General features: G+C 70.6%; 36 protein-coding genes and 1 pseudogene. 18 read left to right on the forward strand and 19 right to left on the reverse strand.

Annotation, left to right across the window (positions count from 1 at the left end; genetic code table 11):
* The coding region (locus AB0J58_RS33830) for a chitinase (protein WP_364223594.1) at positions 1 to 448 on the forward strand (448 nt) is incomplete at its 5' end.
* 140 nt (positions 449 to 588) lie between these two features.
* Here AB0J58_RS33830 and AB0J58_RS33835 read toward each other — a convergent pair.
* The 6 genes from AB0J58_RS33835 to AB0J58_RS33860 are packed head-to-tail and all read right to left on the reverse strand — an operon-like array spanning position 589 to position 7,136.
* A complete protein-coding gene (locus AB0J58_RS33835; protein WP_364223596.1) occupies positions 589 to 1,761 on the reverse strand; it encodes a lipid-transfer protein in 1,173 nt (390 codons plus the stop codon).
* Positions 1,762 to 1,777: 16 nt separating this feature from the next.
* Positions 1,778 to 2,182: a MaoC/PaaZ C-terminal domain-containing protein gene (locus AB0J58_RS33840; protein WP_343973127.1), complete on the reverse strand. Its 405-nt coding sequence runs from the start codon at positions 2,180 to 2,182 to the stop codon at positions 1,778 to 1,780.
* Positions 2,182 to 3,306 (reverse strand): bifunctional MaoC family dehydratase N-terminal/OB-fold nucleic acid binding domain-containing protein, encoded by a 1,125-nt coding sequence (locus AB0J58_RS33845; protein ID WP_364223598.1) that lies wholly within the window; start codon positions 3,304 to 3,306, stop codon positions 2,182 to 2,184. Before AB0J58_RS33845 ends, AB0J58_RS33840 begins: the two co-directional genes overlap by 1 nt.
* Positions 3,303 to 4,457: an acyl-CoA dehydrogenase family protein gene (locus AB0J58_RS33850; RefSeq protein WP_364223600.1), complete on the reverse strand. Its 1,155-nt coding sequence runs from the start codon at positions 4,455 to 4,457 to the stop codon at positions 3,303 to 3,305. The genes AB0J58_RS33845 and AB0J58_RS33850 overlap by 4 nt, the downstream gene beginning before the upstream one ends.
* Positions 4,457 to 5,542, reverse strand: a complete 1,086-nt coding sequence (locus tag AB0J58_RS33855; RefSeq protein ID WP_364223602.1) for an acyl-CoA dehydrogenase family protein — start codon at positions 5,540 to 5,542, stop codon at positions 4,457 to 4,459. The genes AB0J58_RS33850 and AB0J58_RS33855 overlap by 1 nt, the downstream gene beginning before the upstream one ends.
* Complete coding sequence (locus AB0J58_RS33860) at positions 5,526 to 7,136, reverse strand: long-chain-fatty-acid--CoA ligase (RefSeq protein ID WP_364223604.1); 1,611 nt, start codon at positions 7,134 to 7,136, stop codon at positions 5,526 to 5,528. Before AB0J58_RS33860 ends, AB0J58_RS33855 begins: the two co-directional genes overlap by 17 nt.
* Before the next feature lie 296 nt (positions 7,137 to 7,432).
* Here AB0J58_RS33860 and AB0J58_RS33865 point away from each other — a divergent pair, with 296 nt between their 5' ends.
* From AB0J58_RS33865 to AB0J58_RS33880, 4 genes are all read left to right on the forward strand, one after another.
* The gene (locus AB0J58_RS33865) at positions 7,433 to 8,041 is read left to right on the forward strand and encodes a TetR family transcriptional regulator (protein ID WP_343973295.1); all 609 of its coding nucleotides are present in this window, start codon (positions 7,433 to 7,435) and stop codon (positions 8,039 to 8,041) included.
* A 127-nt stretch (positions 8,042 to 8,168) separates the two neighbouring features.
* Complete coding sequence (locus tag AB0J58_RS33870; protein WP_364223606.1) at positions 8,169 to 9,326, forward strand: steroid 3-ketoacyl-CoA thiolase; 1,158 nt, start codon at positions 8,169 to 8,171, stop codon at positions 9,324 to 9,326.
* Between the two features lie 25 nt (positions 9,327 to 9,351).
* Positions 9,352 to 10,368 (forward strand): MBL fold metallo-hydrolase, encoded by a 1,017-nt coding sequence (locus AB0J58_RS33875; RefSeq protein WP_364223608.1) that lies wholly within the window; start codon positions 9,352 to 9,354, stop codon positions 10,366 to 10,368.
* Between the two features lie 37 nt (positions 10,369 to 10,405).
* A complete protein-coding gene (locus tag AB0J58_RS33880; RefSeq protein WP_364223610.1) occupies positions 10,406 to 11,080 on the forward strand; it encodes a FadR/GntR family transcriptional regulator in 675 nt (224 codons plus the stop codon).
* A 57-nt stretch (positions 11,081 to 11,137) separates the two neighbouring features.
* On the opposite strand, the gene AB0J58_RS33885 is transcribed toward AB0J58_RS33880, so the two are convergent.
* The 9 genes from AB0J58_RS33885 to AB0J58_RS33925 all read right to left on the reverse strand — a co-directional run bounded on the left by AB0J58_RS33885 (position 11,138) and on the right by AB0J58_RS33925 (position 19,902).
* Positions 11,138 to 11,587, reverse strand: coding sequence for a hypothetical protein (locus AB0J58_RS33885; RefSeq protein WP_364223612.1), 450 nt, complete (start codon positions 11,585 to 11,587; stop codon positions 11,138 to 11,140).
* The gene (locus AB0J58_RS33890; protein WP_364223614.1) at positions 11,577 to 12,179 is read right to left on the reverse strand and encodes a hypothetical protein; all 603 of its coding nucleotides are present in this window, start codon (positions 12,177 to 12,179) and stop codon (positions 11,577 to 11,579) included. The genes AB0J58_RS33885 and AB0J58_RS33890 overlap by 11 nt, the downstream gene beginning before the upstream one ends.
* Positions 12,180 to 12,269: 90 nt before the next feature.
* Entirely contained in the window at positions 12,270 to 13,199 is a 930-nt protein-coding gene (locus tag AB0J58_RS33895; RefSeq protein ID WP_364223616.1) for an aldo/keto reductase, read from the reverse strand.
* Positions 13,200 to 13,323: 124 nt separating this feature from the next.
* Positions 13,324 to 14,337 carry an ABC transporter permease gene (locus AB0J58_RS33900; protein ID WP_364223618.1) on the reverse strand — a complete coding sequence of 338 codons (1,014 nt, stop codon included), beginning with the start codon at positions 14,335 to 14,337 and terminating at the stop codon, positions 13,324 to 13,326.
* Positions 14,337 to 15,830 (reverse strand): sugar ABC transporter ATP-binding protein, encoded by a 1,494-nt coding sequence (locus AB0J58_RS33905; RefSeq protein ID WP_364223620.1) that lies wholly within the window; start codon positions 15,828 to 15,830, stop codon positions 14,337 to 14,339. The genes AB0J58_RS33900 and AB0J58_RS33905 overlap by 1 nt, the downstream gene beginning before the upstream one ends.
* Positions 15,830 to 16,888 (reverse strand): sugar ABC transporter substrate-binding protein, encoded by a 1,059-nt coding sequence (locus tag AB0J58_RS33910; protein ID WP_364223622.1) that lies wholly within the window; start codon positions 16,886 to 16,888, stop codon positions 15,830 to 15,832. The genes AB0J58_RS33905 and AB0J58_RS33910 overlap by 1 nt, the downstream gene beginning before the upstream one ends.
* A 125-nt stretch (positions 16,889 to 17,013) precedes the next feature.
* Positions 17,014 to 17,760 (reverse strand): SDR family oxidoreductase, encoded by a 747-nt coding sequence (locus tag AB0J58_RS33915; protein ID WP_364223624.1) that lies wholly within the window; start codon positions 17,758 to 17,760, stop codon positions 17,014 to 17,016.
* Entirely contained in the window at positions 17,753 to 19,060 is a 1,308-nt protein-coding gene (locus AB0J58_RS33920; RefSeq protein WP_364223626.1) for an L-fuconate dehydratase, read from the reverse strand. Before AB0J58_RS33920 ends, AB0J58_RS33915 begins: the two co-directional genes overlap by 8 nt.
* Positions 19,057 to 19,902: a fumarylacetoacetate hydrolase family protein gene (locus AB0J58_RS33925; RefSeq protein WP_364156280.1), complete on the reverse strand. Its 846-nt coding sequence runs from the start codon at positions 19,900 to 19,902 to the stop codon at positions 19,057 to 19,059. The genes AB0J58_RS33920 and AB0J58_RS33925 overlap by 4 nt, the downstream gene beginning before the upstream one ends.
* Positions 19,903 to 20,341: 439 nt before the next feature.
* Here AB0J58_RS33925 and AB0J58_RS33930 point away from each other — a divergent pair, with 439 nt between their 5' ends.
* From AB0J58_RS33930 to AB0J58_RS33945, 4 genes are all read left to right on the forward strand, one after another.
* Positions 20,342 to 22,687, forward strand: a complete 2,346-nt coding sequence (locus tag AB0J58_RS33930) for a glycoside hydrolase family 95 protein (protein ID WP_364223628.1) — start codon at positions 20,342 to 20,344, stop codon at positions 22,685 to 22,687.
* A gap of 222 nt (positions 22,688 to 22,909) precedes the next feature.
* Positions 22,910 to 24,115: a cytochrome P450 gene (locus AB0J58_RS33935; RefSeq protein WP_364223630.1), complete on the forward strand. Its 1,206-nt coding sequence runs from the start codon at positions 22,910 to 22,912 to the stop codon at positions 24,113 to 24,115.
* Between the two features lie 116 nt (positions 24,116 to 24,231).
* Positions 24,232 to 24,708: a DNA-binding protein gene (locus AB0J58_RS33940; protein WP_364223632.1), complete on the forward strand. Its 477-nt coding sequence runs from the start codon at positions 24,232 to 24,234 to the stop codon at positions 24,706 to 24,708.
* 694 nt (positions 24,709 to 25,402) lie between these two features.
* Positions 25,403 to 26,689, forward strand: coding sequence for an MFS transporter (locus AB0J58_RS33945; RefSeq protein ID WP_364223634.1), 1,287 nt, complete (start codon positions 25,403 to 25,405; stop codon positions 26,687 to 26,689).
* A gap of 121 nt (positions 26,690 to 26,810) precedes the next feature.
* Here AB0J58_RS33945 and AB0J58_RS33950 read toward each other — a convergent pair whose 3' ends face one another.
* Complete coding sequence (locus tag AB0J58_RS33950; protein WP_364223636.1) at positions 26,811 to 28,898, reverse strand: serine/threonine-protein kinase; 2,088 nt, start codon at positions 28,896 to 28,898, stop codon at positions 26,811 to 26,813.
* Between the two features lie 110 nt (positions 28,899 to 29,008).
* Positions 29,009 to 30,037, reverse strand: a complete 1,029-nt coding sequence (locus AB0J58_RS33955) for a GDP-mannose 4,6-dehydratase (protein WP_364223638.1) — start codon at positions 30,035 to 30,037, stop codon at positions 29,009 to 29,011.
* Between the two features lie 291 nt (positions 30,038 to 30,328).
* On the opposite strand from AB0J58_RS33955, the gene AB0J58_RS33960 reads away from it, so the two are divergent.
* From AB0J58_RS33960 to AB0J58_RS33985, 6 genes are all read left to right on the forward strand, one after another.
* Complete coding sequence (locus AB0J58_RS33960; protein ID WP_364223640.1) at positions 30,329 to 31,573, forward strand: glycosyltransferase family 4 protein; 1,245 nt, start codon at positions 30,329 to 30,331, stop codon at positions 31,571 to 31,573.
* Positions 31,574 to 31,613: 40 nt separating this feature from the next.
* Positions 31,614 to 32,327 carry a methyltransferase domain-containing protein gene (locus tag AB0J58_RS33965; RefSeq protein ID WP_343973195.1) on the forward strand — a complete coding sequence of 238 codons (714 nt, stop codon included), beginning with the start codon at positions 31,614 to 31,616 and terminating at the stop codon, positions 32,325 to 32,327.
* Positions 32,324 to 33,367: a prenyltransferase gene (locus AB0J58_RS33970; RefSeq protein ID WP_364223642.1), complete on the forward strand. Its 1,044-nt coding sequence runs from the start codon at positions 32,324 to 32,326 to the stop codon at positions 33,365 to 33,367. Before AB0J58_RS33965 ends, AB0J58_RS33970 begins: the two co-directional genes overlap by 4 nt.
* Before the next feature lie 377 nt (positions 33,368 to 33,744).
* Positions 33,745 to 34,665, forward strand: coding sequence for a DUF1702 family protein (locus AB0J58_RS33975; protein WP_364223644.1), 921 nt, complete (start codon positions 33,745 to 33,747; stop codon positions 34,663 to 34,665).
* 85 nt (positions 34,666 to 34,750) lie between these two features.
* Positions 34,751 to 36,724: a CRTAC1 family protein gene (locus tag AB0J58_RS33980; protein ID WP_364223646.1), complete on the forward strand. Its 1,974-nt coding sequence runs from the start codon at positions 34,751 to 34,753 to the stop codon at positions 36,722 to 36,724.
* 113 nt (positions 36,725 to 36,837) lie between these two features.
* Positions 36,838 to 37,806: an enediyne biosynthesis protein UnbU gene (locus tag AB0J58_RS33985; RefSeq protein WP_364223648.1), complete on the forward strand. Its 969-nt coding sequence runs from the start codon at positions 36,838 to 36,840 to the stop codon at positions 37,804 to 37,806.
* On the opposite strand, the gene AB0J58_RS33990 is transcribed toward AB0J58_RS33985, so the two are convergent.
* Positions 37,713 to 38,360, reverse strand: a complete 648-nt coding sequence (locus tag AB0J58_RS33990) for a class I SAM-dependent methyltransferase (RefSeq protein ID WP_364223650.1) — start codon at positions 38,358 to 38,360, stop codon at positions 37,713 to 37,715. The two genes, AB0J58_RS33985 and AB0J58_RS33990, sit on opposite strands and share 94 nt — an antisense overlap.
* A 77-nt stretch (positions 38,361 to 38,437) precedes the next feature.
* Here AB0J58_RS33990 and AB0J58_RS33995 point away from each other — a divergent pair, with 77 nt between their 5' ends.
* Genes AB0J58_RS33995 through AB0J58_RS34005 form a run of 3 tightly spaced genes read left to right on the forward strand, consistent with a single transcriptional unit; the run spans position 38,438 to position 40,202 of the window.
* Positions 38,438 to 38,902, forward strand: a complete 465-nt coding sequence (locus AB0J58_RS33995; protein ID WP_364223652.1) for a pyridoxamine 5'-phosphate oxidase family protein — start codon at positions 38,438 to 38,440, stop codon at positions 38,900 to 38,902.
* A 9-nt stretch (positions 38,903 to 38,911) separates the two neighbouring features.
* Complete coding sequence (locus tag AB0J58_RS34000; protein ID WP_030913934.1) at positions 38,912 to 39,106, forward strand: ferredoxin; 195 nt, start codon at positions 38,912 to 38,914, stop codon at positions 39,104 to 39,106.
* A gap of 10 nt (positions 39,107 to 39,116) precedes the next feature.
* Entirely contained in the window at positions 39,117 to 40,202 is a 1,086-nt protein-coding gene (locus tag AB0J58_RS34005; RefSeq protein ID WP_343973215.1) for a Zn-dependent alcohol dehydrogenase, read from the forward strand.
* A 106-nt stretch (positions 40,203 to 40,308) separates the two neighbouring features.
* On the opposite strand, the pseudogene AB0J58_RS34010 reads toward AB0J58_RS34005, so the two are convergent.
* Positions 40,309 to 41,187: pseudogene (locus AB0J58_RS34010) on the reverse strand (sugar phosphate isomerase/epimerase family protein); the annotation flags it as partial.
* Positions 41,188 to 41,277 lie beyond the last annotated feature (90 nt).

The following is a 41,277-nucleotide window of genomic DNA, read 5'->3' on the forward strand; positions in this document are numbered from 1 at the left end:
GCTCGGCCCCTTTCAATCGCGGGAGGTCAGCGTGAGCCAGCAGGACGACGAGCCCAGGTTGAACATCCGCATGCAGGCGGCGTTGCCCGCCGGTCAGGCGGCCTACTACGGGCGCGGCCCGATCCAGCTGAGCTGGAACTTCAACTACAAGGCGGCGGGCGACGCGCTCGGCATCAACCTGCTCGGCAACCCGAACCTGGTGCAGAACGACGCGGCGGTGGCCTGGAAGACCGCCCTGTGGTACTGGAACACCCAGAACGGCCCCGGCACGATGACGGCGCACAACGCGATGGTCAACGGCCACGGCTTCGGCCAGACGATCCGCAGCATCAACGGCGGCCTGGAGTGCGACGGCAGGAACCCGGCGCAGGTGCAGAGCCGGATCAACGCCTACCAGAGCTTCACGCAGATCCTCGGCACCACCCCGGGCGGCAACCTGAGCTGCTGACCGGCGTCGAGACGTCCCGCCGGACGGTGACCACCCGTGTGCGACCCACACGCGTGACACGAAGGGCGCGGCCCACCGGCCGCGCCCTTCCCGCGTTCGTTTTCCTCCGGGCCCGCCCGGCCGCCGCGAGCGGCGCCGGGTCAATCCGCCGACAGGACCAGCCCGCTGGTCGGCACCCCCGTGCCCGCGGTGACCAGCACGTTGCGTACCGAGGCGAGCTGGTTGGCCGAGGTGCCGCGGATCTGCCTGACGGCCTCGGCGATGCCGTTCATCCCGTGGATGTACGCCTCGCCGAGCTGGCCGCCGTGCGGGTTGACCGGCAGGCGGCCGTCGATCTCGATGCCGCCGTCGGCGACGTAGTCGCGGGCCTCGCCGCGCCCGCAGAAGCCCAGCTCTTCCAGCTGGGTGAGCACGAACGGGGTGAAGTGGTCGTACAGGATGGCCGCCTGCATGTCCGAGGGCCCGAGCCCGGACTGCTGCCACAGCCGACCGCCGACCACCCCCATCTCCGGCAGGCCCGTCATGTCGTCGCGGTAGTAGCTGGTCATGGTCATCTGGCCGGCGCCCGCGCCCTGGGCGGCGGCGGCGATCAGCGCGGGTGACCTGCGCAGGTCCCTGGCCCGCTCGGCGGAGGTGACCACCAGCGCCACCGCGCCGTCGCTCTCCTGACAGCAGTCGAGCAGGTGCAGCGGCTCCGCGATCCACTTCGACGCCTGGTGCTCCTCCAGTGTGATCGGGCGCCCGTGGAACCAGGCGGCCGGGTTGGTGGCGGCGTGCCTGCGCATGGCCACCGCCACCCTGCCGAAGTCCTCGGAGGTGGCGCCGTAGGCGTGCATGTAGCGCCGGGCGAACATGGCGACCCAGGCGGCCGGGGTCATCAGCCCGTACGGCAGGTGCCAGCTCAGGTCCAGTCCGTGGGACGTGGGCTCGCCGCCGATCCCGGGGTTGGGCTGGCCGAACCTGCGTCCGGAGCGCTCGTTGAACGCCCGGTAGCAGACCACGGTCTCGGCGACCCCGGTGGCCACGGCCATCGCCGCGTGCAGCACGGTGCCGCAGGCCGCGCCGCCGCCGTAGTGGACGCGGGAGAAGAACGACAGGTCGCCGATGCCCACCTCGCGGGCCACCGAGATCTCCTGGTTGGCGTCCTGGGTGTAGGTGACGAGGCCGTCCACGTCCGAGGGCGCCAGGCCCGCGTCGTTGAGCGCCGCGAACACGGCCTCGGCGGCGAGCTGGAGCTCGGACCGGCCCGACTGCTTGGAGAACTCGGTCGCGCCGATGCCGGCGACGGCCGTACTCCCGGAAAAGGAGACCACGCTGGTGAGGGCCTTTCTACGGGAGGGCGAACCTGACGGTGCCCGAGGCGTGGTCGCCGAGGCTGACCCCGCCCCGGACCTCGACCGTGAACTCGCCGTCCTCGCAGGCGAGGACGGTACCGCTGAAGACCAGCCGGTCGCCCGCGTACGCGGGGACGCCGAGCTTGACGTTGATGCCGCGGATGATCGCCTCGGGTCCGGCCCAGTCGGTGACGTAGCGCTCGACGAGGCCCATCGTGGTCAGGATGTTGAGGAAGATGTCCTTCGACCCCTGTGCCCTCGCGCCCTCGACGTCGTGGTGGACGGGGGTGAAGTCCATGGTCGCGAGCGCGGTCGAGACGACCACGGTGGGGGTCAGCTCGATCGCGAGCTCGGGGAGGACGGCTCCGACCCGCACCTCGTCGTCGGTAAGTGTCCGCATCACGCCTCCCGGGGGACCCACATGGGCAGGATCAGCTCGTCGTCCATCTGGCGATACGTCAGGCGCACCGGCATACCGATACCCACCCGCGAAGGGGCGCAGTCCACCACGTTGCCCACGATCCGCACACCTTCCGGCAGTTCCACCACCGCGACCACGAAAGGCGTCCTGATTCCCGGTACCGGAGGGTTGTGGTGGACGACGTAGCTGTAGACCTCGCCCTCACCGCTCGCCGTCACATGCGTGCGGGCGGCCGAGCGGCACGAGGGGCAGACCGGCCCCGGCGGGTGGCGGAGCTCGCCGCAGTCGGCGCACTTCTGGATCCTGAGCTCACCCTCGGCCGCCCCCTCCCAGAAGAAGGCGGTGTCGGCGTTGACCGCGGGTCTCAGCGGGTACGGCCTGCGGGCGGGCGCGTCCTCGTCGTTCCCGCCCGCCGCGGGTGTGCCCTCGGGTGTCGAAAGCGGGTCCTTGCCGACCGCCGACCCGTTCCCGTCCGTCGCGGCCCCGCCCCCGCCGGTCGCGGACGAACCGGTCGCGGACGCGCCCTTGGCGGCCGACGTCCCGTTCCCCGCGGGCTCCTTCGCCCGCTCCCTGGGCCGGAACTTCAGCACCCGGAACAGCATCTCGGCCACCGCCTCGCCGGCCACGTACCAGGTGACGTTCCAGGTGACGAAGTAGCCCTCGCCGAGCGCGGTCCGCTTCGGGCCGGCCAGGCCGGTGAACCGGGTGGCCGGAACCGGGGACTCGCCGAGCCTCAGGTAACGGTGGTAGGTCTGTTCGCAGTTGGTGGCGACCACGCCGGTGTAGCCGTTGCCGTCCAGCATCGCGAGCACGGCGTCGACCGGGGTGCCGGTCTGCCTGCGGTCCCGGTTCACGCCGGGCATGGTCCATACCTGGATCATCGCCGGTGGCGCCACGATCTGCCCGTGCACCCCGGCCGCGGCCGCCGCGGGGTCGGTGTAGATCGGGTTGGCGTCACCCAGGGCGTCGGCCCAGTGCCGGATCATCGGGGCGTTCACCGGGTCCGCCGCCGCGGCACCGAGCACCTCGCCCGCGGCGATCTGCCGCTCGGCCAGGGCGGTGAGCCGCTCGTGCAGGCCGGTGGGCTCCGCCGTCGCGGTCATCGGGGCGGCCTCGGCAGGCTCAGGCCGAGCATGGCGATGAGCTCGCGCTGTACCTCGTTGACACCGCCGCCGAAGGTGAGCACCAGCCCGCCCTTGGCACCGCGGTCGACGCGCTCCATCAGGTCGGCGGTGCCGGGGTCGGACGGGTCGCCGAACCGGGCCAGCACCTCGCCGACGATCCGGCCGACGTCCTGCAGCCGCTCGGAGCCGTAGACCTTGGTGGCCGAGGCGTCGGGGGCGCCCAGCCAGCCGAGGTCCATGTTGGCCGCGACCTGCCAGTTCAGCAGCTCGTTGGTACGGAAGTAGGCGTAGACCTGGCCGAGCGCCCTGCGTACCGCGGGTTCCTCGATCGCGCCGGTACGGCGGGCCCAGGCCAGGAACCGGTCGTAGGTGTGCGCGATGTTGCCCGCCGGGCCGAGCGTGACCCGCTCGTGGTTGAGCTGGTTGACGATCAGGTCCCAGCCCTTGTTCTCCTCCCCCACCACCATGTCCACCGGCACCCGGACGTCGGAGTAGTAGGTGGAGTTGGTGTGGTGGCGCCCGTCCATGGTCAGGATGGGCGTCCAGGAGAAGCCGGGGTCGGCGCAGTCGACGATCATCATGGTGATCCCCCGGTGCTTCTTCGCGTCCGGGTCGGTGCGGGCGGCGAGCCAGATGTACTGGGAGTAGTGCGCGCCCGAGGTGAAGATCTTCTGCCCGTTGACCACGTAGTGGTCGCCGTCGCGGACCGCGGTGGTGCGCAGCGACGCCAGGTCGGTGCCCGCCCCCGGCTCGCTGTAGCCGATCGCGAAGTGGCACTCCCCGGCCAGGATGCGCGGCAGGAAGAACTCCTTCTGCGCCGCCGTGCCGTACTGCATGAGGGTCGGCCCGACGGTCTGCACCGTGATGATCGGGTACGGCACCTCGGCGCGGGCGATCTCGTTGGCGAAGATCTGCTGCTCCAGCGGGCCGTACCCGCCGCCGCCGTACTCCTTGGGCCAGCCGAGGCCGAGCTTGCCGTCGCGGCCGAGGTTGCGGCAGTGCTCCATGTAGGCGTGGCCGAACGGGTCGGTGGAGATCTTCTTGCGGTCGGCGGCGGTGAGACAGGTCTGGAAGTACTCGCGCAGCTCGGCGCGGAGCCGCTGCTGCTCGGGAGTCAGGTCGATCAGCATCAGACGAGCGCTCCGATCATGTCGAGCCGGGCTTCCACCCCGCCCAGCAGGTGGGCGTGGTGCTTGCCCCAGGCGAAGTAGCGGTGCAGCGGGTAGGTCACGTCCACGCCGATCCCGCCGTGCAGGTGCTGGCAGGTGTAGAGCGCCCGCAGCGCCTGGTCGGTGACGGTCAGCGCGCCGACGGCCAGGTCGGCGTCGGCCTCGGCATCGGCCCCCTCGGCCAGCCGCCACGCCCCTGACCAGACGGCCACGTCCAGCGCCCGGCCGGCGATGTAGACGTCGGCGATCTGCACGGTGACCGCCTGGAACTCGGCCAGCGCCCGGTCGAACTGCCTGCGCGTCCTGATGTACTCGGTGGTGAGCGCCAGTGCTCCGGCCAGCACTCCGGAGGCGACCGCGATGTTCCCGGCCAGCACCAGCCTGCGCAGGCCGTCGGCCGCGACACCGTCCTCGGCGCCGACGAGCTCGCCGGGAGTGCCCGCCAGGCTCAGCGCGGCGGCCGGCTCACCGGTGGCGAGCGTCACCCGGTGCTGTGTCGTCTCGGCGGGGTCCACCAGGAACAGGCCGACGCCCGTCCCCGTGGTGGCCGGAACGAGGATCCTCGCGGCCTGGGCCGCGTAGGGCGTCGTGGTCTTGGCGCCGTGCAGCACCCAGCCGGAGCCGTCCTCGCGCGCGGTCGTGGCGGGCGGGGCGCCGAGGTCTCGACCCGGCTCGGACGGCGCGGCGGCCAGCGAGATCTCACCGTCCGCCAGCGGGGCCAGTGCCTCGCGCTGCTCGCGGGAGCCGTACCTGGCGATCACCTGCGCGCTGACCAGGCTCTGCTCCGCGGGGACCGGCGCCACGTGTGCGCCGATCTCCCGCAGGACGACCGCCAGCTCCACCGGACCCAGCCCGGCCCCGCCGGCCTCCTCCGGCAGGCAGACGCCGAGCAGCCCCGCCTGGGCCAGGGATCGCCACAGGGCCGCGTCGTAGGGGGCGCCGCTCTTCTCGTGGGCTTCGAGCCTGGCCGAGGTCACCTCCCTGCCGAGGAGGTCGACCGCGAGCTCGCGCAGGTCGGTCTGGGTCTCGTCAAGATTGAAATCCACTGGCGCTCCAGGGTTGCCGTCGGCCGTGCTGGATGAACTCGTCGTCGATGCCCCGGGCGTCCTCGGGGGTGAGCGGCCGCCAGGACGCCTGCCCGGGTGGACGCCACCAGACGGGGTCGCCGGTGTGCCATGCCTCGGTGGCGAGGATCCGCTTGATGACCTTGTTGGACGCGGTCTGCGGCAGTTCCTCACTGATCCGGATATATCGGGGTATGGCCTTGGGGCCCACGTCCTTCCTGCCGGCCAGGAAGCCCGCGAACGCCTCGGGGTCGAAGCCGTCCCGCAGCACCAGGGCCGCCATCACCTGGTCGCCCGCCGCGGCGTCCGGCACGGGGTAGACGGCCGCCTCGACCACGCCGGGGAACTCGCGCACGACCGCCTCTATCGGCGCGACCGCCAGGTTCTCCCCGTCCACCCGGAGCCGCTCGGTGCCCCGCCCGGCGAAGAACACGTAGCCGTCGGCGTCGGCGTAGGCCAGGTCCCCCGACCAGAACGCGCCCCGCCTGACGCGCTCGCGGTCGGCCTCGGGGTCGTTGTAGTAGCCGTCGAACAGGCCCAGTCCCCGGGTGTTGACCAGTTCCCCGATCGCCTCGCCCGCGTTGAGCAGCCGCCCGTCCTCGAAGACCCCGACCGGGCACCTCTCCCCCGTGGCGGGGTCGCGGATCTCGACCTCCTCGGGGAGCCTGCCCAGACATCCCGGCGGCCCGGACGGGGCGGGGGTGATCGAGATCGCGGTCTCGGTCGACCCGAACGCGTCGATGACGTGGCAGCCGAAGCGCTCCCCGAACCGGCTGACCGCGGTGGCGCTGCCCTCGTTGCCGAACGCGATCTTGAGGGTGTTCTCCGCGTCCGAGGGCTCCGCCGGGGTGGCCAGCACGTAGGAGAGCACCTTGCCCACGTAGTGCAGGTAGGTGACCCCGTAGCGCCTGACGTCGGGCATCAGGCCCGAGGCCGAGAACCTCCGCCGCAGCACCAGCGCCGCCCCCGACGCCACCGCCGGGGCGTACGCGGCCATGATCGCCCCGGAGTGGAAGAGCGGCATCGAGCAGTAGACGACGTCCTGCGGCGACAGCATCGCCGCCAGGCTCGTCCCCGGAACCGCGATCTTCCGCTGCGTGATCTTCACCGCCCTGGGCCGTCCCGAGGTCCCCGACGTGAAGATCAGCATCGTCAGCGCGTCCTCGCGGACCGGGCCCGCCGAAGGGGCGGGTGACGGCCGGGAGCGGGCCGACTCCGGATCGCGGAGCGCGGCGAGGTCGGCCGCGAGGGTGGCGTAGCCGGGCTCGTGCAGGATCAGGTCGACATGGGTCGCGTCCGCGTCGCGGGCGAGTTCGGCGGCGCTCCTGGTGGTGTTCAGCGCGACGATCACGTGGCCGGAGAGCGCGGCCCCGCCCAGCAGGAACAGCATCTCGGGAACGTTGTCGAACAGCACACCGACGTGCAGGTTCCGGCCCCGCGCGTCCAGCAGGGCGGCGCGGGCCCGGCATTCGGCGACGTACTCGCGCCAGCTCCAGGTCCGCTCCTCGAAGAGCAGTCCCGGCCGGTCGTCGTCGGCGCGTCGCGCCAGCAGCCCCGCCAGTGTCTCTTCGGACATTGCGCCTCCCGCCAGGATGCCCAGGCCAGCTGCTCCGAAAAGTAGAACAGATTCTATTCTGTGTCCAGAGCCGGCCGATCACAACACCTCACCGGATAACCGCGATACCGCATATGCCGTGTAAGCGCGGGGCGTCTTTGTGACCGGCGAGTAACCCACCGGAGCATCCGGAAATCAGATAACGTGTTCTCATGCGTACCCCGCATGTGTCCACCGACGTGCCGGTCACCCCGCACGCGGCCGACAGGCCCGTCCCGAGAGACCTCGATCCGGTCACGACCGAGAAGACATCCGGCATGCAGAGCGAACCGGCGTCCACGGGCGTCCGCACCAGGAGCCAGCACCAGCGGCGCAAGCGCATCGTCCAGGCCGCCGCCGCTCTCGCCTCGCGGGGTGGCGTCGAGGCGATGCAGATGCGGACCGTCGCCGAGCGCGCCGGGGTCGCACTGGGAACGCTCTATCGATACTTCCCCTCCAAGATGGATCTCGTCGTCGCCGTCGTGGGCGAGGAGATCGACCTCCTCGAAAGCAGCATCGAGCGCCGCCCGCCCAGCGCCACCGCGGCCTCGGGGCGGGCCGTCGACATCCTGATGCGCGCCACCCGCGGCCTGATGCGCGAGCCCGAGCTCGCCGACGCGCTCATCCGCTCGCTGATCATGGCCGAGGTCGAGACACCGTTCGGCGACCGGATGACCGGACTGCTGCTCCGCGTCGCCGGAGACGACCTCACCGTCGACACCGCCACCGAGGAGCAGTTCGCCCTCGCGGGCTCGCTGTCCAGCATCTGGGTGCACGAACTTCTGGAGATGCTCAGGGGACGCCGCACCTACGAGCAGATCCAGCGGCGCATCGAGATCGCCGCCGAGCGCCTGCTCGCCGATTTCCACCCCTCTCCTTCCGCGTGAAACTAGAACCCGTTACAGTCGCATTGACAGGCGACTAGAGCTACATTCTGGAGCGACGCGCGAGCAGGGCGAGCGGGAGCGGTCGCCCGGTGGCCGCGAGCTCCGAGCCGGCGGGCGAGGAGATCGTATGGGTGCAGTGATCGTCGAAGCCGTGAGAACCCCGATCGGCAGGCGCAACGGATGGCTCGCCGGACTGAAGCCGCAGGCGGTCCTCGCCGCGGCGCTGGGTGGTCTGATCGACCGGGCGGGCATCGACCCCGCCGCCGTGGAACAGGTCTTCGCCGGGTGCGTCACACAGGCCGGTGAGCAGGGCGGTCATGTCGGGCGACACGCCTGGCTGTATGCCGGCCTGCCGTACCAGGCGGGCGTGACCACGATCGACGCGCAGTGCGGCTCCGCCCAGCAGGCCGTGCACCTGGTCGCGGCGCTCATCTCGGCAGGCGTCATCGACGTCGGCGTGGCCTGCGGCGTCGAGGTGATGAGCCGGGCGCCGCTCGGCTCCAACGTGCTGCCCGCCCGGCCCCGGCCCGACGACTGGTCCATCGACCTGCCCGACCAGTTCACCGCGGCCGAGCGGATCGCGCGACGGCGCGGGCTGACCCGCGAGCGGCTGGACGGGTTCGGCGCCAGGTCCCAGCGGCTCGCCGCGACGGCGTGGGCCGAGGGCCGCTTCGACCGGGAGGTCGTCCCGGTGACCGCGCCGATCCTCGGCGAGGACGGGCGGCCCACCGGGGAGACCCGGGTCGTCAGCAGGGATCAGGGGTTGCGCGAGACCACGCTCGAAGGACTGGCCGGGCTCAAGCCGGTGATGGGCGAGGGCGGCATGCACACCGCGGGCACTTCCTCGCAGATCTCCGACGGCGCGGCGGCGGTGCTGCTGATGAGCGAGGAGGCCGCCGCCCGGCACGGCCTGCGCCCCAGGGCCCGCATCCTCGCCCAGGCGCTCGTCGGCGCCGAGCCGTACTACCACCTGGACGGACCGGTGGACGCGACGGCCAAAGTCCTGTCCGCCACCGGGATGACCATGGAAGATATCGATAGGTTCGAGGTGAATGAGGCTTTCGCAGCGGTGGTCTTATCCTGGTCATCGGTGCACAAGCCGGACATGGAACGGGTCAACGTCAACGGTGGTGCCATCGCACTCGGCCATCCGGTCGGCGCGACCGGTTCCCGGCTGATCACCACCGCCCTGCACGAGCTTGAGCGGTCCGACTCCTCGACCGCACTGGTATCGATGTGCGCGGGCGGGGCGCTCGCGACCGCGACCGTCCTGGAGCGCCTTTGATCGGCGCCGGTAAGGAGCAGCACCCTTGAAATCCCGCCGCAGGCCGTACAGCGAGCAGCGTCCGTTCGACACCGGTGGCGGTGTGTGGAGCGTGCCCGTCCCGATTCCCGGCAACCCGCTCGGCTACACCCTGGTCTACGCGATCGAGTCCCCCGCCGGGCCGGTGCTGATCGACGCGGGCTGGAACGCCCCCGAGGCGTGGCTGGCCCTGCGCGACGGGCTGAGCGCGGTCGGCATGGACGTACGCGACGTGCGCGGGGTGGTCGTCACCCACTTCCACCCCGACCACGCCGGGCTGGCCGGGCAGGTCAGGGAAGAGTCCGGCGCGTGGATCGCCATGCACGAGGCCGACGCCGAACTGGTCAGGTTCATGCGGGAGGTCGAGGGCGACGCGCACCGCGACCTCCAGGCCGACATGCTGCGCCGCGCGGGGGCGGGCACCGTCGAGGTGGAGGAGGTGACCGGGAACCGGCCGAAGCCGCCCGCGCTGCCGGACCGCGTCCTCTCCGACGGCGACCTGATCGACCTGCCGGGGCGCAGGCTCCGTACGATCTGGACCCCCGGCCACACGCCGGGCCACGTCTGCCTGCACCTGGAGGACGCCGACCGGCTCTTCACCGGCGACCACGTGCTGCCGGCGATCACCCCGCACATCGGCATCTACCCGTACGACCGGGCGGACGTCGACCCGCTCAGTGACTTCCTGGAGTCGCTGGAGAAGGTGAAGGGTCTGGGCGAACTCGAAGCCCTGCCCGCCCATGAATGGATATTTCCAGACACGGCGGCTCGGGCGGCGGAGATCGGCATCCACCACGAGGAGAAGCTCCAACGGCTGGCCACACTGCTCGCCGAGGCTGCGGAGCCGCTGACCATCTGGGAGATCGCCGGGCGGATGACCTGGAACCGCCCCTGGGAGGACTTTCCTCCCATGCTTCGCGGGATGGCGGCCGGGGAGGCCGCGGCGCACCTGCGCACCCTGGAGGCTCGCGGGATCATCCGCCGCGTGACGGGGGTGGATCCGGTCCGGTTCGCCATACACTAGACATCGGATGTCTGGCGAAACCTGAGGACGGTGCGGAGTGGCGGTCACCGACGCCGCTATCGACAGGATCAAGCAGATGATCCTGTCCGGCGAGCTCGCTCCGGGCAGCAGGCTGCCCAAGGAGGCCGATCTGGCCGACCGGCTCGGCCTCTCGCGCAACTCCCTGCGCGAGGCGGTCAGGGCACTGGCCCTGATCAACGTGCTGGACGTACGCCAGGGCGACGGCACGTACGTGACCAGCCTGGAGCCGAGACTCCTGCTCGACGCCATGTCGTTCGTGGTCGACTTCCATCAGGACGACACGGTGCTGCAGTTCTTCCAGGTCCGCCGGATCCTGGAACCCGCGGCGACCGCCATGGCGGCGACGTACATGTCCGAGTCGGAGGTGGCCGAACTCCGTAAGATCCTCGACGCGCTGCCCATCGACCCGAGCGTCGAGCAGCTCGTCGCCAACGATCTGGAGTTTCACCAGCGCATCGCGGCGGGCTCGGGCAACGCCGTGCTCTGCTCGCTCATCGAGAGCCTCTCCGGACCTACCACCAGGGCCAGGATCTGGAGGGGCCTCACCCAGGAGAACGCCCTGGAGAAGACCCGCGAGCAGCACACCGCGATCTGCGACGCCATCGCCGCCCGCCAGCCGGAGGTCGCCCGTGCCTGGGCGACCGTCCACATCGCCGGCGTCGAGGACTGGCTCCGCAACGCCCTCGCCTGACCGGGTCCACCACCGGTTTCCCACCCTCGTCACGGGGGCCGGCCCAGGTGAGAGCGGTCAGCTCGCGTGCTTACGCCGACGAGGAACCTTGGCAAGGTCACGACAACGAGCCACCAGGTCGTCGATTTCCGGCAGGTTCGGACAGGCGCCGTCATCGTCACAACAGGCGGGTTTGGTGCGTTCGCCCACAGGTGGCGTGTCCAGCCCGCACGCCTCCCACAGCGAGGTGTAGACATCATGCGTCCGGTTACGCTCGTCATGAGGTCCTAACATCAAAACCCATGAACGGCCCAGGTTTCCAAACGCGACCACGACGCGCATGGCGCCTCTCAAATGCTTGACGCACAACCGGCTCACCGGAATCTCTCCGGTAAGCCGGTACCCGAGGGCCATGCAGCCTCGTGCTTCCAGGTCATTGACGAAAGCGACGAAGGCCTTCAGATCCGCTCCACGCAAAGTCTCAGCCTGCTTCTCCGCGAGAACGGAGAGATAGACCTCAGTCTTCATCGGCGGCTGGTTCGGAGTTCCTGGAACTCCACTCTGCCTTGATCTCTCGCCACGGACGGCCCTCGCCCTGCCTCATCTGCCGAAGACCTTCGGCCAGTTGGTCGTTCTCCAGAAGCCCCCGGTCCTGCAGTCGGTACCAGACCGCCTTGGCAAGATCGCGGGTACGGCCGACCTGGCGCAGATCCTGAACGAGCGTTGCCACGGCGTAAAGACGTTCGGCCTCAAGCATCAATCGGGGTTTTCCCTTGACCTCGACGAGCAGCCCTTCCCTCACCCATGAGCGAACCGTCTTCTCATCAACACCGAGGATCTTCGATGCGACCGTCGCCCGCACCGGCTCGGCATGAACGAGCAGGTCATGAACGACTTCTCTGACCGTGTCACGGGTGTCGGTCTCACGGGTGCTGGCAGCCACTCCGTCCAGCCGCTGCGCTTGATCGAACAAAGCCAGCGCGGCCTGCTCCTCGACCTCTTTCCTGCGAGGGGCCTGTGTTGCACCGGCCACCTCGTGATCGCGCTGCACCGAGATCGCCCGGTGCTTTCGCTTCTTGACCGCTCCCGCCGGAGATTTCCCGGGCTTGGCATCAGCCATGAGGGACCTCCCTTCCCACCTCATGCTACTCCCTGTTTCTGGCTCAAAATCGGGAATCAGCCAGATCGCAGCCTCCCCGCCGGGACATGCTCAGGAGATCAGGCCCTCGGCGGCGAGGTCGGCCCAGAGGCCCTCGGGGACGGGGCAGGCGGTCAGGGCGGCGTTGCGGGTCACCTCGGTGGCGGAACGGGCGCCGACGACGACGGTGGCGACCGCCGGGTGGCGGAGCGGGAAGGCCAGGGCCGCCTGGGGCAGGGTGACGCCGTGCCGGTCGCAGACGGCGGCGATCCGGCGGGCGCGCTCCAGGAGCGGGCCGGGGGCCGGCGCGTAGTCGTAGGTGCCCGACGGGTCGTGGGTGGCCAGCAGGCCGCTGTTGAACACCCCGGCGGCGAGCACCGAGACGCCGCGCCCGGCGCAGAGCGGCAGCAGCTCGTCGGCGCCCGACTGGTCGAGGAGGGTGTAGCGCCCGGCGAGCATGACCATGTCGACGCCGGTCTCGCGGACGAACCGAGCGAGCATCCCCGCCTGGTTCATGCCGACCCCGATCGCCTTGACGACCCCCTGGTCGCGCAGCTCCGCCAGGGCCGGGTACGCCTCACCGACCGCCTGCTCCCAGTGGTCGTCCGGATCGTGGATCAGCACGATGTCGACCGCGTCGAGGCCGAGCCGCGCCAGGCTCTCCTCCAGCGACCGCCGGACCCCGTCGCGGGAGAAGTCCCACACCCGGCGCAGGTCGGCGGGGACGTCGAAGCCCTGCTCATCCCGGCCGAACGGGCCTTCGGCCGGGACGAGCAGGCGGCCGACCTTGGTGGACAGGGTGTAGGAGTCACGGGGCCGGTCCGCCAGGGCGGCGCCGAGCCGCCGCTCCGACAGGCCGAGCCCGTAGTGCGGCGCGGTGTCGAACAGCCGGATGCCCGCCTCGTAGGCCGCGTCCACCGCCGCCCGCGCCACGTCCTCGCCGACCTCGGAGAACAGGTTCCCGATCGGGGCCGCACCGAAGCCGTACCTGCTGACCTGCACCTCTTGCTCCGTTCTGGACGGCTTGATGTTTCTGGTACGGGAGTGATGCTTCTTGGCTCTCGCGCAGTCCGAGGTATCCGCCCGGGTCCGCGCGTCCCGCCCGGAGGAGCGGGACCGCGACACGTCAGTCCTGGGCCTTGCCGCCCGCCAGGCGACTGATCATCAGGGCGACCAGGATGATCGAACCGTAGACCAGCTGCTTCCACTCACCGGGGACGCCCTTCAGGGTCAGGATGTTCTCGACGAGGCCGATCACCAGGACACCGGTGAGCGCGCCGAGGATCGTCCCCTTGCCGCCGTCCATGCTGACGCCGCCGATGACCGCGGCGGCGAAGGCCATGAAGATCCAGCCGACGCCCTGGTTGGCGCTGATGCCGCCCAGGCGACCGGTCTCCAGCACGCCGGCCAGCGCGGCGACGATCCCGCCGATGACGAAGACGACCCAGACCACCCGCTCGACCCTGACGCCCGCCGCGCGGGCGGCGTCGGCGTTGCCGCCGATGGCGTAGAGCGAGCGGCCGACCCGGAAGTAGCCGAGCGCGACGATGGCCACCGCGAAGAGCGCGCCGACGATCCAGATGGCCGCCGGCAGGCCGAGCCAGGTGGCGCTGCCCAGGTAGAGGAACGACTCGGGCAGCTCGAACAGGCTCTTGCCCTGGGTGAGCCCCAGGTGGAGTCCGTGCACGACGATCATCATGGCCAGCGTGACGATGAACGCCGACAGCTGGAACCGCATGATCAGGAAGCCGTTGAAGGCGCCGACCAGGCCGCCGACCAGCAGGCAGAGCGGGATCGCCAGGATGCCGGGCAGCTCCAGGCCGAACCCGTCGGCCGCCACCGGGATGACCAGCATCACGCCGACGGCGGGAGCCATGCCGACCGTGGACTCCAGGGACAGGTCGAACTTCCCGGAGATCAGGATCATCGCCTCGGCGAGCACCACCAGCGCCAGGGCCGACTGCTGCTGAAGCACGTTGGTCAGGTTGCCCGGGGTGAGGAAGATCGGGTCCACGAAGGAGCCGGCGATCAGCAGCACGACGATCACCGGGACCAGGGTGAGGTCGCGGAACCGCCCGAGCTGTATGCGGCGGCCCAGGGGGGCGGCCGACACGGGAGAGGAGGTCTTCGTCGTGGTCATCAGTGGTCGATACCTTCCATCGCCGCCACCAGCTCGTTGTCCGTCCAGCCGCGCGGCACGTTCTTGACGATCCTGCCGTGGAACATGACGAGGACGCGGTCACAGATCCGCAGGTCGTCGAGTTCGTCGGAGACCAGCACGGCCCCCGCGCCCCGGTCGGCCGCGTCCTCCACCGCACCGAGCAGGGAGTGCTTGGCCTTGACATCCACCCCGGCGGTCGGGTTGATGACCACGAGCGCGCGGGGGTCGTCGGCGAGCGCCCTGGCCAGTACCACCTTCTGGGCGTTGCCGCCGGACAGGTCGGCCACCGGCTGGTCGGGCCCCGTCGTCTTGATGTCCAGCTGTTCGATCATCCGGGCACCGTGCTCGCGGCGGCGGGCCGGGGACACCGCGCCGAAGCGGCCGAGCTTGTGGGCGATCGGGATGGTCGCGTTCTCGGCGATCGAAAGCAGCGGGACGAAGCCCTGGTGGTGCCGGTCCTGGGGGACGAACCCGAGCCCCGCGCGGAGTGCGGAGGGCACGTCGCCCTGCTTGATGTCGGTGCCGTTGACGGTCACCGTCCCGGTGTCGGCCCGTTGCAGGCCGACCAGGGTCTCGGCGAGACCGACCTTGCCGCTGCTGCCCGAGCCGGCCAGGCCGACGATCTCGCCCGCGCGGACGTCCAGGTCCACGTTCTGGTAGCGGCCGGCGAGGCTGAGCCCCCGGGTGGACAGCACCACGGGGGCCGAAGGGGCGAGGGGGCGGGTGCGGTACTCGTAGGCGGCGGTGGCCTCGCCGGTCATCGCGTCGACGAGCCGGTCGTGCGGCAGGTCCTCGACCGCGGCGGTGACGATGTGCCGGGCGTCGCGGAAGACCGAGACGCTCTGGCAGATCTCGTACACCTCCTCAAGGTGGTGGGAGATGAACATCATCGTGACGCCCTGCTCCCGCAGGGAGCGCATCCGGTCGAAGAGCCGCTGGATGGCGGGACCGTCGAGCTGGGCGGTGGGTTCGTCCAGGATGATGAACCGGGCGCCGAACGACAGTGCCCGCGCGATCTCCAGCAGCTGGCGCTGCTCGACGCCGAGGTCCCCGGCCATGGTCTCCGCGTCGACGTCCACGCCGTACTGCTCCAGGAGCCGCCGGGCACGGGTGCGCAGGGACCGCCAGTTGATCCTGCCTCGCTCGGTCTGGCGGTTCAGGAAGAGGTTCTCCGCGACGGAGAGCGTGGGGATGATCGTCGACTTCTGGTAGACGCAAGCGACGCGCTGCCGCCAGGCGTCCCGGTCGGCCGGCGGCGGCGCGGGCTGCCCGGCGAAGCGGACCTCGCCCTCGTCGGGGCGCTGCAGCCCGGTGAGGATCGACACCAGGGTGGACTTGCCCGCGCCGTTCCTGCCGATCAGCGCGTGCGTCTCCCCTTCGGTGATGGCGATCTCGGCGCCGTTGAGAGCGGTGGTCGGGCCGAAGCGCTTGGTGATCCCAAGCGCCTCGACCGCCTTGACGGAAGAAGTCATCACTTGACCTGGTTGCCCCAGAGAGCCTGGTCGTCCACGTTCTCCTTGGTGACCAGCGGGGCGGGAAGCTGGTCCTCCAAGCCGTTCGGCAGCTGGATGATCGTGCTGTCGTGGTCGGTGGGGCCGGGCTGGAAGGTCTTGCCGTCGATCGCGGCCTTGGCGTAGAAGAGCGCGTACTTGGCGTAGAGGTCGGCCGGCTGGGAGAGCGTGGCGTCGATCTCGCCCTTGCGGATGGCCTCGAACTCCTGCGGGATGCCGTCGTTCGAGATCACGAAGACGTGCTTGGGGTCCTCCGGCGGCGCGATCAGGTTCTTGGCCTTGAGCACCTGGATGGTGGGGGCCAGGTGGACGCCTCCGGCGTGCATGTAGACGCCCTTGATGTCCGGGTGCTGCTCAAGGCGGGTCTGCAGCATCGAGGCGGCCTTGGTGCCCTCCCACTCGGTCGGCTCGTTGAAGACGGTGATGCCGGGAAACTTCTCCTTCATGCAGGCACCGAACGCCTCGGCCCGGTCGCGGCCGTTGATCGACGAGAGCGCGCCCATGAGCTGGACGACCTTGCCCTTGCCGCCGAGCTTCTCGCCGAGGAACTCGCAGGCCTTGGTGCCGTACGCCTTGTTGTCGGCCCGCACGACCATGTAGACCTTGCCCTTGTCGGGGCGGGTGTCCACGCTGACGACCGGGATGTTCTTGTTCTCCAGGTTCTGCAGCGTGGAGGCGATCGCGCCGGTGTCCTGCGGGGCCATGACGATCGCCTTGGCGCCCTGGCCGGACAGGGCCTGGACGTTGGCCACCAGTTTGGCCACGTCGTTCTGCGAGTTGGTCGGCGGCATCAGGTCGACGCCGAGCTCGGATGCCATCTGCGGGATGTACTTGTTGTAGGAGTTCCAGAAGTCGGAGTCGGCCCGGGGGAAGTCGATCCCGACCTTGCCGCCCGTGGCGCCGGCCTCGCCGGCGGGCTGGGCCGCGCCGGTCCCGGTGGACTCCGACGATCCACAGGCGGAGAGGGTGAACGCGATCGCGAGCAGCGCCGCACCTGTCGCCGCGGGGCGGATTTTCATGCTTTTGCCTCTATTCGGGGGGATGAATTGCTTTTAGAGCGATATCTCATCTGGCGGGATGGCTCCCGCCGTCGATCCGTCGTGACCCGCGCTAGTCCGGGCCGCGGCCGAGGCCTGGGACCCGGTCAGGATCTGGGCCGGAGCCGGAGCCCCTGCATCCCGCCGTCCACGGCCAGGGCCATGCCGGTGGTGGACCCCGCGAGCGGGCTCGCGAGGTAGGCGATCGCCGCGGCGACCTCCGGGGCGCTCACCAGGCGGCCCGTCGGCTGGCGGTTTTCAAGGGCCGCCCGCTCGGCCGCCGGGTCCTCGGCCACGTCGAGCAGGCGCCGCACCCAGGGAGTGTCGGCGGTGCCCGGGTTGACGCAGTTGACCCGGATTCCCTCGCGGATGTGGTCGGCGGCCATCGCCAGGGTCAGCGACTGGATCGCCCCCTTGGACGCGCTGTACAGCGCCCGCTGGGGCAGCCCGGCCGTGGCCGCGATCGAGCAGGTGTTGACGATCGCGGCGTGTGCCGAGCGACGCAGGTGCGGCAGTGCCGCCCGGGTGACCCGGACGACGCCCAGCACGTTGACGTCCAGGACCCTCGACCACTCCTCGTATGAGTTGTCCTCGACCGTCCCGGCGGCACCGATCCCAGCGTTGTTCACCAGAATATCCAGCCCGCCGAGTTGTTCCGCTGCCCGTGAGACGGCCGCGCGGACCGCCTCCTCGTCGGTGACGTCCGCCCTGACCTCGACGAACGGGCCACCGGAGGCATTGATGTCCAGGCAGGCCACCCGTGCGCCCCGCTCGGCCAGCAGGGTGGCGGTGGCCAGGCCGATGCCGGATCCGCCACCGGTGACCAGGGCACGCAGGCCGTCGAACTCAGCCATTGAGGGACCTCCATACCGGACCGTCGGGGTAGGTGTGGTCGGTGATCGACGCGGCGTGCATCGTCGCGCCGAAACCGGGCAGGCTCGGCGCGACGTAGGCGCCGTTCTCGATCACCACGGGATCGACGAAGTGCTCGTGCAGGTGGTCGACGTACTCGATCACCCGGTTCTCCATCGAGCCGCTGACCGCGACGTAGTCGAACATCGACAGGTGTTGCACCAGCTCGCACAGGCCGACCCCGCCCGCGTGCGGGCAGACCGGGACGCCGAACTTGGCGGCGAGCAGCAGGATCGCGATGTTCTCGTTCACCCCCGCGACGCGGGCCGCGTCGATCTGCAGGTAGGAGATCGCGTCGGCCTGCAGGAGCTGCTTGAAGACCATGCGGTTCTGGACGTGCTCGCCGGTGGCGACCGGGATGGGCGCGATGCCCCTGGCGATGGCGGCGTGGCCGAGCACGTCGTCGGGGCTGGTCGGCTCCTCCACCCAGTGCGGGCGGAACTCCGCGAGGGCGCTCACCCAGGCGATGGCGGAGTCGACGTCCCAGCGCTGGTTGGCGTCGATCGCGATGGGGAAGTCGTCGCCGCAGGTGTCGCGGGCGATGCGCATCCGTCGCCGGTCGTCCTCCAGATCGGCGCCGACCTTCAGCTTGATCTGGGTGAAGCCCTCGTCCATCGCCTCCTTGCACAGGCGGCGCAGCTTGTCGTCGTCGTAGCCGAGCCATCCCGGTGAGGTGGTGTAGGCCGGGTAGCCGTGCTCGCGCAGGTGGGCGACGCGCTCGCGCCTGCCGGGCTCGGCGGCACGCAGGATCTCCAGCGCCTCCCGCGGGGTGAGCGCGTCGGTGAGGTAGCGGAAGTCGACCAGCTCGACGAGTTCCTCGGGCGACATCTCGGCCAGCAGCAGCCAGAGCGGCCTGCCCGCCCGCTTGGCCTTCAGGTCCCAGAGCGCGTTGACCACGGCGGAGATCGCCATGTGCATGACGCCCTTCTCCGGGCCGAGCCAGCGCAGCTGGGAGTCGTGGACCATCTCCTTCCAGAGCGCGCCCATGTCCTCGACGTCCCTGCCGAGCACGTACGGCTCCAGCGCCCTGATCGCGGAGGTCTGCACCTCGTTGCCGCGTCCGATGGTGAAGGCGAAGCCGTGGCCCTCGAACCCGTCGTCGGTCCTCAGCACCAGGTAGGCGGCCGAGTAGTCGGGGTCTGGGTTCATCGCGTCGGAGCCGTCGAGCTCCAGCGAGGTGGGGAAGCGGATGTCATGGGTCTCCATCGAGGTGATGCGGTACGCGCCCGCTCCCTCGCTCATGCCTGTCCCGCCGTCTGCCGCTGGGCGCCGAGGCCGTCGATCTCCAGTTCCATGACCTGTCCCGCCCGCAGGTACGGGGTGCCGGGCAGGCCGAGCGCGACGCCGGCGGGGGTGCCGGTGTTGATGAGGTCACCGGGTTCGAGGACCATGAACCGGCTGAGGTAGCGGACGATCTCCGCCACGGTGAAGACCATGTTCCGGGTGTCGCCGTTCTGGCGCCGTACGCCGTCCACCGACAGGCGCAGGCCCAGGGCCTGCGGGTCGGGGATCTCGTCGGGGGTGACCAGCCAGGGGCCGAGCGGGTTGAAGGTCTCGCAGGACTTGCCCTTGTCCCACTGGCCGCCGCGCTCCAGCTGGAACTCGCGCTCGGAGACGTCGTTGGAGATGGCGTAGCCCGCGATCTTGGACAGCGCCTCCTCGTCCGTCTCGACGTAGCGGGCCGTCTCGCCGATGACGACCGCCAGCTCGACCTCCCAGTCGGTCTTCACGCTGTCCCTGGGGATGAGCACCTCGTCGTTGGGGCCGACGATCGTGTTGGGGGCCTTCATGAAGACGACCGGCTCCGCCGGGATCGCGGCGTTCGTCTCCTCCGCGTGGTCGCGGTAGTTGAGCCCGATGCACACGATCTTGCCCGGCCGGGCGATCGGGGCGCCGATCCGCAGTCCCTCGGCGTTCAGCACGGGCAGTTCGTCCCGCTCCAGCGCCTCCCGGACGCGAGCCACTCCCTGCGAAGCGAGGAAAGCCCCGTCGATCTCCGCCTCCGAGATTTCGCGGAGATTACCGGCCCCGTCCAGGACCGCCGGTCGCTCCTGGCCGACGGGTCCCACTCGCAGCAGCTTCACACCGCACCTCTCGTTGATACATCCGATGTCTTATCTCGCGATGCTGAATGATTTCGAACCTTGATGTCAACCCCTCACAGCCGGATACATCCGATCCGTTATCGAGGAGAAACCTCTCCTAACAGGGCAGATGCCAGATAGCCACTTAAGCACGGCCCCTATTCATCGGACTTCCCCGCGTGGACAGGATTGAAGATCATTCCAGGTGTTTGCCGCCGCGACGAGGGTTCAAGCGATCAACTCACTACAGACATCGGAGGATGATGCTTGTTACGGTGGAGTTTCGGTGCCATCTCCTGGAAACAGTCCCGTCCTGTGATCGGAGGAGTTCGTTGCCTCGCCCCCACGACGACGTCCCACCACGGTTCTCCTCGCCGCCGGCACCCCCACCACCGGGCCGTACGGACCCGGTCCGGCGAACGAGGAGCCGGCAGCGGACATGAGACGAGCGGATACACCCGATGACCTGACGCTCTGGTACGACAGACCGGCCACCGACTGGGAGACCCAGGCGCTGCCGATCGGCAACGGCGCGCTGGGCGCCATGGTGTTCGGCGGCGTCGGCGGCGAGCGGATCCAGTTCAACGAGAAGTCCCTGTGGACCGGCGGCCCCGGTTCCGACGGCTACGACTTCGGCAACTGGACCTCCCCCAGGCCGAACGCGATCGCCGAGGTCAGGGCGGAGATCGACCGCGACGGCAAGGTGTCCCCCGCGGCGGTGGCGGCCAGGCTCGGCCGGCCCAGGAGGGGGTTCGGCGCCTACCAGACCTTCGGCGACCTCTGGCTGGACATGCCCGGCACTCCCGGAGCCGTCACCGGCTACCGCCGGGAGCTGAGCCTGCGCGACGCGATCGCCAGGGTCGGCTACACCTCGGACGGCGTGACCTACTCCCGCGAGTACTTCGCCAGCCACCCCGGCAACGTCATCGTCGGCCGGATCTCCGCCGACGAGAAGGGCAAGGTCTCCTTCACGCTGCGCACCTCCTCCCCCCGCTCCGACAGGCGGGTCTCGGTCTCGAAGGGACGCCTGACGGTCCGGGGCGCGCTCGCCGACAACGGCATGAGGTTCGAGTCGCAGGTCCAGGTGATCACCCGGGGCGGCACCCGCACCGACGGCACCGACCGGATCACCGTCGCGGGCGCCGACAGCGCGGTGTTCGTGCTGTCCGCGGGCACCGACTACGCCGACGTCCATCCCGCCTACCGGGGCGCCGACCCGCACGCCAGGGTCACCTCGGCGGTCGACAGGGCCGCCGGGAAGTCGTACGAAAGGCTCAGGTCCGACCACCTGACCGACCACCGGAAGCTGTTCGACCGGGTCAGGCTCGACCTCGGCCAGCGGGCCCCGGCCGTCCCGACCGACCGGCTCCGCGCGGCGTACACCGGTGGCGCCTCGGCCGACGACCGGGCGCTGGAGGCGATGTTCTTCGCCTACGGCCGCTACCTGCTGATCGCCTCCTCCAGGGAGGGGTCGCTCCCGGCCAATCTGCAGGGCGTGTGGAACGACTCGACCAACCCTCCCTGGTCGGCCGACTACCACGTCAACATCAACCTGCAGATGAACTACTGGCTCGCCGAGCAGACCAACCTCGCCGAGACGACCGAACCGTACGACCGCTACATCCGGTCGATGGTCGCCCCCGGGACGAAGACCGCGCGGGAGATGTTCGGGGCGCGCGGCTGGGTGGTGCACAACGAGACCAACCCGTTCGGCTTCACCGGCGTGCACGACTGGGCCACCGCGTTCTGGTTCCCGGACGCGGCGGCGTGGCTGACCCAGCGGATGTACGACCACTACCGCTTCAGCGGCGACACCGAGTACCTGCGCGAGACCGCGTACCCGGTGATGAAGGGCGCGGCCGAGTTCTGGCTGGACACCCTGCACACCGACCCGCGTGACGGCACTCTCGTGGTCTCCCCCAGCTACTCCCCCGAGCAGGGCGACTTCACGGCGGGCGCCTCGATGTCCCAGCAGATCGTCTTCGACCTGCTGACCAACGTCCTGGAGGCGGCGAAGGAGCTGGAGACCGACGAGGCCTTCCAGGCCGAAGTGACGGCCGCGCTGGCCAGGCTCGACCCGGGCATCCGGATCGGTTCCTGGGGACAGCTCCAGGAGTGGAAGGAGGACCTGGACGACCGGGGCAACACCCACCGGCACGTCTCCCACCTGTTCGCGCTGCACCCCGGACGGCGGATAACGGCCGGAACCCCCGAATCCGAGGCGGCCAGGGTCTCACTCACCGCGCGGGGCGACGGCGGCACCGGCTGGAGCAAGGCGTGGAAGATCAACTTCTGGGCGCGCCTGCTGGACGGCGACCACGCGCACAGGATGCTCGGCGAGCAGCTCAGGGGCTCCACACTGGACAACCTGTGGGACACCCACCCGCCGTTCCAGATCGACGGCAACTTCGGCGCCACCTCCGGCATGGCCGAGATGCTGCTGCAGAGCCGGCACGACACCGTCCACGTGCTGCCCGCACTGCCGTCGGCCTGGCCCACCGGCTCGGTCACCGGCCTGCGTGCCTGGGGCGACGTGACGGTGGACGTCTCGTGGCGGGACGGCGAGGCCGACCGGATCACCCTACGGGCGGGAAGGACCGGACTTCTCCGGGTCCGCGCGGACATGATCGGCGGCGGTTACCATGTCCTGGACGACCGGGGTGGCACACTCGACCCGGGCCGCGACGGCGACGTCCTGGTCATCGACGCCCAGGCGGGCAGGTCCTACACGGTCGTCAAGGAGATCACGAGGGACCGCCCCCTTGACGAGGCACCCCTGAGGTAATAGAACACGTTTCAGAAAGTAATCCAACCAAGCGCTTGATCAAGCGCCTGGCGGTTCAGCGTGCCCCGGTGGGAGGCGGGAACATCGGCAGGCCCCGCGCCCGCCACGTCCACGACGGATGTCCCGCGAGGAACCCGCCTCGCGACCGGAGGGCACATCGCCGGCCGCACCGACAACGAGCCGCGTCACAGGACCGGGGACCCGGTTCGCACAGGAGGACCGATGGACATCGATCTGGTCGACCAGGACTTCTACTGGCGGAACGGCGCGCCGCACGATCAGCTTGCCTGGCTACGGGCGAACGCGCCGGTCTACGCGCACCCGGGTGACGCCGAGCGGGACTGGCCGGGTTTCTGGGCGGTCACCAAACACGCCGACGTGGTGCACGTCTCCCGCCGCTCCGACCTGTTCTCCTCAAGCAGGAAGCTCGCGCTCTTCGACGAGATGCCCGAGGACGAGCGCGCCCTCCAGCGGATGATGATGCTCAACCAGGACCCGCCGGAGCACACCCGGCGGCGCTCCCTGGTCAACCGAGGGTTCACCCCCCGCATGATGGGCGCCCTGGAGCAGCACATCCGTGACATCTGCCACGAGCTGGTGGACGAGGCCAAGGCGCGCGGCTCGGTCGACTTCGTCAGGGACATCTCCGCCCCGTTGCCGCTGTACGTGATCTGCGAGCTGCTCGGCGCCCCCGTCGAGGACCGGGACAAGATCTTCAACTGGTCCAACCGGATGATCGGCATGAACGACCCGGACTACGCGACCGATCCCGCCGAGGGCACGGACGCGGCCATGGAGGTCTACGCCTACGCCAACACCCTGGCCGCCGAGCGGCGGGAACAACCCCGCGAGGACATCGTCACCAAGCTGATCATGCCGGACGCCGCCGGGGAGACCCTCACCGAGGAGGAGTTCGACCTGTTCGTGCTGCTGCTCGTGGTCGCGGGCAACGAGACCACCCGCAACGGGGCCTCGGGCGGCATGCTCGCCTTCTTCGAACACCCCGAGCAGTGGCGGCGTCTGGTCGCCGACCGCACCCTCGCCCGCACCGCGGCCGACGAGATCGTCCGCTGGGTCTCCCCGGTGAACCTCTTCCGCCGTACGGCCACCGTCGACACGACGATCGGCGGCCAGGAGATCAAGGCCGACGACAAGGTCGTGGTCTTCTACAGCTCCGCCAACCGGGACGAGGACGTCTTCGCCGACCCCTACACCTTCGACATCGGCCGCGACCCCAACCCGCACATCGGCTTCGGCGGTGGCGGTGCCCACTTCTGCCTCGGCAACCACCTCGCCAAGCTGGAACTGCGGGTGCTCTTCGAGGTGCTGGCCGAGCGGCTGCCGAATCTGGAGCAGGCCGGCCCCGCCCGCCGGCTCCGCTCCAACTTCATCAACGGCATCAAGGACCTGCCGGTCTCCATCTCCTGAGGCCCGGCCGCGATCGCCGAGGACGTCCGCGGAAGGCGGGCGACGCCCAACCTTTAAACAAATTGTTTAACACATATAGTTGACAATAGATCGTTCAATGATTCATCGTGGTTCGTATGCCCACGAACCACGATGAATCAGCCGACGCCTTCACGGCTCCGGATCCGAGCCGGGCGCGAGCGCACCGCGAGTACGCCTCCCTGTCACGCATCACCGAGCGCCACGCGACCGGCGACGCCCAGCGCCACCGGCAGGTCCATCCCACGGTCCTCGGCGCGCACGAGGCCGTCAGGCTCGTGTCGTTCCTGCTGAGCGGTGCCGCCCATCGCGAGGAGGGCGAACCGGAGGTGGACCGCGCCGACATCACCGCCGCCCTGACCCTGCTGCCCCGGGCCCGCGCGGAGCTGGACGAGCTGGAGGCGGCGCTCCTGCTCATGGCGCGAGGCCGCGACCTCACCTGGCAGGAGATCGCCTTCGGCCTCGGCCTGGGCACCCCCCAGGCCGCCAAGCAGCGCTATGAGCGCCTGGCGGGCCGCGCCGCCAGATCGAGCGAAGAACACGAGTCGCCGGCCGGGCACACCATCCCGAGATAGGACCACCACCGGGCCGTCCAAGCCGCCCGCCGGCGAGCGCGGGGACCTCTCGCGGGCGTGACGGCGCCCCCCGTGACGGCGCCCCCCGTGACGGCGCCCCCCGTGACGGCGCCCCCCGTGACGGCGCCCCCCGTGACGGCGCCCCCCGGAGGTGTTCCCCGCCACCGGCCGGGATATCGGAGGCCGGCGCGGTCGCACACCGTACGGAGAATCCCGGGACCCCGATTCGGTTTCGGCGCCCCGAAGGCGATGAAAGACCGACTCGGCCTCCTCATGGCCGGGAAAATCCCTCCGCTGTTCAACCCCTGCGGCAAAACCCTTTTCGCCCGGCTCCCTACAACCCCGGCGACCGGGGCGCATACTCCCCGCCCACTCTTGGGATCCTCTTGGATCGCCCGCACCCGGCACCCTCCGGCGAGGATTCCAGAGGCGGGAAGGGGTGCAGGCGAGCATCGGGGCACCGGCGCCCCGGGCCGCCGATCGGAAAGCCCCGAACACACCGTCGCCGTTTCCAAGACGTCAGCAAGGAATCGCTTAGGAGGCCCCAAGGGGGACACGCAGGATGGCCGGGAAATCCTACCTGCCGGTACCACCGCTCGAAGGTCCGTGGCTCAAGGGATACGGGTTCCTCCACTCACCCGTATTCCATGCCATCTCGCCCACAGCACCCCCTACTCCGCCTCCTGGAGGACTTTTGTCCACGACAACGGCCGCCGCGGACACGCCCGTACGGTCCGCTCGCAGGGAACTGGCCGCCGCGACCGTCGGCGGCGTCGTCGAACTCTTCGACTGGACGCTCTACGGTGTGCTCGCCCCCTACTTCGCCGCGCAGATATTCCCCGGCGGCGACCCGCTGACCAAGCTGCTCGCCGCCTACCTGGGATTCGCGGTCGGCTTCCTGGCCCGGCCGCTGGGCAGCGCGGTCATGGGCCGGCTCGCCGACACGCATGGCCGCCGGTTCGTCATGACCCTGTCGGTCATGACGATCGCGATCGGCAGCCTTCTCATCGGCATCGCGCCCACCTACGCCACGGCAGGCGCGACCGGAGCGGTGCTCATCGTCATCGTACGGTTCGCGATGGGACTGTCGGTCTCGGGCGAGCTGGCCAGTTCGGCGGCCTTCGTGACCGAGACGGCACCGCGCTCGCGCCGGTTCCTCTATAGTGCCGTCTCCTACGGCGGCGGCATGCTCGGGCAGCTACTGTCCTTCGCGGTGCTCGCCGTCCTGCTCGCCGGCTTCGGCAAGGAGGGGCTCGAGAACGGCGCCTGGCGGTACGGCTTCCTGTTCGGCGCGGTTCTCGGGCTGGCGGCCCTGTGGATCCGCCGGTCGGTGGACGAGCCGGAGGAGTTCGTCAGAACACGTGCCTCCGGCGCGCGTCCCAAGGTGCTTCCGCTGCTCCGCGCCAACCTGCGCAAGCTGCTCGCCGTGTTCTTCATGACCGTCGGCAGCACGATGAGCCTCTACTTCGGCACGCTCTACCTGCCCCAGTTCGCGGCCAAGGCCGGGGTCGTCTCCGCGGCGGCGGCGTCCTCCCTCATCATGGTCGCGATCACCGTCCAGTTCGTCGCCATGGTGGTCTTCGGAAAGCTCTCCGACCGGCTGTCCCCCCTGACGCTCACCCGCGTCGGGCTGGGCTACCTGGTCGTGGCGACCGTGCCGCTGATGTCGCTGCTCCTGTCGGGCGCGCTGCCCTTCCTGCTCGTCGCCTGCCTCTACGTGATCGGCGTCGCCCCGGCGCTGGCCGTGCTCAACGTGGTCGGCGGGCTGCTGTTCCCCGTCCACATCCGGGCGATAGCCATCGGCCTCTCCACCTCCCTGGCCGTCGCCGCCTTCGGCGGGACCTTCCCGCTCGTCGCCGAGGCCATGACCGGTTCCGGCCACCCGGACTGGGTCGGCTGGTACGCCGCCGCGGGCGCCGTCATCTCCCTCGTCGCCTCGCTGTTCATCCGCCGGCAGGACCTGCGGCACGGGGAGAGCTGATCCTTGGCCGGATGACGGTCTTCAGCGGTTTCTCGACCTGGTCGGCCGCGTGACCGGACGGACGGCGATCACCGGAGACGAGTCCAGCCTGTGCCGGGCGCCGAAAGGTCTCCCGCCGGAATCAGGAACCGGGCGCGGGAGAGGGCGGAGTCAGGCTCCATACCCGTATCTCTCCGTCGAAGTCGCCGGAGACGACGACCGGCCGCCCCCGCAGTCGCGTCACCAGCATCGTCGTGATCTCCTGGGTGCGGCCGGTGGACGGCCTGCCGATCTGCTCGCGGGTGGCCAGATCCCACACCCGCACCCCGTCGTAGCCACCGGAGACGACGACCGGGCGGCCCGCCAACTCCGTCACCAGCACCGATTCGACTCCCGAGGTGTGCCCGGTGAACGGCCTGCCGATCTGCTCGTGGGTGGCCAGGTCCCACACCCGTACGGTGTGATCCTCGCCACCCGCGACGCCGGAGACGACGACCGGACGCCCCGCCAGCTCCGCCACCGCCACCGTCACCGACACGTCGTCGTCGGTGTATCCGGTGAACGGCTCGCCGATCTGCTCGCGGGTGCTCAGGTCCCACACCCGCATCTCGTTGTAGCCGCCGCAGACGAGAACCGGCCTCCCCGCCAGCTCCGCCACCGCCATCGACTCGACGGAAGCGGTGTGGGCGGCGAACGGGTCGCCGATCCGCCGGTGGGTGGCCAGATCCCACATGTATATCCTTCCGTTGCCGGTGGCGATGACGACCGGCCGCCCCGCCGGCTCCGCCACCAGCACCGACGTGAGCCCCGTACCGGGGCCGGTGAGCAGCCCGCCGATCTGCTCGCGGGTGGCCAGGTCCCACACCCGCAGCCCGTCGTGGTCGCCGGAGACGACGACCGGGCGCCCCGCCGGCCCCGCCGCCGCGACCGCGTAGCCGGTGAACGGCCCGCCGATCTGCTCGCGGGTGGCCAGGTCCCACACCCGCACGGTGCGCCCCTCGCCGCCGCCGCTGCCGGAGACGACGACCGGACGCCCCGCCAGCTCCGTCACCGCCATCGAATGGACTCCCCCGGTGTGCCCGGTGAACGGTTCGCCGACCGGCATGCCGAAGGGAACGGCCTGCTGAGTCCGACCTGGCGACGGAGCGGGGGGCCCGGAGGAACCCGCGGTGGATGAGGACGGTACCGACAGGGCCGGGGTTCCGGAGGGGGTCGTGGACGGCGACGCGGAGACTTCGGGGGACTCCGGTCGCCACGGCCAGAAGACCACGGCGGCCGGGACGAGAGCGGCGACGATCACCGCCGCGGCCACCAGGCGCCCGAGGGAACGGCGCGGGACACGGGACGCCGGAGGCGGCGGGGCGGGGCCGCGCGGCCGGTGATCCACCGTGCCGGGCTCCACCGTGCCGGGCTCCTCCGCGCCGGGCTCCTCACGGGTGAGGACGGCGAGCAGGCCGGCCACGGTGGGCCGGGCGCCGGGGTCCTTGGCCAGGCAGGCGGCCAGCAGCGGGCGGATACGCTCGGGCACCCCGGCGAGGTCGGGTTCGCGGTTGGAGACGGCGTTCATCACCGCCGCCGGGATGGAGCCGGGGAACGCCGGATGCCGCGTGGCGGCGAACACCATGGTGGCGGCCCAGCTGAACACGTCCGACGCCGTACCGGCCTGGTGACCGTCGAGCTGCTCCGGCGACAGGTAGGCGGGGGTGCCCACCAGCCCCGAACGCGTGGTGGTGGCGGCCAGTACCCGGGCGATTCCGAAGTCGATGACCACCGGCCCCTCCGGGCCCATGATCACGTTGTCGGGTTTGAAATCACGGTGGATGATCCCGGCCCGGTGGATCGCGGCCAGCGCCGTCAGGGTGGCGACCGCGAGCCGGTCCAGGCCGCCGCCGGTCCGCGGCCCGTCGCCGGTGACCAGTTCCTTCAGCGAGGGCCCGGGGATGTACTCACTGACCAGATAGGGCCGATCGCCGACGATCCCCCCGTCCAGCACCTGGGCGGTACAGAACGCCGCGACCCGGCGGGTGATCTCCGCCTCGCGCATGAACCGCTCGCGCACCTTGGGGTCGGCCGCCATCCGGACGTGCAACACCTTGATCGCGACCTTGCGGTCCGCAGGGTCGTGGCCGAGGTAGACCACGCCCTGACCTCCGTCGCCCAGCACCCCGCTCAGCCGGTAGCCGCCGATCCGCTCGGGGTCGCCCACGGTCAGCGGGCCCGCCTCGGACATCGCTCACCTCGTCTCCACGCCCCCGTCGGCGGACGGCCGGAGCCACCGCCGATCCAAGGAACGACGATAGGCGGCCCCCTGCCGCGGCAGAAGCCCTACGGCTCCGGAGATCAGGGCCAGGAGGAGTCCTGGTCGGGGTCGCCACCGTCGGAGAGCAGCTTGACGTCCGATTCGACCATCATCGCCACCAGTTCCTCGAAGGTGACCGAGGGTTCCCAGCCGAGCTGGACGCGGGCCTTCTTCGGGTCCGCGCAGAGCAGGTCGACCTCGGCGGGGCGGTGCAGGGTCTGGTCGGTGACGACGTACCGCTCCCAGTCGAGCCCGGCGGCGGCGAAGGCGGCCTCGGTCAGGTCGCGGACGGTGTGGGTGCGGCCGGTGCCGATCACGTAGTCCTCGGGCGTGTCCGTCTGGAGCATCAGGTGCATCGCGCGGACGTAGTCCCCGGCGAACCCCCAGTCGCGACGCGCCTCCATGTTGCCCAGGCGCAGCTCCGAGGCGAGGCCGAGCTTGATCCTGGCCACGCCGAGGCTCACCTTCCTGGTGACGAACTCGGCGCCCCTGCGCGGGGACTCGTGGTTGAACAGGATCCCCGACACCGCGTACATGCCGTACGACTCGCGGTAGTTCTGCGTCAGGAAGTGCCCGTACGCCTTCGCCACGCCGTACGGCGAGCGGGGGTGGAAGGGGGTGATCTCGGTCTGCGGGGTCTCGCGAACCTGGCCGAACATCTCCGAGGACGACGCCTGGTAGAACCGGATCTGCCCGGATCCGGCGGCCGTACGCGAGGAGGAGATCCCGGAGCAGACCCGGATGGCCTCCAGCATGCGCAGCACGCCCATGCCGGTCACCTCGGCGGTGAGCTCGGCCTGCTCCCACGACATGGGGACGAACGAGATGGCGCCCAGGTTGTAGACCTCGTCGGGCTGGACCTTCTCGACCACGGAGATCAGCGATCCCTGGTCGAGCAGGTCACCCCGGACGAGCTGGACGTCCTGCAGAAGCTTGCGGAGCCGTGAGACGCGCGGGTTGGCCTGCCCCCGGGCCAGGCCGAAGACCTCGTAGCCCTGACTGAGCAGGCACTCGGCCAGATAGGAACCGTCCTGCCCGGTGATACCTGTGATCAGCGCGCGCCTGGCCAACGCGTCCTCCTCGCTTGCGGGGGCGGGACCTATGCCTGGTCTTATGCCGTTTGATTGGCGAATGTACCGTCCCACCCTCGTGTGGGCACTATCTCCCCCACAGCGCACCTAGAACGCGTTCCACCGAATCCTGTTCGGTCAGGTTAACCTCCCAGCTCGCGCCCGGTGAAGCAGACCCTAGGAACAATTCCACATCAGGTACAACAGAGCTACCGAATGGTAGTGTCCGAGGACTAAGGTCATCTTTCACGGTACCTGTCCCCTTTCGGGCAGGGTGAGAAAGGGGTTGCCGTGCCGGGTGCTGAATCACTGCGGGTGGCACTGCTGTCGTATCGCAGCAAGCCGACCTGCGGTGGGCAGGGCGTCTACCTGCGTCACCTCAGCCGCGAGCTGGTCGCCCTCGGGCACAGCGTGGAGGTCTTCTCCGGCCAGCCCTACCCGGAGCTCGACGAGGGCGTCATCCTCACCAAGGTCCCCAGCCTGGACCTGTACCGCGACGAGGACCCCTTCCGTACTCCCGGGCTCCGCGAGTACCGCGACTGGATCGACCTGCTCGAGGTCGGCACCATGTGGACCGCCGGGTTTCCCGAGCCGCTGACCTTCACCCTGCGGGCGCACCGCGAGCTGAAGAAGCGCGTCGGCGACTTCGACGTGGTGCAGGACAACCAGACCCTCGGCTACGGACTGCTCGGCATCCAGAAGCTGTTCCCCGTGGTCGGGACCATCCACCACCCGATCAGCGTGGACCGGCGCATCGAGCTGAAGGCGGCTCCGCTGCGCAAGAAGCTCTCCATGCGACGCTGGTACGGCTTCGTGCGCATGCAGGCCAAGGTCGCGCCGCGGCTCAGCCCGATCCTGACCGTCAGCGAGTCCTCCCTCGCCGACATCCACCGCGACTTCAACGTGCCCCAGAAGAACATGCGGCTCATCCCGCTGGGCGTCGACACCCGCTACTTCCACCCACGCCCGGAGCTTCCCAAGCGGCCCGGTTCCATCGTCGCGGTGGCCAGCGCCGACTCCCCGATGAAGGGGGTCGCGACGCTGCTGCGGGCCGTGGCGAAGCTCGCCACCGAGCGCGACGTCCACCTGACGGTGGTCAGCAAGCCCACCCCCGGCGGCCCGACCGAGAAGCTCGTCGGCGAGCTGGCGCTGCGGGACCGGGTCAGGTTCGTGCACGGCATCTCCGACACCGAGCTGGGCGAGCTGATCGCCACCTCGGAGATCTCGGTCGTCCCCTCCCTGTACGAGGGCTTCTCGCTGCCCGCCGTCGAGCACATGGCCTGCGGCACCCCGCTGGTCGCCAGCCGCACCGGGGCGCTGCCCGAGGTCGTCGGCGACGCCGCCGTGCAGGTGGCCCCCGGCGACCCCGAGGAGCTGGCCGCGGTGCTGCGCCGCCTGCACGACTCTCCCGAGGAGCGGGCCGCGGTGGGCAAGAAGGGCTACGACCGGGTCATGGAGCGCTTCACCTGGAACGTCGTCGCCAGGCGGACCGTGGAGGCCTACCACGAGGCCATCCAGGCCCACCGCGCGAAGTGAGCGACACCCTGAAACGATCACCTCTCACAAGGAGCGGCCAGTGCTGACTGTCGACTTCGACCGGTTGCCCGTGGGTCCGGGAACCCGGGTGCTGGACCTGGGGTGTGGCGGCGGACGCCACGCGTTCGAGGTACTGCGGCGCGGTGCCGACGTGGTGGCCTTCGACATGGACGCGGGGGAGCTGGAAGGCGTGGCGAACATGTTCGCCGCGATGGACAAGGCCGGTGAGGTGCCCCCCGGGGCGACGGCGGACACCGTGACGGGCGACGCGCTCGACATGCCGTTCGAGGACGGCGCCTTCGACCGGGTGATCGCGGCCGAGGTGCTGGAGCACATCCCCGACGACATGGCCGCGATGCGGGAGATCTTCCGGGTCCTCAAGCCGGGTGGCCAGGCGGCCATCACGGTGCCGAGCTTCCTGCCGGAACGGATCTGCTGGGCGCTCGACGAGGCGTACCACACCGCTCCCGGCGGGCACGTCCGCATCTACACGCTGGCCGAGCTGAGCGCGAAGCTCAAGTCGACGGGCTTCACCATCGGCCCGCACCACCACGCCCACGGCCTGCACGCGCCGTACTGGTGGATCAAGTGCGCGGTCGGCGTCGACAACGACGACCACCCGCTGGCCAAGGCCTACCACGAGCTGCTGGTCTGGGACATCATGAAGCGCCCCGCCGCCACCAGGATCGCCGAGGCCGTGCTCAACCCGCTCATCGGCAAGAGCGTGGTGCTCTACGTCCGGAAGCCCGCATGATCTCCTGGGAACAGGTCGTGCAGACCGCCCAGAGCATCGCGGCGGTGCAGGAGCCCGACGGCGGCATTCCCTGGCCCGAGGGGCACGTGGACGCCTGGAACCATGTCGAGTGCCTGATGGCGATGAGCGTGGCGGGGCTGACCGGCCCGGCCCGCCGGGGATACGACTGGCTGGTCCGCACCCAGCGCTCCGACGGTTCCTGGCCGATGAAGCTGGTCGGGGGTGAGGCCGTCGAGCAGGGCGGGGAGTCCAACCACGCCGCCTACGTCGCGGTCGGCGTCTGGCACGAGCTGCTGGTGACCTCCGACGAGGAGTTCACCCGGCGGATGTGGCCCTCTGTCCGGGCCGCGCTGGACTTCGTGGTCGGCCTGCAGACCACCCGGGGTGAGATCGTCTGGGAGCGCGCGGCCGACGGCAGGCCCGCCGAGTACGCGCTGCTGACCGGCTGCGCCTCCATCCACCAGGGCCTGCGCTGCGGCGTGCTGCTCGGCGAGCACCTGGGCGACCCGCAGCCCGACTGGGAGCTGGCCGCCGACCAACTCGGCCACGTGCTGGTCGCCCACCCCGAGGCGTTCGCCGACAAGAGCCGCTTCTCGATGGACTGGTACTACCCGATCCTGGGCGGCGCGGTGCGCGGCCCGGCCGCGCGGGCCCGGCTGGCCGAGGAGTGGGACACGTTCGTGGAGCCGGACCTCGGCATCCGCTGCGTCTCCGACCAGCCGTGGGTGACCGGTGCCGAGACGTGCGAGCTGGTGCTCACCCTCGACGCGCTGGGCGACCGGAACCGGGCGCGGAAGCTCTTCTCGGACATGCAGCACCTGCGGCACGAGGACGGCTCGTACTGGACCGGCTGGCAGTTCGTGAACGAGAAGTGGTTCCCCTACGAGCGCTCCGCCTACACCGCGGCCGCGGTCGTACTCGCCGCCGACGCGCTGGCCGGGCACACCCCCGCCGCGGGCATCTTCCGCGACGCGGGCAGGTACCTGACCGACCGCCCCACCGCCGCCTGCGGCTGCAGCCACGCCCGCTCCCGGAGCTGAACCCCGGCTCTCGGCCGTGCCGTCGGCGTTTTCTTTGCACGGAATCAGAAACGTGGTGCTTGAAGGGCTGAATGCGGCTCACTACGTTCGGGTCCGTGAGTAATGCGGAGGGCACTCGGACGGTAGCTCAGAGCGATGACACCGAGACGGCCGGCGCGGAGGCCGTCCCGGAGGGCACCCCTGACCCGGCACCCCCGCGGCGACCCGAGCCCACGGGTTCGGCCGGCCCTCCGGACCCCGCCGAGCATCCGGGCCCGCAGGAATCCCCTACCCCCTCTCCCCGGCCGGACTTCTCCGAGCCCGGCCCTCCGGGGCCCGACCTTTCCGAGCCGAGGGCGCCGGCTCCGGGGACGTCGGCGCCGCCCAGGCCGAACGGCGTGGCCCGGCTGCTGTGGCAGAACCCCGCCCGGGTGGGGTTCGGGGTACGGCGGTTCCGGCTGGGGCCGGCGCGCGAGCGGCTGGAGGGCGCGGAGCGGTCTTTCACGACCGGGTTCAACGCGGTGGTCGCCGGGGAGGCCGAGCGGATCGACGACCTCCGCGAGGACCTGCGCGGTTTCGGGTACGAGGGCGCGGGCATGGCCTGTGCCACCCTCGACGTGCTCACCCTCACCGGCGGGCGCCGCCTGCGGGAGCTGCTGAGCGGGCCGGGGATGCGCTACCCGCACCTCATCCACATGGGCACCGGCCGGGCGTACGCCCGGATGCGGCTACGGCCGATGTGGGGCGTCCGCTCAGTGCACCCGCTGCTGCGCTGGCTGGCCCACGACGGCTTCGGCTTCCACCAGGGTTTCTTCTCCGCGGACCGCACGGTGGGACGACAGCGGACGGCCGGGCTCATGGACCGGACCCGGAGAGCGATCTTCGATCAGGGACTGGGGCGGATGCTCTGGTTCCACGAGTGCGCGGGGGCGGCTGACGTCGTGCTGCGCATCGCCGAGTTTCCCGCGGGGCGTCGCGCCGACCTGTGGAGCGGCGTGGGCCTGGCCGCCACGTACACCGGGGGTGCGAGCGCCGCGGACCTGGGGCGGCTGGCCTCCGCCGCGGCCGAGGACGGTTTCCGCGCCCACCTCGCCCAGGGGTGCGCCTTCGCCTGCGCCTCCCGGCTGATCTCGGCTGTGGTCCCCGAACACACCGTCGCCGCCGCCCCCGTGCTGTGCGGGGCCGAAGTGGACGAGGCGGCGGCGTGGACCGACACCGCGCTCGTCGCGCTGGGCCACAACGCGCACAGCGGCGACCACTACCAGGCCTGGCGGGCGGGAATCCGGAAGGCCTGGGCACGGCGCGACCGCGATTCTTGACCGCGGCTCGAAGAGGGGACGCGGACGATGCCGGACCGGTCGCGGCCGGGATCGTCACCTGCGGCTCGAAGGGGCGGTGAGAGCGATGTCAGGGGTTCGCAGGTACGCGGCGGGAGCCCTCGCCCTGATCGCCGCCGCCGCCGGGTGGCGGCTGACCGGCCTGCCGGACACCTCGGTCGCGGAGACGTCGGCCGACTTCTCCTTCCACGCGAGGCCGCTCGGGCCGCCCCCGGGACCTGGTGACCGTACCCTGCGGCCGGTCGCGGCGGGATACGCCGGTCTCCAGGGCTGGGTGTCGTCGCTGGGCGCCGGGGTGGCGCTGTTCGACGTGGACAACGAGGTCGTCGCCGACGACCTGTGCCTGGTCGATCCCCGCCATGACACGGTGACCGTCAGGCGGGCACCGGGGACGCCCCGGGGTTACCGGCCGTTCACGCTGGTCCCCCCGGATCGCAGGCGGTACGAGGCGCCGACCGGGTGCCTGCCCGCCGACCTCGACCAGGACGGCTGGCAGGACCTGGTCGTCTACTACTGGGGCCGCTCCCCCTCGCTCTTCCTGCGCGTGCCCGGGGTACCCCCTTCCGGAACCGCCTTCCGCCACCGCGCGCTGACCACCGAGCCGGAGATCTGGAACACCAGCGCCGCCACGACCGGTGACTTCGACGGGGACGGCCGCCTCGACCTGGTCTTCGGCGACTACTTCCCCGACGGCGTCCGGGTGCTCGGCGACGGTGCCTCCAAAGACGGTGCCCCCAAAGACGGTGACCCCGGCAACGCGGTGATGCCCGACTCGCTGTCCGCCGCCGCCAACGGCGGCGGCGCCCGGCTCTACCTGGCGAGCGGACCGGCACGGTTCACCGAGGCCGAGGGGGTGTTCGACAAGGTCGGGAACGGAGGCTGGACCCTGGCGCTGGGCACCCAGGACCTGGACGGCGACGGACGGCCCGAGCTGTACCTGGCCTGCGACTTCGGCCCCGACCGGCTGCTGGTCAACGAGTCGGTGCCCGGCCGGATCCGGTTCACCGAGGCCAGGGGCACCAGGCACCTGACGACTCCCGCCTCCAGGGTCGTCGGCCGCGACTCGTTCAAGGGGATGGGCGTCGGCTTCACCGACCTCAACGCCGACGGCAGGCCGGACATCCTGGTGAGCAACCTCACCGGGGACCACGCGCTGCACCAGGGCAACTTCGCCTTCGTGTCCCGGCCCGGCGACCTGCACGGCGGTCACGCGCCCTACGACGACCTCGGTGAGGAACTGGGGCTGAGCCGCAGTGGCTGGTCCTGGGACGTCAAGGCCGCCGACTTCGACAACGACGGCGACGACGAGATCATGCACGCGACCGGGTTCGTCAGGGGTGAGGTCGACCGGTGGGCGCAACTGCAGGAGGCCGCGTCGGCGAACGACCTGTTCCTCTCCCGCCCCGCGCTCTGGCCGAGCATCCGGGCCGGAGACGACCTGTCGGGCCGCGACACCAACACCTTCTTCACCAGGGGTCAGGACGGCCGCTACGCGGACGTGGCCCGGCGGGCCGGGGTCAACGGCGACAGCGACAGCACGGTCAGCCGGGCCTTCGCGGTGGGCGACGTCGACGACGACGGGCGACTGGACTTCGCGGTCGCCAACCAGTGGTCGGAGTCGGTGCTCTACAGCAACCACGGCCCGACGGCACCGTTCGTGGGCCTGCGGCTCCGTCTGCCGGCGGGCCCCTGCCGCCCATCCGCCGCGCCACGCTCCGGACCGGAGCGGTCCCGAGCGGCACGCCTGGAGTGGACACGCCCCGGGCCGACCCGGCCCGCCATCGGGGCCGTCGCCACGGTGCGCCTGCCCGGCGGGGGCATGCGCAGCAGGCAGCTCTACCCCGCCAACGGGCACAACGGCTTCTCCGCGCCCGAGCTGCTGTTCGGCCTGGGCGACCACCTGCCGGACTCCCCCGTCCCCGTCGAGGTCTCCTGGAGGGACGCCTGCGGCGGCGCCCGTACCGCGTCGGTGTCCGTGGAGCCCGGCTGGCACCGGATCCTGCTGGCCGACGGCCGGGCCTCGGAGGTCCGCCGTCCGTGAGCGCCGCCCCACCCCCCGAGACAGCGAAACCCCGGACGGCGAAACCCGGGGTCTCCGGTCCGAGCCGAGGCAGGGCGCTCCGCCGGTCGGCGTGGTCCCTCACCCTGCTCACCGTGCTCGGGCACACCGTGCTCGGCTTCGAACAGTCCTGTGTGGCGCCGGTGGTCGGCGCGCTCACCGGCGTGGCCACCGAGTTCGCGCTGGAGACCGTGGAGGCGTGGGCGTGGCGGCGCCCGGCCCGCTATCTCGGGGTGCCCCGCGACCGGATCGCCGACTTCTTCCTGCCCTCCTACATCCGCGGCCTGCTCTGCACGATGCTGCTGTACGGCAACGGGCGTCTGATGCCGATCGTGCTCGCCGTCCTGATCGGCGTCGGCAGCACGTACCTCTTCCGCGTGCGGGCGCCGGAGCCGGCGCGCACGGCCGATGGGGCGGGAACGACGAGACCGGCGAGGCGCACCGGCGGGGACGCGCCCGGCGTCGCGTTCCTGAATCCGGTGGCCTTCGGGGTCGTCGCCGTGCTGCTGCTGTTCCCGTGGGTCGGCCTCGCCCCCGCCTACCAGTTCACCGCGTGGGTCTCGGGTCCTCTCGACCTGATCGTGCCGCTGGCCGTACTGGCAGGGGGCGTGCTGGCGAACGCCGGACCCGCCGGCAGGCTGCCGCTGGTCCTGGGCTGGGCGGGCGGGTTCGCCCTGCAGGCGTGTCTGCGGGGCGGCCTGGGCGACGTGTCGGCGGTCGGCGCCCTGCTGCCGATGACCGGGACCGTCTTCGCCCTCTACACCGGCTACGTGATCACCGATCCGGGCACGTCCCCGGTCAGGGCACGCGACCAGGTCGGGTTCGGCCTGGCCACGGCGGCGGTCTACGGGCTGCTGGTCCAGTTCCACGTCGTCTTCGGGCTGTTCCTCGCCCCTGTGATCGTCTGCGCGGGCCGGGAGCTGAAACGGCTCCGCCGCCCGCCCGGCACCGGGCGCCCCGCACGGGAAGGTCAGCCGATGCCGGGGCCGATCCGTTCGAGCACCCGCAGCGAACCCTCCTGCCCGACCTCCCTGAACGCACCGGAGGCGAGCGCCCGCTGGTAGACGCGGTAGGGCGCCTGCCCGCCCGTGGCCGGGTCCGGGTAGACATCGTGGAAGACCAGGGCGCCGCCCTGCATGACGTGCGGCCCCCACCCCTCGTAGTCCTTGGTCACCGGGAGCTCGGAGTGGCCGCCGTCGATGAAGAGCATCGCCAGCGGGGTGTTCCACAGCCCGGCGACGCGCTCGGACCTGCCGACGATCGCGATGACCTCCTCCTCGAGACCCGCGGAGGCGATGGTGGTGCGAAAGGTGGGCAGCGAGTCCATCTTGCCGAAGCGGGGGTCCATCAGGGTGGGGTCGTGGTGAGCCCACCCGGGCTGGATCTCCTCGGAGCCCCGGTGGTGGTCCACCGTGAGGACCACGGACCCGGCCTGCCGGGCCCCCGCGCCGAGGTAGACCGCCGACTTCCCGCAGTAGCTGCCGATCTCGCAGATCGGGCCGCGCGGACCGTACTCGACGGCGGTCTCGAACAGCGCGATTCCCTCCTCGTGCGGCATGAAGCCCTTGGCGTGCTGGGCGGCGTACAGCAGGTCGGCGGGCATGGTGGCGTTGCTCATCCCAGCAGACTACCCATACCGAACAACATTCCGATTGGCCCTTGCCCGACCTTGTGGAACGTGTTCTACTTTGCACCGTGAACCAGCGCGCCCGCATCGTGATGTCCGACGACGAGGTGACGGCTTTCGTCGGTGAGTCGCGGAAGCTGCAGCTCGGCACCATCAATCCGGACGGCACCCCGCATATGGTGACCATGTTCTACGGGTTGACCGAGGGCAGGATCTCATTCTGGACCTACGGCAAGGCCCAGAAGACACTCAACATCCAGCGCGACGCCAGGGTGAGCTGCCTGATCGAGGCCGGGGAGGAATACTCCGACCTGCGCGGCGTACTGGTGTACGGGGTGGCTCGGAGGATCGACGACCCCGAGGGCATCCTCGGCGTCGGCATGAACGTGGCCAGACGGATGGCCGGGATGCCCGACGCGGAGGAGTCGCTCACCGAATACGTGGCCTACACCGGCCGCAAAAGGGTCGCCTTTGTGGTCGAGCCCACTCGTGTGATCTCTTGGGATCACCGTAAGCTCGCCATTCCCGGCTAGGAGGCCCGCGTGAAAATCAAAGTCGACTATCTGGTCTGCGAGGCCAATGCGATCTGCATGGGACTCGCCCCGGAGGTCTTCGAACTCGACGACGACGACCAGCTGCACCTGCTGCTGCCTGAGCCGCCGCCGGAGATGATGGACCGCGTCCGGCACGCCGTACGGTCCTGTCCCAAAGCCGCACTCTCCGTTGAGGAGAACTAGGAGGTCCCCCATGCGTGGTGCGCTTCTGCATGCCGTCGGCGACGACAAGCTCGACATCCGCGATGACTTCACCCTCGCCCCGATGGGCCCGACGGACGTCCGCGTCAAGGTCAGGGCCACCGGCGTCTGCCACTCCGACCTGTCGGTGATCAGCGGCGTGCTGCCCATGCCACTGCCGGTCATCCCCGGCCACGAGGGCGCCGGAGAGGTCGTCGAGGTCGGCGACCACGTGACCACGGTGCAGCCAGGCGACCACGTCATCATCAACTGGACCCCGGCCTGCGGCACCTGCGCGAACTGCCTGGTGCACCAGCCGTTCCTGTGCATGACCTACGTGATGGACAGCTTCGTCAACGCCCGCTTCCGCTACGGCGGCGACACCCCGGCGTTCGGCATGGCCGGGTGCGGCACCTGGTCCGAGGAGATCGTCGTACCCTGGCAGGGCGCGATCAAGGTCGACCCCGAGGTGCCCTTCGAGGCGGCGGCCCTGATCGGCTGCGGGATCACCACCGGCGTCGGCGCGGCGCTCAACACGGCCAAGGTGAAGGCCGGCTCGACGGTCGCCGTGGTCGGCGCCGGCGGCATCGGCCTCTCGGTGATCCAGGGTGCCCGCATCTCCGGCGCCACCACGATCCTGGCGATCGACCCGCTGGAGTCCAAGCACGCCCTCGCCAAGAAGGTCGGCGCGACCCACGCCATCACCCCCGACCAGCTGATGGACGCGCTCGGCACGCTCACCGGCGGTGCCGGGTTCGACTACGGCTTCGAGGCCGTCGGCAAGTCCGCCGCCATCATGACGGCCTGGCAGGCGACCCGCCGGGGTGGCGACATGATCGTGGTGGGCGCGGGCGCGATGGACGACAACGTCCCACTGAGCGCCTTCAGCCTGCTGTTCGAAGGCAAGAACATCCTCAGCTCGCTGTACGGCGGCTCGGACGTCCGGCGCGACTTCCCGTTCTTCGCGGGGCTCTACAAGGCCGGCAAGCTCGACCTGGAGAGCATGATCAGCTCCCGCATCAAGCTGGCCGACCTCAACGACGCCGTGGCGGCGCTCAGGGGCGGCGAGGTGCTGCGCCAGATCGTCGTCATGGACTGAGAGCACCGCCCCGCGCCGAACCCGCGCACCGGGCCACCGGGCCGCCCACCTGAGCAGGGCGGACCGGTGACCCGGCCGGGTCACCGGCACATCGGCCCCGCGTGTCTCAGTCGGAGGAGAAGGCCGCGTCGAAGGCGGCCGAGGGCGGGGTGATGGCGTTGAACCCGCGGATCACGGCCAGCGCGTCGGGGGCGCCGTCCAGGCGGTCCATGCCCGCGTCCTCCCACTCGACGGAGATCGGCCCGGTGTAACCGATCGCGTTCAGCGCGCGGAAACAGTCCTCCCACGGCACGTCGCCCCGGCCGGTGGAGACGAAGTCCCAGCCCCGGCGCAGATCGCCCCAGGGCAGGTGCGAGGCCAACCGGCCGCGGCGGCCGTCGCCGGTGCGGACCTTGGCGTCCTTGCAGTCGACGTGGTAGATCCGGTCGGCGAAGTCCAGGATGAAGCCGACCGGGTCGATCTCCTGCCACACCATGTGCGAGGGGTCCCAGTTCAGCCCGAACGCGGGCCGGTGCCCGACGGCCTCCAGGGTCCGCACCGTGCTGTGGTAGTCATAGGCGATCTCGCTCGGATGCACCTCGTGGGCGAAACGCACCCCGACCTCGTCGAAGACGTCCAGGATCGGGTTCCACCTGGCGGCGAAATCGGCGTAGCCGGCCTCGATCATCGCGGGCGGCACCGGCGGGAACATCGCCACGGTGTGCCAGATGGACGATCCGGTGAAGCCGACCACGGTGTCCACACCGAGCCTGGCCGCCGCCCGAGCCGTGTCCTTCATCTCCTCGGCCGCGCGTCGGCGCACCCCCTCGGGCTCACCGTCGCCCCAGATCCGCGCGGGCAGGATGCCCTTGTGCCGCTCATCGATGGGACTGTCGCACACGGCCTGGCCGAGCAGGTGGTTGGAGATGGTCCACACCTTGAGGTTATGCCTGGCCAGCACCTCCAGTTTGCGCTCGACGTAGGAGTCGTCGGACAGGGCCCGTGTTCGTGCCCGTCTACATGCCTGGCGTCGGCATGACCCGCGGCCTGTACCAGGGCGCTCCAGGGTCGGCGAAGTCGAACCATCTGCGGATGA

This window comes from Streptosporangium sp. NPDC049644 (genome assembly GCF_040675205.1).
GTDB classification, from domain to species: domain Bacteria; phylum Actinomycetota; class Actinomycetes; order Streptosporangiales; family Streptosporangiaceae; genus Streptosporangium; species Streptosporangium fukuiense.

Bases quoted from the DNA above. Each gene is read 5' to 3' on its own strand.
- AB0J58_RS33840 (WP_343973127.1), bottom strand. From the start codon at position 2,182: ATGCGGACACTTACCGACGACGAGGTGCGGGTCGGAGCCGTCCTCCCC.
- AB0J58_RS33845 (WP_364223598.1), bottom strand. From the start codon at position 3,306: ATGACCGCGACGGCGGAGCCCACCGGCCTGCACGAGCGGCTCACCGCC.
- AB0J58_RS33850 (WP_364223600.1), bottom strand. From the start codon at position 4,457: ATGCTGATCGACCTGACTCCCGAGCAGCAGCGGCTCCGCGCCGAGCTG.
- AB0J58_RS33860 (WP_364223604.1), bottom strand. From the start codon at position 7,136: ATGTCCGAAGAGACACTGGCGGGGCTGCTGGCGCGACGCGCCGACGAC.
- AB0J58_RS33865 (WP_343973295.1), top strand. From the start codon at position 7,433: ATGCAGAGCGAACCGGCGTCCACGGGCGTCCGCACCAGGAGCCAGCAC.
- AB0J58_RS33870 (WP_364223606.1), top strand. From the start codon at position 8,169: ATGGGTGCAGTGATCGTCGAAGCCGTGAGAACCCCGATCGGCAGGCGC.
- AB0J58_RS33885 (WP_364223612.1), bottom strand. From the start codon at position 11,587: ATGAAGACTGAGGTCTATCTCTCCGTTCTCGCGGAGAAGCAGGCTGAG.
- AB0J58_RS33890 (WP_364223614.1), bottom strand. From the start codon at position 12,179: ATGGCTGATGCCAAGCCCGGGAAATCTCCGGCGGGAGCGGTCAAGAAG.
- AB0J58_RS33900 (WP_364223618.1), bottom strand. From the start codon at position 14,337: ATGACCACGACGAAGACCTCCTCTCCCGTGTCGGCCGCCCCCCTGGGC.
- AB0J58_RS33905 (WP_364223620.1), bottom strand. From the start codon at position 15,830: ATGACTTCTTCCGTCAAGGCGGTCGAGGCGCTTGGGATCACCAAGCGC.
- AB0J58_RS33910 (WP_364223622.1), bottom strand. From the start codon at position 16,888: ATGAAAATCCGCCCCGCGGCGACAGGTGCGGCGCTGCTCGCGATCGCG.
- AB0J58_RS33915 (WP_364223624.1), bottom strand. From the start codon at position 17,760: ATGGCTGAGTTCGACGGCCTGCGTGCCCTGGTCACCGGTGGCGGATCC.
- AB0J58_RS33920 (WP_364223626.1), bottom strand. From the start codon at position 19,060: ATGAGCGAGGGAGCGGGCGCGTACCGCATCACCTCGATGGAGACCCAT.
- AB0J58_RS33930 (WP_364223628.1), top strand. From the start codon at position 20,342: ATGAGACGAGCGGATACACCCGATGACCTGACGCTCTGGTACGACAGA.
- AB0J58_RS33935 (WP_364223630.1), top strand. From the start codon at position 22,910: ATGGACATCGATCTGGTCGACCAGGACTTCTACTGGCGGAACGGCGCG.
- AB0J58_RS33940 (WP_364223632.1), top strand. From the start codon at position 24,232: ATGCCCACGAACCACGATGAATCAGCCGACGCCTTCACGGCTCCGGAT.
- AB0J58_RS33950 (WP_364223636.1), bottom strand. From the start codon at position 28,898: ATGTCCGAGGCGGGCCCGCTGACCGTGGGCGACCCCGAGCGGATCGGC.
- AB0J58_RS33970 (WP_364223642.1), top strand. From the start codon at position 32,324: ATGATCTCCTGGGAACAGGTCGTGCAGACCGCCCAGAGCATCGCGGCG.
- AB0J58_RS33980 (WP_364223646.1), top strand. From the start codon at position 34,751: ATGTCAGGGGTTCGCAGGTACGCGGCGGGAGCCCTCGCCCTGATCGCC.
- AB0J58_RS33990 (WP_364223650.1), bottom strand. From the start codon at position 38,360: ATGAGCAACGCCACCATGCCCGCCGACCTGCTGTACGCCGCCCAGCAC.
- AB0J58_RS34005 (WP_343973215.1), top strand. From the start codon at position 39,117: ATGCGTGGTGCGCTTCTGCATGCCGTCGGCGACGACAAGCTCGACATC.